Source organism: Sulfurisphaera sp. (assembly GCF_059755235.1).
In genome coordinates, this window is the sequence record NZ_DBPRYF010000049.1 from 1 (window position 1) to 57,671 (window position 57,671).

The 57,671-nt window shown below is 34.7% G+C and carries 55 protein-coding genes and 2 pseudogenes (1 of these 57 running past the window's edge); 23 read left to right on the forward strand and 34 right to left on the reverse strand.

Annotated elements, in window-relative coordinates:
- Positions 1-115: 115 nt before the first annotated feature.
- Positions 116-1,108 (forward strand): alcohol dehydrogenase catalytic domain-containing protein, encoded by a 993-nt coding sequence (locus AC3OCB_RS10280; RefSeq protein ID WP_498342392.1) that lies wholly within the window; start codon positions 116-118, stop codon positions 1,106-1,108.
- Between the two features lie 66 nt (positions 1,109-1,174).
- On the opposite strand, the gene AC3OCB_RS10285 is transcribed toward AC3OCB_RS10280, so the two are convergent.
- The 5 genes from AC3OCB_RS10285 to AC3OCB_RS10305 all read right to left on the reverse strand — a co-directional run bounded on the left by AC3OCB_RS10285 (position 1,175) and on the right by AC3OCB_RS10305 (position 7,613).
- Positions 1,175-1,705, reverse strand: a complete 531-nt coding sequence (locus AC3OCB_RS10285) for a DUF998 domain-containing protein (RefSeq protein WP_498342393.1) — start codon at positions 1,703-1,705, stop codon at positions 1,175-1,177.
- A 239-nt stretch (positions 1,706-1,944) separates the two neighbouring features.
- A complete protein-coding gene (locus AC3OCB_RS10290; protein WP_498342394.1) occupies positions 1,945-2,799 on the reverse strand; it encodes an SMP-30/gluconolactonase/LRE family protein in 855 nt (284 codons plus the stop codon).
- 224 nt (positions 2,800-3,023) lie between these two features.
- Positions 3,024-4,205, reverse strand: a complete 1,182-nt coding sequence (locus AC3OCB_RS10295) for an enolase C-terminal domain-like protein (protein ID WP_498342395.1) — start codon at positions 4,203-4,205, stop codon at positions 3,024-3,026.
- Positions 4,206-4,420: 215 nt separating this feature from the next.
- On the reverse strand, positions 4,421-5,827 hold the full coding sequence (locus tag AC3OCB_RS10300; protein ID WP_498342396.1) for an aldehyde dehydrogenase family protein: 1,407 nt from the start codon (positions 5,825-5,827) through the stop codon (positions 4,421-4,423).
- Between the two features lie 454 nt (positions 5,828-6,281).
- Entirely contained in the window at positions 6,282-7,613 is a 1,332-nt protein-coding gene (locus AC3OCB_RS10305) for a hypothetical protein (RefSeq protein ID WP_498342397.1), read from the reverse strand.
- Positions 7,614-8,026: 413 nt separating this feature from the next.
- On the opposite strand from AC3OCB_RS10305, the gene AC3OCB_RS10310 reads away from it, so the two are divergent.
- Positions 8,027-8,266 carry an AbrB/MazE/SpoVT family DNA-binding domain-containing protein gene (locus tag AC3OCB_RS10310; RefSeq protein WP_498342398.1) on the forward strand — a complete coding sequence of 80 codons (240 nt, stop codon included), beginning with the start codon at positions 8,027-8,029 and terminating at the stop codon, positions 8,264-8,266.
- A 403-nt stretch (positions 8,267-8,669) separates the two neighbouring features.
- Here AC3OCB_RS10310 and AC3OCB_RS10315 read toward each other — a convergent pair whose 3' ends face one another.
- From AC3OCB_RS10315 to AC3OCB_RS10325, 3 genes are all read right to left on the reverse strand, one after another.
- On the reverse strand, positions 8,670-9,584 hold the full coding sequence (locus AC3OCB_RS10315) for a fumarylacetoacetate hydrolase family protein (RefSeq protein ID WP_498342399.1): 915 nt from the start codon (positions 9,582-9,584) through the stop codon (positions 8,670-8,672).
- Positions 9,585-9,718: 134 nt separating this feature from the next.
- Positions 9,719-10,411, reverse strand: coding sequence for a DUF998 domain-containing protein (locus tag AC3OCB_RS10320; protein ID WP_498342401.1), 693 nt, complete (start codon positions 10,409-10,411; stop codon positions 9,719-9,721).
- 31 nt (positions 10,412-10,442) lie between these two features.
- Entirely contained in the window at positions 10,443-11,333 is an 891-nt protein-coding gene (locus AC3OCB_RS10325) for an RNA-guided endonuclease TnpB family protein (RefSeq protein ID WP_498342490.1), read from the reverse strand.
- 91 nt (positions 11,334-11,424) lie between these two features.
- On the opposite strand from AC3OCB_RS10325, the gene AC3OCB_RS10330 reads away from it, so the two are divergent.
- Positions 11,425-12,660: an RNA-guided endonuclease TnpB family protein gene (locus AC3OCB_RS10330; protein WP_498342402.1), complete on the forward strand. Its 1,236-nt coding sequence runs from the start codon at positions 11,425-11,427 to the stop codon at positions 12,658-12,660.
- Here the strand turns inward: AC3OCB_RS10330 and AC3OCB_RS10335 are convergent.
- A complete protein-coding gene (locus tag AC3OCB_RS10335) occupies positions 12,657-12,938 on the reverse strand; it encodes a hypothetical protein (protein WP_498342403.1) in 282 nt (93 codons plus the stop codon). The genes AC3OCB_RS10330 and AC3OCB_RS10335 overlap by 4 nt on opposite strands.
- Before the next feature lie 301 nt (positions 12,939-13,239).
- Positions 13,240-14,331 (reverse strand): glucose 1-dehydrogenase, encoded by a 1,092-nt coding sequence (locus AC3OCB_RS10340; RefSeq protein ID WP_498342404.1) that lies wholly within the window; start codon positions 14,329-14,331, stop codon positions 13,240-13,242.
- 226 nt (positions 14,332-14,557) lie between these two features.
- Here AC3OCB_RS10340 and AC3OCB_RS10345 point away from each other — a divergent pair, with 226 nt between their 5' ends.
- Complete coding sequence (locus AC3OCB_RS10345) at positions 14,558-15,511, forward strand: carbohydrate kinase family protein (RefSeq protein WP_498342405.1); 954 nt, start codon at positions 14,558-14,560, stop codon at positions 15,509-15,511.
- Between the two features lie 138 nt (positions 15,512-15,649).
- On the opposite strand, the gene AC3OCB_RS10350 is transcribed toward AC3OCB_RS10345, so the two are convergent.
- Positions 15,650-16,780 (reverse strand): MFS transporter, encoded by a 1,131-nt coding sequence (locus AC3OCB_RS10350; RefSeq protein ID WP_498342406.1) that lies wholly within the window; start codon positions 16,778-16,780, stop codon positions 15,650-15,652.
- Positions 16,781-17,347: 567 nt separating this feature from the next.
- The gene (locus tag AC3OCB_RS10355; protein WP_498342408.1) at positions 17,348-17,509 is read right to left on the reverse strand and encodes a hypothetical protein; all 162 of its coding nucleotides are present in this window, start codon (positions 17,507-17,509) and stop codon (positions 17,348-17,350) included.
- A gap of 752 nt (positions 17,510-18,261) precedes the next feature.
- Here AC3OCB_RS10355 and AC3OCB_RS10360 point away from each other — a divergent pair.
- The gene (locus tag AC3OCB_RS10360) at positions 18,262-20,460 is read left to right on the forward strand and encodes a glycoside hydrolase family 3 N-terminal domain-containing protein (RefSeq protein ID WP_498342409.1); all 2,199 of its coding nucleotides are present in this window, start codon (positions 18,262-18,264) and stop codon (positions 20,458-20,460) included.
- A gap of 247 nt (positions 20,461-20,707) precedes the next feature.
- Here the strand turns inward: AC3OCB_RS10360 and AC3OCB_RS10365 are convergent, their stop codons facing one another.
- Positions 20,708-21,253 (reverse strand): class I SAM-dependent methyltransferase, encoded by a 546-nt coding sequence (locus AC3OCB_RS10365; RefSeq protein ID WP_498342410.1) that lies wholly within the window; start codon positions 21,251-21,253, stop codon positions 20,708-20,710.
- A gap of 507 nt (positions 21,254-21,760) precedes the next feature.
- Positions 21,761-22,612, reverse strand: a complete 852-nt coding sequence (locus AC3OCB_RS10370; protein WP_498342411.1) for a hypothetical protein — start codon at positions 22,610-22,612, stop codon at positions 21,761-21,763.
- Positions 22,613-22,842: 230 nt separating this feature from the next.
- Here AC3OCB_RS10370 and AC3OCB_RS10375 point away from each other — a divergent pair, with 230 nt between their 5' ends.
- From AC3OCB_RS10375 to AC3OCB_RS10390, 4 genes are all read left to right on the forward strand, one after another.
- Positions 22,843-23,616 (forward strand): ATP-binding cassette domain-containing protein, encoded by a 774-nt coding sequence (locus tag AC3OCB_RS10375; protein WP_498342412.1) that lies wholly within the window; start codon positions 22,843-22,845, stop codon positions 23,614-23,616.
- 1 nt (position 23,617) lies between these two features.
- Positions 23,618-23,875: a hypothetical protein gene (locus AC3OCB_RS10380; RefSeq protein WP_498342413.1), complete on the forward strand. Its 258-nt coding sequence runs from the start codon at positions 23,618-23,620 to the stop codon at positions 23,873-23,875.
- Positions 23,876-23,949: 74 nt separating this feature from the next.
- Entirely contained in the window at positions 23,950-24,171 is a 222-nt protein-coding gene (locus tag AC3OCB_RS10385) for a hypothetical protein (RefSeq protein WP_498342414.1), read from the forward strand.
- Positions 24,172-24,249: 78 nt separating this feature from the next.
- Complete coding sequence (locus AC3OCB_RS10390) at positions 24,250-24,561, forward strand: transcriptional regulator (RefSeq protein ID WP_498342415.1); 312 nt, start codon at positions 24,250-24,252, stop codon at positions 24,559-24,561.
- A gap of 260 nt (positions 24,562-24,821) precedes the next feature.
- Here AC3OCB_RS10390 and AC3OCB_RS10395 read toward each other — a convergent pair whose 3' ends face one another.
- The gene (locus AC3OCB_RS10395) at positions 24,822-25,490 is read right to left on the reverse strand and encodes a DUF8196 domain-containing protein (RefSeq protein WP_498342416.1); all 669 of its coding nucleotides are present in this window, start codon (positions 25,488-25,490) and stop codon (positions 24,822-24,824) included.
- A gap of 684 nt (positions 25,491-26,174) precedes the next feature.
- Between AC3OCB_RS10395 and AC3OCB_RS10400 the strand changes: the two genes are divergently transcribed.
- Positions 26,175-27,257, forward strand: a complete 1,083-nt coding sequence (locus tag AC3OCB_RS10400; protein ID WP_498342417.1) for an AAA family ATPase — start codon at positions 26,175-26,177, stop codon at positions 27,255-27,257.
- Between the two features lie 106 nt (positions 27,258-27,363).
- Here AC3OCB_RS10400 and AC3OCB_RS10405 read toward each other — a convergent pair whose 3' ends face one another.
- Positions 27,364-27,594 carry a hypothetical protein gene (locus AC3OCB_RS10405; protein ID WP_498342418.1) on the reverse strand — a complete coding sequence of 77 codons (231 nt, stop codon included), beginning with the start codon at positions 27,592-27,594 and terminating at the stop codon, positions 27,364-27,366.
- Between the two features lie 827 nt (positions 27,595-28,421).
- On the opposite strand from AC3OCB_RS10405, the gene AC3OCB_RS10410 reads away from it, so the two are divergent.
- Positions 28,422-28,565 carry a hypothetical protein gene (locus AC3OCB_RS10410; protein WP_498342419.1) on the forward strand — a complete coding sequence of 48 codons (144 nt, stop codon included), beginning with the start codon at positions 28,422-28,424 and terminating at the stop codon, positions 28,563-28,565.
- 849 nt (positions 28,566-29,414) lie between these two features.
- Here AC3OCB_RS10410 and AC3OCB_RS10415 read toward each other — a convergent pair.
- Positions 29,415-30,005, reverse strand: coding sequence for a class I SAM-dependent methyltransferase (locus AC3OCB_RS10415; protein WP_498342420.1), 591 nt, complete (start codon positions 30,003-30,005; stop codon positions 29,415-29,417).
- Between the two features lie 202 nt (positions 30,006-30,207).
- Here AC3OCB_RS10415 and AC3OCB_RS10420 point away from each other — a divergent pair, with 202 nt between their 5' ends.
- A complete protein-coding gene (locus tag AC3OCB_RS10420; protein ID WP_498342421.1) occupies positions 30,208-30,594 on the forward strand; it encodes a hypothetical protein in 387 nt (128 codons plus the stop codon).
- Between the two features lie 262 nt (positions 30,595-30,856).
- Here the strand turns inward: AC3OCB_RS10420 and AC3OCB_RS10425 are convergent, their stop codons facing one another.
- Positions 30,857-31,414 carry a TetR/AcrR family transcriptional regulator gene (locus tag AC3OCB_RS10425; RefSeq protein WP_498342422.1) on the reverse strand — a complete coding sequence of 186 codons (558 nt, stop codon included), beginning with the start codon at positions 31,412-31,414 and terminating at the stop codon, positions 30,857-30,859.
- A gap of 121 nt (positions 31,415-31,535) precedes the next feature.
- Between AC3OCB_RS10425 and AC3OCB_RS10430 the strand changes: the two genes are divergently transcribed.
- Positions 31,536-32,576 carry an SLAC1 family transporter gene (locus AC3OCB_RS10430; protein ID WP_498342423.1) on the forward strand — a complete coding sequence of 347 codons (1,041 nt, stop codon included), beginning with the start codon at positions 31,536-31,538 and terminating at the stop codon, positions 32,574-32,576.
- A 194-nt stretch (positions 32,577-32,770) separates the two neighbouring features.
- Here the strand turns inward: AC3OCB_RS10430 and AC3OCB_RS10435 are convergent, their stop codons facing one another.
- From AC3OCB_RS10435 to AC3OCB_RS10445, 3 genes are all read right to left on the reverse strand, one after another.
- The gene (locus tag AC3OCB_RS10435) at positions 32,771-33,925 is read right to left on the reverse strand and encodes an AAA family ATPase (protein WP_498342424.1); all 1,155 of its coding nucleotides are present in this window, start codon (positions 33,923-33,925) and stop codon (positions 32,771-32,773) included.
- Between the two features lie 591 nt (positions 33,926-34,516).
- Complete coding sequence (locus tag AC3OCB_RS10440) at positions 34,517-34,810, reverse strand: hypothetical protein (RefSeq protein ID WP_498342425.1); 294 nt, start codon at positions 34,808-34,810, stop codon at positions 34,517-34,519.
- 144 nt (positions 34,811-34,954) lie between these two features.
- Positions 34,955-35,770, reverse strand: coding sequence for a hypothetical protein (locus tag AC3OCB_RS10445; RefSeq protein WP_498342426.1), 816 nt, complete (start codon positions 35,768-35,770; stop codon positions 34,955-34,957).
- A 94-nt stretch (positions 35,771-35,864) separates the two neighbouring features.
- Between AC3OCB_RS10445 and AC3OCB_RS10450 the strand changes: the two genes are divergently transcribed.
- Positions 35,865-36,104, forward strand: a complete 240-nt coding sequence (locus tag AC3OCB_RS10450; protein WP_498342427.1) for a hypothetical protein — start codon at positions 35,865-35,867, stop codon at positions 36,102-36,104.
- A gap of 46 nt (positions 36,105-36,150) precedes the next feature.
- Here AC3OCB_RS10450 and AC3OCB_RS10455 read toward each other — a convergent pair whose 3' ends face one another.
- Entirely contained in the window at positions 36,151-37,530 is a 1,380-nt protein-coding gene (locus AC3OCB_RS10455) for a phytoene desaturase family protein (RefSeq protein WP_498342428.1), read from the reverse strand.
- Between the two features lie 4 nt (positions 37,531-37,534).
- Positions 37,535-38,002 (reverse strand): annotated as a pseudogene (locus tag AC3OCB_RS10460) (sterol desaturase family protein).
- Positions 38,003-38,133: 131 nt separating this feature from the next.
- On the opposite strand from AC3OCB_RS10460, the pseudogene AC3OCB_RS10465 reads away from it, so the two are divergent.
- The 7 genes and pseudogenes from AC3OCB_RS10465 to hypF form a co-directional block, all read left to right on the forward strand.
- Positions 38,134-38,520 (forward strand): annotated as a pseudogene (locus AC3OCB_RS10465) (squalene/phytoene synthase family protein); the annotation flags it as partial.
- Between the two features lie 47 nt (positions 38,521-38,567).
- Positions 38,568-38,660: a hypothetical protein gene (locus tag AC3OCB_RS10470; protein WP_498342430.1), complete on the forward strand. Its 93-nt coding sequence runs from the start codon at positions 38,568-38,570 to the stop codon at positions 38,658-38,660.
- A gap of 465 nt (positions 38,661-39,125) precedes the next feature.
- Positions 39,126-40,430 carry an IS200/IS605 family accessory protein TnpB-related protein gene (locus tag AC3OCB_RS10475; RefSeq protein ID WP_498342431.1) on the forward strand — a complete coding sequence of 435 codons (1,305 nt, stop codon included), beginning with the start codon at positions 39,126-39,128 and terminating at the stop codon, positions 40,428-40,430.
- A gap of 338 nt (positions 40,431-40,768) precedes the next feature.
- Complete coding sequence (msrA, locus tag AC3OCB_RS10480) at positions 40,769-41,305, forward strand: peptide-methionine (S)-S-oxide reductase MsrA (RefSeq protein WP_498342432.1); 537 nt, start codon at positions 40,769-40,771, stop codon at positions 41,303-41,305.
- Between the two features lie 439 nt (positions 41,306-41,744).
- Positions 41,745-42,242, forward strand: coding sequence for an NADH-quinone oxidoreductase subunit B family protein (locus AC3OCB_RS10485; protein WP_498342434.1), 498 nt, complete (start codon positions 41,745-41,747; stop codon positions 42,240-42,242).
- Positions 42,239-43,753, forward strand: coding sequence for a nickel-dependent hydrogenase large subunit (locus AC3OCB_RS10490; protein ID WP_498342435.1), 1,515 nt, complete (start codon positions 42,239-42,241; stop codon positions 43,751-43,753). Before AC3OCB_RS10485 ends, AC3OCB_RS10490 begins: the two co-directional genes overlap by 4 nt.
- Before the next feature lie 313 nt (positions 43,754-44,066).
- On the forward strand, positions 44,067-46,292 hold the full coding sequence (gene hypF, locus AC3OCB_RS10495; RefSeq protein WP_498342437.1) for a carbamoyltransferase HypF: 2,226 nt from the start codon (positions 44,067-44,069) through the stop codon (positions 46,290-46,292).
- A gap of 537 nt (positions 46,293-46,829) precedes the next feature.
- Here the strand turns inward: hypF and AC3OCB_RS10500 are convergent.
- Both AC3OCB_RS10500 and AC3OCB_RS10505 read right to left on the reverse strand, forming a co-directional pair.
- The gene (locus AC3OCB_RS10500; RefSeq protein WP_498342438.1) at positions 46,830-47,468 is read right to left on the reverse strand and encodes a HoxN/HupN/NixA family nickel/cobalt transporter; all 639 of its coding nucleotides are present in this window, start codon (positions 47,466-47,468) and stop codon (positions 46,830-46,832) included.
- Positions 47,443-47,928, reverse strand: a complete 486-nt coding sequence (locus AC3OCB_RS10505; RefSeq protein ID WP_498342439.1) for a HoxN/HupN/NixA family nickel/cobalt transporter — start codon at positions 47,926-47,928, stop codon at positions 47,443-47,445. Before AC3OCB_RS10505 ends, AC3OCB_RS10500 begins: the two co-directional genes overlap by 26 nt.
- A gap of 966 nt (positions 47,929-48,894) precedes the next feature.
- On the opposite strand from AC3OCB_RS10505, the gene AC3OCB_RS10510 reads away from it, so the two are divergent.
- Positions 48,895-50,136, forward strand: a complete 1,242-nt coding sequence (locus tag AC3OCB_RS10510) for a PIN domain-containing protein (protein WP_498342440.1) — start codon at positions 48,895-48,897, stop codon at positions 50,134-50,136.
- Between the two features lie 67 nt (positions 50,137-50,203).
- Here the strand turns inward: AC3OCB_RS10510 and AC3OCB_RS10515 are convergent, their stop codons facing one another.
- The 4 genes from AC3OCB_RS10515 to AC3OCB_RS10530 all read right to left on the reverse strand — a co-directional run bounded on the left by AC3OCB_RS10515 (position 50,204) and on the right by AC3OCB_RS10530 (position 51,805).
- Positions 50,204-50,410, reverse strand: coding sequence for a hypothetical protein (locus AC3OCB_RS10515; RefSeq protein ID WP_498342441.1), 207 nt, complete (start codon positions 50,408-50,410; stop codon positions 50,204-50,206).
- Positions 50,379-51,113: an AAA family ATPase gene (locus tag AC3OCB_RS10520; protein ID WP_498342442.1), complete on the reverse strand. Its 735-nt coding sequence runs from the start codon at positions 51,111-51,113 to the stop codon at positions 50,379-50,381. Before AC3OCB_RS10520 ends, AC3OCB_RS10515 begins: the two co-directional genes overlap by 32 nt.
- 3 nt (positions 51,114-51,116) lie before the next feature.
- Positions 51,117-51,254, reverse strand: a complete 138-nt coding sequence (locus tag AC3OCB_RS10525) for a hypothetical protein (protein ID WP_498342444.1) — start codon at positions 51,252-51,254, stop codon at positions 51,117-51,119.
- Positions 51,255-51,682: 428 nt separating this feature from the next.
- On the reverse strand, positions 51,683-51,805 hold the full coding sequence (locus tag AC3OCB_RS10530) for a hypothetical protein (protein ID WP_498342445.1): 123 nt from the start codon (positions 51,803-51,805) through the stop codon (positions 51,683-51,685).
- 212 nt (positions 51,806-52,017) lie between these two features.
- On the opposite strand from AC3OCB_RS10530, the gene AC3OCB_RS10535 reads away from it, so the two are divergent.
- Positions 52,018-53,052: a phospholipase D-like domain-containing protein gene (locus tag AC3OCB_RS10535; protein WP_498342447.1), complete on the forward strand. Its 1,035-nt coding sequence runs from the start codon at positions 52,018-52,020 to the stop codon at positions 53,050-53,052.
- A 230-nt stretch (positions 53,053-53,282) separates the two neighbouring features.
- On the opposite strand, the gene AC3OCB_RS10540 is transcribed toward AC3OCB_RS10535, so the two are convergent.
- The 5 genes from AC3OCB_RS10540 to AC3OCB_RS10560 all read right to left on the reverse strand — a co-directional run.
- A complete protein-coding gene (locus AC3OCB_RS10540; RefSeq protein ID WP_498342448.1) occupies positions 53,283-53,657 on the reverse strand; it encodes a hotdog fold thioesterase in 375 nt (124 codons plus the stop codon).
- Between the two features lie 159 nt (positions 53,658-53,816).
- Positions 53,817-54,707 carry a DUF973 family protein gene (locus AC3OCB_RS10545; RefSeq protein ID WP_498342449.1) on the reverse strand — a complete coding sequence of 297 codons (891 nt, stop codon included), beginning with the start codon at positions 54,705-54,707 and terminating at the stop codon, positions 53,817-53,819.
- 191 nt (positions 54,708-54,898) lie between these two features.
- A complete protein-coding gene (locus AC3OCB_RS10550; protein ID WP_498342450.1) occupies positions 54,899-55,987 on the reverse strand; it encodes a hypothetical protein in 1,089 nt (362 codons plus the stop codon).
- A gap of 9 nt (positions 55,988-55,996) precedes the next feature.
- Complete coding sequence (locus AC3OCB_RS10555; RefSeq protein WP_498342451.1) at positions 55,997-56,503, reverse strand: hypothetical protein; 507 nt, start codon at positions 56,501-56,503, stop codon at positions 55,997-55,999.
- A gap of 2 nt (positions 56,504-56,505) precedes the next feature.
- On the reverse strand, positions 56,506-57,671 hold the 3' portion of the coding sequence (locus AC3OCB_RS10560) for an RNA-guided endonuclease TnpB family protein (protein ID WP_498342452.1). Its footprint extends 79 nt past the window's final position; only the last 1,166 of its 1,245 coding nucleotides appear in the window; the start codon falls outside the window, past its right edge; the stop codon is at positions 56,506-56,508.

Genomic DNA, 57,671 nt, shown 5'->3' on the forward strand with positions numbered 1-57,671 from the left:
TAATTACAAAATTCCTATTTAAACTTAACAAGAGGAGTTATAATGAATATAGATAGCTTCGTCTTGTAGGTATTTATGTCTCAAAATTTATTAATCCTATATACTACTAAAGTCGATGAAAGCTCTTGCTTTTGATAAAAGCGGAATACAAAACTTAAAGTTTGTTGATTACCCTGACCCAGAAATAAAGTCTAATGAAGTCTTGATAAGAGTTAGAATGGCTGGTGTAAACCCCATAGACTACTATACTGTGGAAAAGTTGAAGGTAAAACCAATTCCTCACATACCTGGGACTGAGTTTAGTGGAGAGGTAGTTAAAGTTGGTGATTATGTAAGGAGTGTTAATGTAGGTGATAGGGTCACAATTTACGGTAAGATATTTGATGGCACTTGCGATATGTGTATGGCTGGTTATGAGACAGTTTGCAGAAATGGTGGTAGGATAGGAGTTGATACTAACGGTGGTTGGGCAGAGTATGTTGCAGTTGAGGAGAAGTACGTGTTTAAGTTGTCTAAAGAATACAGCTGGGAGTTGGGGTCAAGCTTATCATTACCTGCTTTAACAGCTTATCATGCGTTAAAAGAAGCTGAACTAAGACCTTCTCAAACGTTAGTGGTTTTTGGTGCTTCCGGTAACACTGGACAATTCCTAGTTCAATTAGGCAAAAAATTCGGTGCGAAAGTGATTGCAGTCTCGAGAAAGAACTGGTTAAAAGAGCTGGGAGCTGATATAGTGGTCGATTATAACGAGGCAGAAGAAAAAGTAAAAGAGTTCACTGACGGTAAAATGGCTGATGTTGTTGTAAATTCTCTTGGTGAACAGTTTTGGGAAAAGAGCTTTTCTGTTGTAGGCGTTAGAGGTAAACTTGTTACATTTGGAACTATGCTAGGGGCGCATGCAAGGATTGACCTCAGTCAATTATACTCCAAGTATATATCAATATTAGGTGTCAATAGGGGTAACAGAAAGGATTTTGTTGAATTACTGGAGTTATGCAAAGACTGTAAAGTGAAAACTTGGAAAGTGTTTAAGCTAGAGGAAGGTAAAGAGGCATTAGAAGCCTTATTTTCGAAAGACAGAGACGGAAGAATATTTATTTCTATCTAGCTATACTGAACTCCACCTACCCAAAAGGGGAGGCTTTCAGTTGTAAAAAAGAAAGATTGTATCTTTCTACTTGTCATTAGTTAAATAAGTGCCGAAGCTAATTCCCCATATTATCTCGGGATAAACTATTATCCTCTCCATTCCACCTGTACCTAACGGTCCATAATCTTTTGCAATATATAGCACCAAAGCAAAAAGGGTTACTGATCCGAGTACAGCCCAGAAATAGTTTCTCCTTATAGAAACCGCAATAGCACTAATTCCACCAAAAAGGAACGTTATAAGTGATGCAAGCAGATGCGGTAGTCCGGTAGTCTCTGGGAAGGCACCGACTAAAAAAGCACCTAACCCCACTAGAAATAGAAGAGGTGTATAATATTTCCTTGCGTCAAGTAGAATTGATGCTACCATTACCATTATGCCCATAATCATGATTGAAGTGTTGAATATAATCCCAGTTTTTCCTACTCCCAAATCACTAATATAATTATACTTAACTGAATAACCAGGATAAAGAGCTTCAGAAACTATCATTAGTAATAAGAACTGCGACGCCCCGATTAGCACTAGGTATCCCGCAATTTTATTTAGAGGCATAAGTATTTTTTACAAAATTCATATAAAAGTTAAACTGAAGTCACTAGTGATATTGTTTGACGCAAATATTTATTGTAAAGTGATGAGGAGATCCGCTCTTTCAAATTTTAGGATAGGCAAGGCCCCTCGTAAAAGAAATAGCCCTAAAATACTAATTTAGTCTTAAAGCAAAAACCCTAAAGCATTGTTTCTATTTTTATTTAGTAAGAAACTCTTATAGACTAGAACGAAAGAATTTCCTAAATTCCCTTAAATCTATAGCTTTTCAATCCCTTGACGTCTACTTTTACTGTAAATACCATACCAGCTTGTGGTTCTCCGCTTCTGCTCATTGTAGTTATAAACAGCTGATTCATTTCTCTACCACCAAAAGTTACTGAGGAAACATCTCTCACGGGGAGTTTGATTTCATATACTTTCTCACCGTTCTTAGGATTCCATCTACTTACTTTTCCTCCTCTGGAATGTGCAATCCACAGAAACCCTTCCTCATCCACACTCATACCATCTGGTCTACCTGGCTCGTCTTTAAAATCAACTACAACTCTCTTATTGTATATTTCACTTTTCTCTTTATCAAAATCGAACCCAAATATTTGTCTTAATGGTGTGTCTATTAGATAGAACGTCGTGTTGTCTGGATTCCAACCTAAACCGTTTGAAACATAAAGAGTATCTAATATCTTAGTGAGTGAATTACCGTCAAACCTATATAAGCTCCCCGTAGGCTTAGGGTCTGTAGTGTTTAAGTTCATTGTACCAGCCCAATACCTACCTAGTATGTCACACTTACCATCATTAAATCTGTTCTCTTCATCGTCTTCTAATTCGTGAAGCTGGATAAGTTTACCGTCATCTAGGTTCAAAACGTAAAAACCGTGACGTAGTGTTACAACAATCCTTTTATCGTCAATAACACAGAGAGATGAAACCACATCTGGAGTATTATAGATCTTCTCTCCTTCAGTATTAAAATCGTGGGTAATAACTTTCTTTCCATCAATATCAACCCAAAATAGCTTATTTAATTCATAATCATATATTGGTCCTTCAGCTAGGACAGCCTTATATTTGCTTAAAGTTTTTGGTTCCATATCTGTTGGTATTTCCCCATAGTTTAAAATTATTTTTGTGAGACATTCTAATGTGTCTAATTAATTCTAGAATAGTATGAATTTTTTATCTGATTTATGAGAGGTTTTAGACTTCTTACATTTATAATTTGAACTTTTTATTGTTTAAACTCGATATAATCTTTACATATCAGATAACCACCAGCTTTTACTAATAAGCAAGCAAGATAAAAACAATATCTTACTCAATAATCCTTCCAAGTTCCTTTAACAACCCAGACTGGTTCCTCTGGATTAAAGTACTCTTCTCCCTTAACCTTTAACTCTTCCAGCATTTTCTCGTTTACCTCAACTCCAATTCCCGGCTTTTCTGGGATTACAGCATAACCATTCTCAACTGGTGATCCATTAAATATTAGCTCTTTTTTCCATTCTGGGAACCAATCGTAAAAGGACTCTTGGATTAAGAAGTTTGGAACGAATGCGTCAAATTGTAATGTAACAGCATTTAATATTGGCCCTTGCGCATTATGAAAAGCCATTAAAACATCAAACGTTTCAGCTAAAGCAACGACCTTTTTAGTCTCTGTAACACCACCAATTCTGTATAGGTCAGCTTGAAGATAATCAACTAATCCTTCTTTCATATAAAGTAATGCCATGTTTTTATTAATTATTCTCTCGCCTAGGGCAATTTTCAAACTTGTGTTAGCCCTATACTTCTTAAGTCCTTCAATGTCCTCTGGATGAGTTGGCTCTTCCATGAAAAGAGGGTTGTATTTTTCAAGTCTTTTGGCAATTGCTATTGCTGAATTATAGTTAAATCTACCGTGATGTTCAATTAGAAGGTCAACCTCATCCCCTACAGCTTCTCTAATTGCTTTTACTCTCTCTTCAGCTTGATCCAGCCCTTTTTTACTAATGTCGTTAAAATAGGGCCCGAAGGGGTCAAACTTTAATGCCTTATATCCTTTTCTTTTCACCTCTTTTGCTTTTTCTGCGAAATCTTCTGGTGTTACGCAGTTTTGGTACCATCCATTTGCATAAACAAGGATCCTGTCTCTGGTTTTTCCGCCTAGAATTTTATAAAGTGGCGTTCCTACTTCTTTTCCTATAATGTCCCATGAGGCAATATCAACAGCACTGTAAGCAGTAGTTGATTCAAGGGAGATTGCCATATTGAAGTCTTGTTTATACCATTCGAGTCTGTTCTTTTCAACGTCGAAAACGTCTCTACCTTTTAACACTTTGTTTATCTTTTTTACGAAATTATCTACGGCTTCTGCCCTTAAAGCAGAAACGGTCTCTCCATATCCTACTTTTCCGTCTTTTGTTGTTACTTTTACTAAAACCATTATTGAGGCCCACTGTGCACTAGTTACCTCCTTTCCCAGTATGTAAGCCTCTACTTCCGATATCTCTGTCATAATTACTAATTCTAAGTGTTTAAAATAAAACTTTATCTAGTGGGAGATGAAATAATTTTTCCTAGTCTCTAACTTTCCCGGTTTAAGGAGAAACTTTCAGTTGTAAAGCCTTAAGTAAAGTGTGCATATAAGCAGTTATCTTGTAAAACTCAACAAGATGCATATAAAAATAATCGTTGTATATTTAAGTTGATTAAAAAACAAAATATTAAATATTATAATAATGTGATTCCTATCAGCTTATTTTCAGTTAATTCAAGCATCGTATCCCTAACACCTTCTCTACCTATCCCTGACTTCTTAACACCTCCAAATGGTAACGAATCCCATCTTAACCTAGTACTATCATTTATTATTACAGCACCAGCCTTTATCTCTCTGCTCAACTTTAACGCTCTATTAACGTCTTTTGTGAATATTGCAGATTGCAAACCATAATCTGCAGAATTTGCCACCTGAATGGCTTCCTCATCACTATTCACGGCTACAATTGGCGCTACTGGTCCAAAAACCTCACTCTTTAATGCTAACATATCCAAGTTTGTATTAGTAATTAGAGTGAGAGGGAAGAAACTACCGCTCTCTAATCCTCTATTGATGATTTCAACTCTTCCTCCTTTATTTTTAGCATCTTCCACTACGCTTTCTAAGTTTTCCATGCTTTCTTTATTTATTACTGGGCCTACATCAGTTGTTTCATCTAATGGATCACCAACTTTTAATGCTTTTGCTTTCTCCTCAAATGCCTTAGTAAACTTATCTGCAACCTCTTTTCTAACTATAATCCTTTTTCCTGCATTGCAGTTCTGGCCAGCATACTCAAACCTTGCCCTTACTGCAAGTGAGGAAGCTCTATCGATATCGGCATCTTCTAATACTATTATCGGGTCTGATCCACCTAACTCCATTAGTACTCTCTTACCGAGAGACACGGCCTTAGAGGCTATACCAAGACCTATTTTTGTTGATCCAGTAAAAGTAATAGCACCCACCAGGGAGTGGGTAACAACTTCATCTCCAATTTCATTACTATAACCAGTAACAACCCTAACTACACTATCTGGTAATCCCGCTTCAACCAAGATTTTCTTCATTTCAATTGCTGCTAATGGCGTGTTTAAACTTGGTTTAACAACAACAGAATTGCCAGCAGCTAGAGAAGGTGCTACTTTATGTGCAAAAGAGTTTATTGGGAAATTGAAGGGCAAAATTGCAGTTACAACCCCAATAGGTTCTCTAGTGCTTATTACCAATCTGTTCTCATTCCCAGGAGGGTACTCATAAGCATCAACTCTGTAGTTTTTACCCTCTAACACTAGGGGGGCTTCTTCAGCTGCTTGTCTAAACAACCTTGACGCCCTTAAGACCTCAACCCTTGAATCTCTGATCGGTTTTCCAGCTTCCATTGCCAACAGTCTTGCTAACCTCTCTTGTTCTCTATCAAGTATTTCAGAAACTTTTCTTAAGATAGCTGTTCTCTTATATAAAGGCATTTTTGAGATAATTTCAAAACCCTTATATGCTTCCTCTATTTCTCCTCTAACCTCGTCTTTCGTCATTCTCTTTACAGTTCCAATCACCTTTAAGTTCGAGGGGGAGCGAACCTCAATAACTTCTGACATATTATATATATTGAATTAGAAGTTTTTAAATAGATAATGAAATTACTTAAATGTAACTCGATGAACTTAATCTTAACACGCTAGAGTTAGATATTTGAGAGACAACCTAGACGTTTAAGATAAAAGTAAACATACTAACATGTACTTAAGATTTTCTTAAGTTTTTAGTTAAGCTAAAAGGAGAGAAGAACCGATTTCGTTCTAGGTGAGAGATGAATAATATTAAGTAAATTTAGTTCTTTCAACTTTTATACTAAAGACAAATAGATTGTTTAAAAAGTATATAATATTACTACATAGACTTTTAATGTTTTATGTGATTATGCTTTTATGACTTTTAATAAGTCTCCATATTTAAAGGATTTTAAAGTCGGTCAGAAGTTTAGGAGTAAGGTTTAGCGTACTAAAAACTCTGGTTGACAAGTAGATCTCGGTTTGACCGAAACGTCAAGTTTTAGCATTCTAAAAACCCTTCCTTAAGGTCTTCATTTTCATTTACCCATCGTAATATCAGTTCCTTGTTCTCCCTCTTCAAATTACTAAGGTTCCTGCATAAAGTCTTACCAAGTTCAATACCTACTTTCCCCTTTAGAGAAAGAAGTTTAGAAAGGTTAAACTCATTCAACCTTCTTCCAAATTGCTCAACGAAAATAGGTAAGTATTCCTTGTATTTAATAATAAGTTCTAGCACTTTATCTCTATCCTCAAAGAAGAACAGTGAGTTTAAAATTGTTAAGAACCCTTTAGCAAAACTCTCAGAGTTAAAAGCTAAGTTTAGGATTTTATCTTGGTCTTCTTTCCTTAGCTCGTAAATTTTACCTTTTATGAAGTTGCTAAAACTACTCAATGCTTCGCTTATTCCTTCTCCAAATCCGTAGGCGAAATCTGAGTTTTTCTCAGCCATGTTTAATGCCAAAGTCTTTAAATCTTCAGTCAAATAAGGGAAAGTCCCTCCTAAGTTTTTACCTAAAACTCTTGCTAAATCGCCATGACTCCCGATTTCAATTAAAACTGTAGTAAACTCATCTTCAAGTGAGGAGAAGTCTATTGAGGATAGGAATCCTTTAGCAAACTCTTTGTCCTCTTTGACTTTCTCTATAACCTTTCTTTTCCAATAGTATGAAAGGTTTTGAAAACCTTTTCCAACACCGAACGCTATGTTGGAGTAATTTAATAGTTTTTCTTTCATTTTGTCGTTAACCTCATAAAGTCTATAACCTATAATTTCATCGATTTCTTTACTTTTGCCTATGAATTCCTCCAAGCCATCAAGTTTACTCAAGTTTACTGACTGTAGGAACTCATAAAGGAACATTATGTTATGTTTAAACGTGTCGACGATCCTTTTCCTACTCTCCAAAGGAAATTTATCAAACTGCCTCGCAATATTGCTTCCAACGTTTGGTACATGCTTTAAGGGAGAAACGATTAAAGCTAATTTCTCTGTTACATCTGGAAATCGGTAAGGTTCCAAATTAGCTAGAATCTCCATTGCCATTATTTCGCTCAAATTTCCCAGATAAAGTAGTAAGTCCTTGTCAACTTCAATCCCTTCCATCCCTTTTGCAATTCCTCTGCATAAGCTTTGATAATATTCACAAGACTTAATCAGTAACTTTAGAGTTTCCCTATCAATCTTGTCTATTATCTTACCTATGGCTAGACCTAATTGGTAGAAATTTACATCTCTATCTAATCTATTCCAGCTATCTGCAGTTAATATTTGAACAACTACTCTAACGTACTCTTTGGGAAGCTCAGATAGTAGCTCTCCTATTCTTTCCATGAATGACAAATTATAATGTCAAGTTAAAAGTTTCACGACTTATGCTATTTTAGAGGCGTCATTTTAGCTTGGAAAGATATTATTTGCAAACTTGTAAACAAAGACTCATTAGCACCCCGCTTATACAATGATTTTTCTTCTTGTTCAAAAGGGAGTCAGTCCTTATCTTTTTGTTTTTAAGTAAATTTAATATATAATTAATAAAATTAAGAAAAAAGAAACTAAATATATTGACTAAAAATTCTCAATTTTAGTATATTTAGCATTTCGGCATTTACTACCCATCTTAAAACCTCGAATACCAAAAAATATATTGTACTTAATCAACAGTTATCTAAATTATTGAGCTAAGGAAAGCAATGTTTAAATGCTTCCATTGTAAGTATTAAATAAATGGGAATAATGGTGGGACAATGGAATACGAGCTTAAGATTGACGAAAAAGGGAGGATAACAATTCCAAAAGAGGTTAGAGAGAAACTTAATATGAAGAATGTTGTTAAGCTTATAGTAAAGGATAATGAGGCAATAATAAGGGGTGTCAAAAAAGAAGAAGTGCTAAGAAAATACGCTGGCATTTTTAAGGTCGATTGGAGCGAAATTAACAAGGACGTCAGAGAAATTTATAAAGAAGCGTTAGAAGAAAGTGGTTAAAAGATATTTTGACGTGAACGTTTTAGTATACTTTAACGCATCATCCTCAATATTTTAAGAGAGCGAACATTAGCTCTCCAATATGAAGAAATTTACACGTCAGAAATTAACTTTGTTTCAGCTAATTATAGTTCTAAGTAAGCTTCTTAGTAAACCACCAATCGAAATCCATCAACTTAATCCCTCATTTTTAGTGAAATTGGCATACGTTTTGTTCATTTAGAGCCAGATGAGATTGAAAATGTAAAAGACGTAGCATTAGAGTATAACTTGGAACTTGAGGATGCAACCATTTTTATCTTTCAAAGAAAGTTGGAGAATTGATTGGTAATGACAAAGAGCTAGTTAAACTAGGAGCAAAGTTTTAGTTAATATATAATATCAGATCTGAATTTCGTCTTAGTCATTTTTCTTCCACTAGATGGTTCCTCAAAACCCCAATTTTGCTTATCTCAGCCTCGACAACGTCTCCAGGCTTTAAATATTTTCCAGTAGCTAATGCCACTCCCGGAGGTGTACCAGTTGATATCACATCTCCAGGCTTTAATGTTATTCCGTTTGCTAAGTACTCTATTATTTTGTCAACCTTGAATATCATATCCTCAGTGTATCCATCTTGCCTAACCTCTCCATTAACTCTCAGTGATATCCTCAACTCATGCGGATTTGGTATTTCATCTTTCGTAACTATCCATGGTCCCATAGGAGCAGCTGTGTCCATCCCTTTTCCATGAACCCATCTCATACCGTAAGGCTGTTCAGCTGGGAATTGCCTATCTCTGAAGCTTATATCGTTAAGGATAGTGTATCCAAATACATAATTGTAGGCTTCTTTGCTATTCACGTATTTCCCCTTTTTGCCTATTATTACTGCAAGTTCTACTTCATAATCAACTTTCTGCGAAGCCTTTGGATAAAGTATCGGTTGATTATGACCAACTAGTGTGTTTGTAAACTTTGTAAACACATATGGCTCTTTTGGGGGTTGTGTGTTTGTCTCTTGTCCATGAGCCTTGTAATTTACAGCGAGTAGAAATATTTTTTCTGGGTTTTCTACTGGAGGGTAATAAACGATTTTCTCTGGGTCATAGGAGACCTTGTCTTCTACTCCCTTTAAATCGTCTAAAACCTTTCTGACAAGGAATAATGCAACTTCTCCACCTTCAATTAAATCCTTTGTACTGTAAAACCAATTTGGTGGTTTTGCGTCATACAAAAACTCATATGCCTTAACTAGGTCAATTACTTTACCGTTTTCGTATACGCCTACTCTTTTAACTTCGCCGTTGTTAGGAGAAAAGAGTAATAGTTTGACCATGTGTTATAATTAAGTTGATTGCATATAAACGATTATTCTTTTGCGATTAAAGTTTTTGTCTAACAGTTTGCTATTTAAATTCAACTTTTTGTTTCACGTTATTTATACGTCATTAGAATTTCCTCACAGATTTTTTATTTAAATGCAAAGGCAATAACTATTGCTCCAAGTACAAAGAAAATTGTGGCGAGAGTTCCAACTACTATTGTATCTCTTTTATGATGAATTTCTGTTCCTTTAACTTGAACAGATTTGTTTAAGGGGGTATAGAGAAGGCAAAATATTAACCAAGCATCCATTACTGAGATTTCATATATTTCCTCTGTTGCTGCGGATGGAAAGTGAACAATTATTGCTCCTAAGGGCATGAAAAGGGCAATTATGAGCTGTATAATTGAGGATTTTATGTCATTTTCTAGGTATGTTCCTATTCCCATTATACCAATTGCTAGAGCACCTTGGACAAAGAACCATACGGATACAAAAACATGAGGATATGTTCCTTCATGATAATATCCTATTAGAGCAAGAAAGATACCTGCAACAAACCAGAAAGCTCCAGCAAAAACTTGAACCTTATTTCTAGCCCTTGCAACTATACCTAGCGACATCAACCATATTATAATTGCTAAAATGATAAGTCCAACGTTATAAACTAGATAATACTTAGTGAATTCTGGGCTTCCGAAATCGCTTAATGCATTCTTTGTTAAAATCCACTTTGGAGTTAGTAAATAACAAATAAGGAACAAAATCCATGGCGAGACAAGCAATGCCCAACTTGAATATTTTCCTAGTTTGTCAAAAAATTCTGAAGTATTATTCATTCTAGGAACTTAATCTGACCTCCTCCCCGCTCTAAAGAGCGAGGGTTCCAACTCTCGTTAGAGCAGAGAGGTTCGGGGCTACATCCTTATGTTCAGCCCTTGGCTGGGTGTCCAGCCAGTTACCCCTATCCCGTGAGGGACTCGGGGTTATGGATTTTTTCAAAATATTAAAAGCACCAACTACGTCTGCGTTAAATACCTTGTTTAACTTTTCACACTTGAATAATCCTCTAACTATCCTCTTCCCATATGAGTCACCGTGAACCGGACATGTTGATGATGTATAGGCTTCATTGACTTCCTCTACAGTTATTCCATATTCTTCAGCCACTTCTTTGATTCTGTCTATGACTTGTTTATAGCTCCAGACATTTGTCACGTTAAAGTTTCCTTTCTGTTGTGCAATATACATAGGATGACCAACATAGATCGTCGAAACTCCTTTCTCATAGAGCCACTCAATAACTCTCCTAACCTGGGTGTCTATGTAGTGCCACACTCTCTTCCTCCACATTTTAAACATGACACTGAGTCTATGCGTTATCTTAACTCCATATTTGTTTATCTTACTTTGATATTCAGCAATTTTTTCTCTCCAGTAGTGCGACTCAGCCTTGATGGGTCTTCCATTTATCAAGACTGATGTTCCATCTTCCGTATACACTGCCATTAGATTATTTACACCTAAGTCAATACCAGCTCTCAGATTACCTTTCGGTTTTTGAGGGATTTTCCTCCAGTCTCCTCTCACAGCTTTCTCCGTCACAGCATAAGTGATGTGAGCATACCACGTCTTGGTGTCTGTGTCATAATGAATTTCTAACTGTCCTTGCTTTCCCTTTAGATGCACTAAACCAGCATATTCTACCTCTATCCATCCTATAGCTCCTAACCCTTTGATAATGATCTTGTCTTCCGTGATTTTATACTGTCTGTTCTTTACAAAAAATGAAAGCCTCGCTTTTCAAAGCGGGGATGACAAAACTTAAAAACTGCTGAATTAAACAAAGTTTGTGGCTAGGTCAATTGGATTTTCAGTAGCTGTTCAAATGAAAATTGCACCTAGCCACGAGGTTAAACACCTTGCTTATTTGTACACTAGGACTAAACAACTCATTGTTAATTGGTTAGTAGAAACCAAACCTAGCTTCAAGAGTGAGAAAGAACTACTTAGCATAATCCACCATGAGTGGTACGAAAAGCTAAAGCAAATAGGGCTAAAATCACGTCTAGCTATAGATTGTTATAGAGATGCTGAAAATGTATATCTATCGTGGTTAGAGAACCCTAGAAAGAACAAATCAAAACCTAGGATAAAGAGTGTGTCAGTAATCTTAACACCTAAACTATCATACAACTTGAACTTACAAAAAATGAGACTAAGCGTTATGGGTTGCAAAACCCCAATTCTAGGTTATTCTAGTACTCTATCGCTCTACAAAGAATGGAAGATAGCAGAAGCCAAAATGGTTAAGAGAGGGAAAGAGTGGTATTTGTTTATCACTTTTAGCAAAAAGGAAGAGAAGGGAAAAGCAAAGAAGAAAAAAGAAGGATTAGCAACTGAAGGCGAAAATAAGGAAGAGAAAAAGAAAGAAGAGTTTAAGGTAACTGGTATAGTAGCAGTTGATGTAAATCAAGACTTCCTTACTGTTGGCAACGATAAGACAGTAGTTGAAATACCTACTAGATTAGATGACGCTTACCATTATGTGGATGAGGTACAAAAACTACAGCAAAAGTATCCTACAAAGTGGAGATACTCTAAACACATACTAACTAGGATTGCTCACTTCTTCAGAAGAGAAAGGAATATCTTAATTGACTTTGCTAAAAAAGTAGGTAGGTGGATAGTAGATATTGCTTTACTGTTAAAAGCTAACGTTATCGTTTTGGAAAAACTAACTAAGATGATTAAACATGTTGGCGATTTAAGAAAGAACTACAGATTAAAGCTATACCTTATGCAATATAAGAGGATTCAAAAGTGGATTGAATGGGAAGCTAAGAAATACGGGTTAAAAGTGGTTTATGTTAATCCCGCATACTCATCAACTACTTGTCCTAAATGTGGTACATTGATGAAAGAGAGTGGGTATAGGACACTACAATGCGAAAAGTGTGGCTTTGAAGAACACCGCGATTATGTTTCCGTTCTCAACCTTTATGGGAGGGGTCTTCTGCACCTCTCGACTGCTCGTCAAATGAAGGGTGGAAAATACCACTCAGATGACGGGAACCCTCGCTCTTAAGAGCGGGGAGAAGTCAGTACTATCCATAATTCTCTAGTCTTGTTCCTCTTCTTATAACCAGGAGGGTTAACTCTCTTAATAAAACCAGGTAGTTCCTTGTCTTTCTTTTTCTTCAGTTCTTTGAAGAAATCGCTCCACGTTTCGTTATTCTTATTGAGGATTGCTTGAGCCGTGTCAGAACCTATCATCTCGCTGTATTTTTCATAAAACTCTTTGTAAGTTCCCTTCAAATCAACAACCTTATTAGTAAAAAACTGCTGTCTTCTAGCATAAGTCACTTCGTTCCATAACTTTGATGAGATTGAACATAAGAGTTTTAGCTGCTCCTCTTGGTTCTTGTTTGGTTTTAATCTGACTACAGATGTTCTGATTATACTGTTGTCGGGTGCAGTGGGCGTAGAAGATGAAGATAGGGAAGTATCGCTTTTAAGAGATGTTTAAGAGTTGCCCACCACACCCACATTGTATTATTAAAGAAGACAAATTTATAAACTTTTAAGTCTCCTCCCCGCTTTAAAAAGCGAGGCTTCCTTAATTTTGGTGAGTTAAAAATTATAAAAATTATGTCTATAATGAAGTCTAGTCCCATTGTATTCTTATTTTTATTTCACCTGGTTCTTCTTCTTGAAGTACTTTTAAAACTTCTTTTTCATCATTAATGCTAACAGTTTTAGTTATTAGCATTTTGCTAATCTTAGGATACAGAGTTTTCCATGAAGCTAAATGCATAACTGCTTGTTGGAAATGGGGCTTTTGGCCATTAACTAATCCTACAATAACTTGGCTTGTGTGTATGATCTCTTGTACTGATTTGAAGTCAATTGAGAAAGAGCCAGAAGTCGGAAACCCAAATAGGCCAAGCACGCCATTTCTATTTAGATGAGGGATCAAACTATTCAGCAAGCTAGCATCAGAACCAGCTGTGTCAATAATAACATCAAATTTCTCTTTCAAATTATCATATCCATTACTTGAATTGAAGTAGTTTGATTTTGTTTCTTCTAGTATAGTTTGTTCTTTTTCATCTGGCTCTCTTCTGTTTGCCATCCATACTTCTAATCCATAAGTCCTAAAGAGTAACGTAAATAAGCTACCAACGGATCCAGTGCCAACTATTAGTACTTTTCTGCAATTTAACGTTCCGTCGTCACAAGTCCATACTGGAATTCTCTTTTGAAGGTTTAGAATTTCTTCGACTGATTTTTCAACATCAGCTAGGGGTTGTGCCAAAATTCCTATATCTTCTAGTTCTTTTGGGATTCTGACTAAATATTTTGGGTCGTCATACCAGTACTCTCTCATAAAGCCGTCAATACGGTGAATTCCAGTTTCCACGAATTCTCCAGTCTCACAAAAATCTGGTCTCCCTATCAAACAGTTTAAACATTTTCCACATCCTCTTCTATTCACTGGCATTACGAGTTCTCCTTTTGAAAAACCACAACAAGGTTCTTCTACTATTCCAATAGCTTCGTGCCCTAGGACTAGATAATCCTTTCCATCTGATAAGTCTGACGTTGTTAATTTTCCGTTAACTATTTCCCTATCAGTACCACATATTCCGTTAAACAAGGTCCTTATCTTTACTTTACCATAGTTGTCTAATTCCTTCTCATTTACATCAGCAAATTGTACTCCAGGGTTAGGTGGTTTCACTATTATTGCTTTCATATATCTGTATCAAGGATAGAAAGTAAAAAGTCTTTTGCTATATTTGGTTTAAAAATTTTAAACTCTCGTAACGGCTTATATTTATATATTTTAAACGACTTAACTTATAAAAGATTAAGCAAGATAAAATTAATTTAATAACTCATAAAGCTATAGTTAAGTCATATTTCATATATTTCACACGTTTATACTCTGTTTTTATATTCTACTTTGTTAATGAAATGTTGTGCAAGGAACTGAGGTCTATTGTGTAGGGGAGATTCTTGTGGATATAATTTCAAAGCATGAAGGAAGATATTATGAAGGATCCGAACTCGAGATTCATCTAGGAGGAGCTCCAGCAAATGTATGTATTGGTATTTCCTTACTTAATCATAAGCCTGGAGTTATAGGATCTGTTGGTAATGATCCTTTTGGTGATTTTCTTATAGACTTTCTTAAGGAAAAAGGAGTGAATACTAAATATGTAGTGAGAAAGAATATGAGGACTTCATTAGCATTCGTTACACTTAAAGAGAGAGGTGAAAGGGACTTCTTTTTCTACACAAAACCCTGGACTTCAACAGCTTTCTCTGAACTTGCAGTTACAGATATCTCAATCGATGACATTTTAAAAGCTAAGGTCGTTTATACTTCTGGATTAGCAACGGCTTTCGAACCCATATCTAGTGTAATTAAACAGATATTTATTAATGGATATAAGAAGGGTATAGTAACAGTATTCGATCCTAATTACAGGGAAGATGTGTGGAATAATGAACAAGAAGCACTAAAGGTAATGGAAGAGTTCTTCCAATACACTCGATTTCTGTCTATGGGTATGGATGAGGTGAAAAACATGTTTAAAGTTTCGGACTACAAGAAGCTAGCGAGAGATTTAGTTTCAAGCTATGAGAATTTAAACGTTGTTGCTATTAGAATGGGAGATAAGGGTGCTTACGTGTATTCTAAAGAGGGGGAAGAAGTGGAAGCTCCAGCTTATGAGATAGAACCAGTAGATACTACCGGTGCTGGCGACGCATGGACGTCAGCTTTCATCGTTTATCATATTTTAGAGTCAAAGAGTTTAGAAGCTTCAGTCAAATATGCAAATGGAGCTGGAGCATTAAAATGCTTAAGAAAAGGAGGAGCAAGTTTTCCTAGGAGGGAAGAACTTGAAGGTTTTGTTAACACTCATTAAATTTCTTTTTCTCTTTTTAACCTTTCTGAGAGAGGAAAGTTAATCCAAGGTGAAGAAAAGCTTTAGTCGAAGAAAAGAAGTAGTACTAGGAACTTTTTACAATAGCTAACTGATTTATCCTTATGACAGCAGGGATACTCATGACTTTTCTTTTACTTCCAAGTATAGGAAAGACGACAAGATTCTCATAATTCCTATTAAGGTGAGCATGAAGTTTACAGCAATTACAAGCCCTAACCTGGTAGAGATTAAGCTAACCATAAAACTGGAAAAAGTAGAACCTGAGAGTGCTGCAATTCCATTTAACATATTGAATAATGCTATGTTAATTCTTTTCTCGTAATAGTTTGAGTTATCAAATAAAAATGCTGTGTAGGAGATAGAGGCTGAGTTGGTAAATCCAGAAACTATATTCGCTAAGTATATTTCGTAAACCGAAGTAGAGAAGGCATAGGCTAGCGGAAAGGTCGCTAAAGCAAATCTTCCCAAAAACATCATGTATTTTCTATGTTTATCCACAAGCATTCCAATAAACCTCTGCAGAGATATTGTTGAGACACCTGCTATAACACTGATAACGGCAATATTGAACTCATTCATGTGAAATTTATACACTTGCGCTAAGGGAAACAGTGGCCAAGCCATTGACCAAATAAAAGTGAAAACAAAGTTAATAAGAAGGAACTTTTTGACCTCTGGATTTGACGTAAACAACCGAGCTTTTGACTTGATCATCTCAGAATCAACATCAGAGTGATAAATTACGTACGCATTGACAAGGTAAATTAAACCGCCTATGACGAAAAAATATCTCATGAGATAAAGCTCATCTCCGACTATGAATCCCGTGATGAGAGTGGCTATTAAACCACCAATGTAGGCATAAAAATTGTAATAAGCTAAAGTCTTACCCCTAGCTGTTTCACTAATTTTATCTAGGATTAGTAGCCAACCAAAGTTTGCTGCCCCTAGAGAAAGTTCTATTATAACGTAAATTAATACAAAGGACGAGTTGAATATTTCAAGTACTCCGACACATATCCACAATAATCCGGAAGCTAATGTACCTATCAAAATTAACTTCTTAGCTCTCACATATAAGTTTGCTAAAACATATTGAATTATCCCAGGGAAAGTTGTACCCGCAGACGAAACTATGGCTAAGAGAGTACCAATAATTCCATTTGAAGCAACAAAGAACGATATAAAGGGACTTATTAAACTATTAGCCAAATTGTTAAGCAAAAAATATATTCGTAGTGGTCTCAATAAGGTCGAAGTAAAAGATATATTTAGTCTCCCTTTAAAGTTATCTTAGGTGGCACCTCTTCATAGTCACCTTGAAATTTTTGCATAATAGACAATGAGCATTAATTTATTATTATGGTGGGAATAGAAAGTATTGTTTTCTTAGATTTTTACAATTATTATCTTTCAGATGATATAAGATATGATTGTCATATTGAAATTTAAAAATTTTAGTAAGTTGACTCATGCCTGTTCCGATTTTCCACTAATATAAGTAACCATGTTGATGTACTAATTTGTCCTTTACAATGAGAGATGAGAACTTCGCATGACAATTCTAAAATGTATGTACTAAATATTTTTAAGCTTCATGGAGAAGTTGATACTCTCAGCAGGTCTATATAATAAAAATACAATTAATTACACGTTATAAAAATACCTTTAATATAGAGTCTTTTATGCTCATTGACCAAGTTAAAAAATTGTTAGGTCATGCATGTTATAAAGTAGAACATGCTAACTAATGAAAAATATCAATTTTTGAGTATACGTATAAGAAGAGAGTTTATTAGAATAAACATAATACTTTCAATATACTATAAAGAAGGCTTTGTCTTTAATGTTCATCTTTTCTAAAGATTTCCACTCTTCTGGATATTCTAGTTTTAAGTATTCTTCGGGAAGGTCGTACAATGATGTTGATTGAGTCTCTTTTTTGTCATTTCTTCGAATCATTTGCAATAACGCCATTTCAATTCACCAAGTATAAGTATACTTACAAATTTTTAAAACTTTTCATCCATAGTTTAGGTATGTTCATGTGATATAAACATCTATTCCTAAGATTTAAACTTCATTGATATATATGAAAAGAAATTAGATAGATTACTTTTGAAAAAGGTTATTTTTTCTAATTATGCCGTATGATCTTAAAATTTACCAGAATTAGATGCATTAAAAGCTTGCACTTTTCAGACCTAATTTATAAATGTTAAATTTAAAAGCATAATTAAACTCTTACTAGGTCATGGTACTAAGCGATTTATACATCTATTCAAGTTTTTCACTTGTTATTTCTATTTTAACTGTATTCAATGAAAGGAAGTCCTTTAAGTTCTGCGAAATATCCTATATTCGGATCCTCCATAAATCTGCTTTTAGCCGTTTTATAACTAAATCCCTTAAGTCTTTGCTGACTCTTGTTGATCTTGTGATATTTCTTAATTACTTTTAATCACTTTCCTCAGTGATTATGGCTTCAACCTATTCCGTGAAGATTATCCTTCACTTCTGTTTTTCTTTCTTAGGAAATTGACAAAATGATGAAACGCGCCTCCTTTGGAATGAAGAAAGATTCTCGTATTCCTTTTTATTGGCGTACTTTATCTTAACTTCAAATATCATAAGTTCTCCATACTTATATTAGCTTTATCACATTACCAGATTTTTTGAGAACTAAAAATAGAAAACTTTTTATCGAAACAGTTCTACGCTTTATCAATATGACAGTTGATGAATTTTTAACGAATGCGTCAATTGAGGAAAAATTATCTCTAGTTGTAGGATCTGGATTCTCTAAAAGAGTAAATGGTGCAGCTGGGGAAACTAGGGCCATTGAGCGTCTCAATATACCTTCTATAGTACTATCTGATGGGCCCGCCGGTGTAAGAATATCTCCTCTCAGAGGAGGTAGCTCAAATATCTATTATGCCACAGCCTTTCCTAACGCTATTGTACTTGCATCTACATGGAATTTAGATATTGTTGAAACAGTTGGAAGAGCTATAAGTGAAGAAGCTAAAGATTACGGAGTGGACGTTATACTTGCTCCAGGGCTTAATATTCAAAGAATACCACTCGGGGGAAGAAATTTTGAATACTTCTCGGAAGACCCCTTCTTGTCTGGAAAAATGACATCTGCATATGTTAAAGGAGTTCAGTTTATAGGCGTTGGAGCGACACTCAAGCACTTTGTTGCTAACGAACAAGAGATGAATAGAATGACAATTAACATTATCGCATCTGAAAGGGCTTTGAGGGAAATATATTTAAGGGCTTTTGAAATTGCAATTGAGGAATCTAAGCCATGGGCAATTATGGCTAGTTATAATAAGGTTAATGGTAAGTACGCTACTCAAAACAAATGGCTTTTAACAAAGGTTCTAAGAGAGGAGTGGGGATTCGACGGTCTTGTTATGACTGACTGGGGAGCTGGTGACAATCCAATTGAACAGATCAAAGCTGGTATAGACCTTGTCATGCCTGGGAGTGATGAGATATTACAAAGTTTGGTAGAAGCTTATAAGAACGGGTTAATAGATGAAAAGAGTGTCAACGAAAGAGCTAAAAAGGTCTTGGAATTAGTATATAAAAGCTTAACATATAAGGAATATAAGCCTTCAAACAGCCCAGATTTAAACGGACATGCAAAGATTGCTTATGAGAGTGCAATTGAAGGGTTTGTACTTCTGAAAAACGAGAATGCACTCCCTATCACTAAAGAAGCAAAGGTCTCTCTCTTTGGTCTAGGGTCTTACATGACGGTGAAAGGTGGTTTAGGCAGTGGTAATGTACATTCAAAATATGTCGTTTCAATAGCTGACGGTCTCAAGGAGAAAGGTGTTAAAGTTAACGAGGAATTAGAAAGTATATACAAAAGCCATCCTTATTTTGGGATAGGTAAGTTTTATCAGTCGATATTCAATGAGGTTAATAGAGGCAGAGATATTCAATTAATGTTGCCGTTTATTGTTGAAATCCTTGATTCACTAGTAAATTCTTATTCGACTAATGCGGAAACCAGGTTAGAAGATGCACTAATAGAAAAAGTTGCTAAAGAGGATGACATTGCAATTATAACAATATCAAGGATATCTAGCGAGGGCTGGGATAGAAAGGCAGTTAAAGGTGATTTTTATTTAAGTGGCAATGAGCTAGAGTTGATAAAGAAAGTCTCAGACGCTTTTCATAAACAAGGCAAGAAAGTCGTTGTCATTCTCAATATCCCGAGTCCTATAGAGATAGTTAGTTGGAGAGATTTTGTTGACGCAATTCTAGTTGTGTGGACTCCAGGTCAAGAAGCAGGTAGAGCTGTTGCAGATACTCTTTTAGGGATGGTCAACGTAAGTGGCAAATTACCTTTCACTTGGCCTAAAGACCTTTACGATTTACCAACCATGAGGACATACCCTGGAGTCCCAAAAGGTAATCCTCAATACTTGGTTTATGAAGAAGACATATACGTTGGTTATAGGTACAATGACACGTTTAAAGTTGAACCTGCATATGAGTTTGGTTACGGTCTTAGCTATACAAAATTTGAGTATAGTGATTTGAGTGTAGAAAAAGAAGAGAAGGGGGATAAGATCAAGGTTAGTTTAAAGGTGAAAAACGTTGGTCAATTTGAAGGTAAAGAAGTTGTGCAAGTTTATGTTAGAGCTCCCAGAGGCAAGTTAAATAAATCGTTTCAAGAGTTAAAAGGGTTCTTCAAGACTAGGCTGTTAAAGCCTAATGAAGAGGAAAGTGTCACGATAGAAATACCGGTAAAACACTTGGCAAGCTTCAATGGCCTGTCATGGATTGTTGAAGGAGGAGAATATGAAATGAGAGTAGGTTCTTCATCTAGGGACATAAGACTTGAAGGCAAAGTAGTAATAGAAGAGCAGTGCTTTGACGTTAAATGGAACAAGATTTCTTGTTGAAATAGACTCTTTTTTATTCTTTAATTTTTCCAAAGAAGTTAGTAGACTTATCAACATAAATAAAACAAGAAAAAGAAGTTCCTATGTTAGGACTTAAGTGAATCATATTTTTTCTTTGCTTTTATACAAACGTAATCACTTTTTCATACCCTGACAAGGGAACTTCAACATCTATGTTTGAATATTTTGGGTGCTTTGTTAAAGTTTGCATTGTTTTAATAATTTCGAAATTAGACAATTTCAAAAGCTATTTTACCTCATCGTATGTGGGCCAAGACCCTTCCTTCACAAACTGTAGAGGATATGGATATTCTGGCGATAAATTGGAAAGCTTCTCCCAACCTAACAGTGACGCTAATCTGTAAAGAAGACCGTACGAACTTTCCCCTGGAACCCAACAAAGAACTAAATGTCCATCATTCCTTAAAACTCTGTGTAGTTCATTCAAGGCTTTTCTTTTATCCTTTAAATAATGAATAACTCCATTGAAGAGAATTACGTCGTATGACTCGTCCGAAACTGGTAAGTTCTCCGCATATCCTATTTTAACTTTTAATCCTCTTTTTTCAGCTATTCTTCCCATTTCAGAGGGCTCTACACAATCTTCAATGACAATCCCTTTATCCCTTAAAATCTTTTCAAACAGCCCGCTTTCACATCCAACACTAAGTATCTTTCCCTTCTCATCTTTTAGCATACTTTCTACAAGCAGAGCTTCTGAAAGAAGGACTTTTTCATTCTTCATAAACCATTCATCGTATTTTTCCGAATATTCATCAAATGCCGAGCTCATTTAAGCTTCTACCTCCTCATGTCACATTCCAGAACACATATACATATCTGCTCACATGATAAATAAATTTCTATTTTTCATAGTTTTCACAAAATGCATAGTAATCTGGAACCTTTCTCATGCTTTCTATATCTATATTTAACGTAAGACATTCACGGGCTGTCTCCTATAAACCGTATTTTCGTTTAGTACAAGCTTTTCTCTATCAAGTTCACAATTTCGCTAAAATATTGAACGCTTGGAAGTAGTGTTCTGCTTTCTCCATCTTTAAAGATTTCGGTCGTAAAGGATTCACTTTTACTTTCAAACTTATGTCTTCTAATATTTCCTTCTATCCATAGAAAGAAAGTGAAAGTTGTCATAGAGGAAAGTGATTAAGAGCATTTGAGGACATTATAAGATAAACAAGAATTAGCAAAGTCTTTGGAGGTAAAATTGTCTAAACTAGTTTTTGTTTTTACAAAAATAGAACCAAGGATAGACAAAACAACTAACATAAAAAAGAGATTACATCGTTCTTCCTTCTTCTATGCTAGTGTAGTTAATCTTTCTAAGTAAGATGAAATTAACGACGTTTAATATTACTATCCATGCTATTGCTGATAATGTTAACAAACCAAGAGATAAGTGCAAAGTTACTTCATTATTAATAGTGTAAAATTCGAAACTACCAGAAAATCCGTCGTAAAGCAAGATCTCTGCAGTCATATATGGGTTAGAATAATAAGCTATAGGGGATGTTAGTGTAGTAAAAGCAAACATTGCAAAAGCAAGAAAACCTAATATTGATGGTATGAAATTAAAAAGGTTTTGAAGTCTAAATGCTTGAAGCTTTATTGCAAGTAAGTCAAGGAATGCTGAAAACGATATGATAAATATTGAAGCCAATACAATAGCTAAAATTATAATTCCAATATTCGAAGGGGTGATACTAATTCCTACACCTTTGTGAGAGAACATTAAGGTTGCAGCAACAGTAAGCAAGAGTTCTAATATGAGGGAAGCTATTAAGTTACCAGAGTATAATGAAGTAAAATATGTAGTAGTCGTTAACTTACTATATCTTATTAGATATGGTAGAGTGCCCGTTTGATAGTAAAGTATATATGCTACCCCCAAGGCTACAGAACTTAAAGATAATATTACTAGAGATGCATACCAAGTTGAGGTATATTGTAAATATATACTATGTTCAATTGATGGAAATTGCTGAAGTGAAGATGGTAATTGATGGATAAAGCTTGGTGCCTGAAGATAAGCTCCTGCTACGACCCAGAATAATACAAAGAGAACTCCCCAACCTATGATCCCTGGATGTGTTAGGATTGATTTTATTGTGTAAAGCAAAAGCCTTTTCATGATTAAAAATAGTTTAAGGAGTTATATAAAACATGAAAAAAGTTCAATTTTTGAACTGTCGTTAAGAAATCTTCAGCGATTATAACATGAGCACTGTTAGTAATAAGTTCTGAGTCGATGTAAGACTTTTCCAAGATATAACTTCACCCTTAACTAAAAAGATGTATAATACTGGTTCAATTTCTGAACTATCTCGAGGGTTTATAAATTTGGAAGGGATATTTATTCATATGATAGAGTACAAAAATGTCACAGTTGGTTTCGAGAGCAATGTTGTTTTAAATAACGCTAATTTATTAATTGACAGAAAAAGCGTTATTCTAGGCCCTAACGGTTCTGGTAAGACAACTCTTATTAAAGCAACTACTGGCTTATACCCTTACAAGGGTAACATATACGTAGATGGAAGAGAAGTGAGGAACATCAAGAACTACTTACCTTTGTCTGTAAACCTCGGGGAGGTTTATAGCCTCGGTCGTAAAGTAAAGGACATTGTTTACTTGTTTGAGGAGATAAAAGACCTAGACAGAGAGACATTTGAAGTCTTTTTGAGAGAAGTCAACGTTTACGATCAGGTTATTAATAAACCTCTTTACAAACTTTCAGCAGGTCAATCCTTATTAACTAGGACTGCTCTTGCCTTAGCTTCTCATCCAAAAATTGCGTTACTTGATGAGCCTTTTGAGAACTTAGACCCAGCTAGGAGACTTACTGTAGTTAAGTGGATTAAGGAGTATATGAAGGAAGGTTTTATAACAACCCACGAGCTTGATTTGTTGAAAGAGTTTAAGGACTGGAGTACATATTTACTTTTAAACGGCAAGCTCCACGGCCCAATCATAGTAGAGGACTTGTTAGAGGCAAGTGTTGTAGAGGGTGAAACAAATAACGCTTTAGTTACTGTCGAAACCCCAGCAGGAAAGAAGATTTCGTTAGTTAAGGGGCAAAACGGTGCTAAACTTTCAGTTTTAGGAAGTATTGACAGAATTTACACTGTGGTGTAAAATGGAATATGAGAAAACAATAAAAGACGCAGAAGAGTTAGCTAAAATTTTGATAAAAAAGAAAGCTAGAAAAACTATTGGTATATATTATTTTGCATGGGGTTTTTATTTCCTCTATGGTACATTAATTTCTGCAATTTTATACAACCTCAATGTTACAAATGTCTTGGCTAATTCCTTACCTTTTTTTGCTTTTTTAATACCGCTATATTACACATATAAGATGATCAGAGACATAAATTGGGAATTTATAGTTTAAAGATATAGAATAGAAAATTTAGAGAAAGCAAGAAAAAGGTACAATACGGAGTTTGCTATATCATACCAGTCTCAATGTTACTAGCTATACTAATATTTCTTGTAATAATTCCTTTGTCAACTAATGAAATAGTTAAATTAGGGGCGGTATCTCTATTTATTATTTTCATATTGTATTGGTTATATAAGGCCTTATATTCTGCGGACAGACTTGTAGATCCTAGATACTATGATCTCTTGGTAGTGGTTTCATTTCCATTTTTTGCACCAGAAATGGCTGGTTTAGCGCCCCCATAATGTCCTTTTCAATTTCTATGTTAATAGCGATGGCTTGGCTATATGCAGGCTTTAGATCGATTCTGGAGGTGTCAGAGATTGAGTGAGGACAGAATTAAGGAGTTAATACAATTCTTGAATAACCGAGCGTTAAACAATTCCGTTAGGCTTGCAATTCTCCTTGCTTTATACACATTCACAGAAATGTCTTTCTCTGAGTTGCTAGAGTATTCTAAACTGCAGAAAAGTTCATTAGCAATGCACATACAAGTGCTAGAAGAGGAAGGGTTTGTGGTTTCCCAAAAGAAGTTCACAATAAACGGTGTTAGGACATTTATTAAGATCACGGACAAGGGGAAGGAGGTAGTGAAAGAGTACTTAAAGCTTTTAGAAGGGCTAAACGAGAAATGATGGATTTATTGTTTTTCCCTCCTATCCAGACCTTGAATCTTAGTAGAGATAAAATATTGTTTTTCTTCCACCTGCTTATTTTAAGCTTTAAAAGTCTGTCATGACATAAACCCTTAAAATAGTAAGTTTCCCTACATGGTAGCATTAATAAATGATTTGGAGATATATTTGGAGTTATTTACGGCTAATCAAAACAGTTTCTGAACTTCCACTCCGCCCAGAGGCTTTCGGTTGCAAAACTATTGATAAACCCCTAATCTTTAATTTAATTTAAGAGGTGTTAGATCAACGAACCCAGAAGTCAGATATATTCCTTTCTTCTCACAAGTCTCGATTAGTTCTTCTGTATACCTTTTTGCATAGATGACTGGAATTATCTTTTTGTTTTGAAACTCTGGTTTGGCTTTCAGCAATTTCTTAATTGCGTTTTCTAACTGCTCTACCGCCCTAACTCCAGCCCTAGCTTTAACTTCTCCAAGGATAAGTTTATCGTCTATTTCGGCAAATATGTCAAACTGAACTACATTTTCTATTTCAAACGACCTGACTTTAACGTTAAGGTTATACTCCTTTTTCAGTTTATGAGTCAAAAACTCTATTGCCTCCTCTTCAATAGAAATTGCTAAGTTTTCTATTGCCCTTCTTAAATATCTCAACTCTTTGTTAGTCCTCTCTTGTTGCTTAATCATTTTCTCTTGTTGTTTTTCAAGTTTTTCAACTCTATTTTCTAATTTTTCAACTCTCTTCTCTAGCGAGTCCACTCTTTCAGTAAGCTTTGTTAAATTATCATTTACTTTCTTCAACTCATCGCCAAACTTCTTGAACTCATCAAGGACAATGAGTGCTATTTCCGGTTTTAGTATTTCAGCTAGTTTGTGAAGGAACTCTGGGTCGTTCTTCAGTTTTTGGTAAGCCTCTTCCCCACTCACAATATGAAATTAGACTAAAGAATATAAAAGGATAACTTTAAGTCAACCGAATATAAGGAATATGATCAAGAGTTACAATTAAGATTAAGGTCAATATTCTTGATTCTTTATATTTAAGATCAACTTGTTCCTAAAAACTAAGTAAAATTAAGTCAATAAGATTCGCTTGAGAAGGTGTTCATAAGCTAAAGAATAACACGGGCTATTTTACTATTGTTTCACTCTTTTCTTTATTCTCACAATGAAGTAGAGAGATCTTTCTCTTTCCTAGACTTATAAATCATTTTTTCAACTTTCCCTGCATAATTAAAACTAAATTATAAATTCGCTTAACCCATTTCTCATTAGACGGTTTGACAAAACACTTCCCTAGGGTTTCCTTGTGTTCATAAAACTCGCGATGGGCATATGTCTCTCTATATTCAATTATTAAAGTGGTCTAATATAGATCAAATTAAAGGAAAAACTGGTTCTGGCGTGTCTAAGTACAACTTTTCCCTTAGAATACTTAGGATTATGAATAAAACTCTGGTAATACGAGGTTTAACAATAAGTATTCCATTTTTTAGTGATTAACTTTTCCCCCTTGATATCTGTTTAATTTAACAACTCTAAGTTAATTTGCGTCTTTGATAGAAAATGTTTTTAACTTTGAGGGGTAGAAGTTACTTCTGGGGGTAGAAGTTGCTATTCGACACAACTCCAAAAGATGATAGAAAGGACTTCTTTGATAGGGACGAGGAGATAGAAAAAGTAAAGGGGTTAAGTACACCAATAACTCTCGTCCTAGGTCTCAGAAGAACGGGGAAATCGTCCTTGATCAGGGTTGCTTTAAAAGAGACAAACTACCCTTACATATATGTCGACTTAAGAAAGTTTGAAGAGAGACCATACATCTCCTACAAAGATTTTGTACTGGAACTCCAAAAGGAAATTAACAAAATTGTAAAGAGGTTCCCTTCAATTACAGATGTGTTGAAAAAGATAAAAGGGGTCAAAATAGCTGAAGCTGAAGTTATATTTAACTGGGGAAAAGAAAGAATTTCCTTTTCATCTCTCTTAGACGCACTTGAGGAAGGAATAGGAGATAATGAAAAGATTGTTATTATATTGGACGAAATACAGGAACTTTCTAAGCTGAGAGGAGTTAATCTTTTACCAGCATTCGCTTATGCTTATGACAATCTGAAAAACGTGAAATTCATATTCAGTGGGTCAGAAATGGGCCTTCTATATGATTTTCTGAAAGTTGAAGATGCCGATAGCCCTCTTTTCGGAAGGGCTTTTAACACAGTAGAATTGAAACCATTTTCTAAAGAGGAAGCAACAGAATTTTTAAGAAGAGGTTTTTCGGAACTAGGGATTGAGTTCAACGAGTTTGAACACGTTTATAATAAAATTGGTGGTATTCCGGGATGGTTAACGTACTTTGGATTTGTCTATAGTCAAAGGAAAGCGTTAGAAGAGAGCGTAAATGAGACATTAAATTATGCAAAGAAGCTTATCGCGAAAGAATTTGAAAATTTTTTGAAGGGAAGAGAGATAGCTAGAAATAGATATCTCGTTATAATGAGGGAAATAAGCAAATGTGCAAGTTGGAGTACAATAAAACACGCTTTAGAGGTTAATGAAGGGAATGTAATAAGCGACTCAGAGGTTTATAATTACTTAAATCATCTGGTAAAACACTCGTGGATAACTAAAAAAGACGAGAAATATTGTCCAGCTGAGCCATTAATAGGTTATACTTTCTCTACAAAGTCTTGATGAAGCAATTAGGCCGTTAAATTATGCAACGATCCGTAAGTATAATCAGATTTTACAGAGACGTCTAGTTTATTTACTAAGCAATTTTAATGTTCAATTTTCCGTTTTATGGTGTTGTTTTACTTATCGCCCTTGCCTTAGAGATTATGTGATAAGCTTCCCCTATCAGAAGACCACTTGAGAACATTAGAAGGTTATCAACAATAAGTACACCGTAAAAATTATTTAAGTAAAAGAACTCAAATGAAATCCTTGTCACAAATAATGATAACCATACAACGTAGAGGAGTATTGACCTTTTATAATATAATATACCGTCTCTAAAGAAAAAAGTCACACCACCACATACTTAATTCCAACCAGAAAACCCGCAACTATAGCAAGGAGAATTAAGGGAAGAAAGGAGAAATCATAAGATAAAATAGCTAAACCAAGAATAAAATACAAGACTGGGCGAAATAACACAGAACCTGCCTATATTTTCTACCTCTAATTGTCCTTATAGCACTCATTAAAAGAATAAAAGCTATGAAAAAGAGGAAGTAATAGAGTTCAATTTCGCTTACTTGCGCATTTGATATCATTTTTCCTTCATCTTAGTATTTCGCTAATAATATATAAAGTGAACATAAGTTCAATTTTTGAACTCCTCTTCTAAGATTCTACAAACCAAGATTTCTTGTGACAAGAACAGGATTAGCTAAGTTTTTATTGTGATAGTGCCTCAAGGATTTTAGTTTTAACATAGGTTTCAATTCTAATTTTTCCTAATTTCAGCTTTTTTTTTTGAGTTATAACTAACAACTTTATCTCATTCTTATTAAATAGATAGGGCCTTGGTAAGCAAAACCTTGTCTAAAATCCTTCCTATAATACTTCCCTGTACTAAATCCCATCAAATCCTTTTTAGTTAATAAAGATGTACTACACTAATATTAAAAAAGGAAGAATAATGCGATTTCCTATTTATCTTAAAATGATGCTGAGGGGATTTGGAGGAGGAGAATAGAGGTGTGGTTAATTACAGATTTAAGCTGTCCTTTTTAATCCGAAAAATTTCATAAGTTAAAAGTTAAAGTATCGTGTATTAAGTTTATGGTCATATAAACTATTGAAGGAAGATTTAAATTTTAGTAAGTAATTTTAAACTTAGAGGAAATGCGAATGAGTCTACAGCTGAGGAAAAAGGAAGACCCAAACATATTTAAAGAACAAATAGATATGGAAGAGAAAAATAACTTATTTGATGAAAGAGAGAAAAAGATAAGAGAGCTAATATTTCTGCTAGGAATGATGCGTAATCAATAAGTAGTTTTTTCTTTGCTTTAATCTTCTTGTCTTTAAAAAACTATTAATCATTCATAGCAATGAGATAAAGGACTTTATCATACGTCAAGTTTATACTTACCGACCCCTTATTACCAATAATGATACCGAACCTGTTAATTATTTCAATATCCATACTCACCAGTATCTTCTTAAACTCCTTTAAATCGTGAATCTCTCAAACGCGTATGCAACAATTATCTATAATTTGTCATCAATACATATCATAGTCTTAGTATATTCTTCCTAACTTTCCTATCAAAATCGTTAAGCCTCATATCGTAATGGGTGGTAGTTAACGTAAAATCCAGTGCTGCCAATTAACATTATGTTACTGCAGTCCCTCGAAAAATTTCAAGATTTTGAAAAAGACGTATTAATGAGTTTTCCGTTTACAAAATTTCCGTTGTCGTAAAGTGAGGTATTTCTGAAAGGGATAAAAGGGCAATAAATGAGGGATTAGAGGATATTATCTCAATTACATCTTTATGACTTACATTTGCCCAAACCTTTAAAAGAACGACAAAGAGCTGATACTGTTTGTATTTCTTCTTTGAGAACTTGGAGGAAAAAGCAAGGAGAATTCCTTTTTGATATAATTGTTGTCTGTTCTATAAACTTGTACTCTTGTGATCCTATTACGAATTGAGATTTTGCCATAATACGGTAAGTCATAAATCAGGCAAAATTTCTCTAGATAAATGCTTTACTGAGGATTTCTACAGATCTTATTTTACATCCTCGCCTTTAAAGGTGAGGCTTCCAGTAGTAAAATTCAGAATTTATTAGCACATATATTTAATTTACTAAAATAATCTCTTTTTATTCTGTTTATTTATTTTTGCTCCAGAGGAAGAATGAAAACGCATTTTCTTCACCATACCATGCTAGATCGAATAAGTCCTCTAGTTCTCTCCTGAGCTTAGTTCTGATTACGAAAGTATCAACTATTATGAATTTTCCATTGTCTTCAAGTACCCTTTTGACTTCACTCGCTACTTTTCTTCTTATCTCTTTTCCTAAGTTCCATAGGAACATAACACTGTAGACAGCGTCAAATGAAGAATCAGAATATGGAAGTCCTAGAGACTCCTTAAAGTCACTAAGCTTGATTTTTGCATCATCTAGTTGAATATTTCTCATTAATTCCTCTTTTGATACTTTACTCCAATCGTCAATCGCATTTAGCTCGCTACCAAGCATTTTGTAAAGAAGAACCGTAATTAGCCCGTTACCGCATCCTAAATCAAGAATCTTCTTGCTTCCTTTTAACAAGGGATATAATCTCCGTGCTACGTATATCATCTCGTCAATAGATATTCCAGTCCTCATCAAAGGTCTATATCTTTCATCAATATCTCTTATTTTAATCCCAATCCTCGCAAGCTCTGGGTGAGTGTCTCTAAAAAGATCGGTGCTCATGAATAAATTTCTTATTTCTTAAATATAAAAATATAACACCTAATATTTTAATTAAATGGTGAAAAGCATAAAGAATGATTAATCAGTTTCACCTTTCAAGCTAATAATGTGCTAATGGTTAAGATTTGATTAACCACTTTGCGTAATTTAATACTTTCAGTTAAGACAAAAGCATAAATAATTCCTCAATTACTATAATATTATGACAATTGATCTAGGAAATCTAAAACCTCTCCTTGACAAGTTTGTGAATGGAGAGTCTCTCTCGTTAGAGGAAAGATTGGCAATCGTAAATCTAATAAATCATCTTCTAAACCAGGTAAACAGAATTGATGAATTAGAGAAGAAACTTGATAATAACGTAGAGGAAATAAAGAGGGAAGTTGATAACAGAATAGATGAAATAAAGAGGGAATACGATAAGAAACTTAGTGAGCTAGAGAGAAAAGCGGATGAAATAGAGAAGAAGAATAAGGAGATGCGGGAGAGATTGAGGGAAATAGAGGAAAAGGAGGCAGAATTGGAGGAAAGGGTAAGAAATTTGTTAGCTATAATACACACAAATCCTTACTTATTACCAAAGAACTGACCTTTTTTATAGCAAATGCCTTAAAGAACTAAAAAGTAAATACCAATCTTTGTATATAGTTAATGGTTAGAAAGATCATGTGGGATTGAAAGAATTAACGTGTTAAAGGAATTAACTAAAGAAAGAATATAGCTTCTTATTAAGGTAATAATGTTTGGTTAGATTATTTTATTATCGTAGGAAAACCACGAAGACATAGAATAGAAAGGATGATAAAGGGAACCAGGGAAAGATACAATTCATTAATCAAAATGATCAACTGCTATGCTTTCGAGTATACAGTATTAACAAGAGTTTCTAAATACTCTTCACTTCTTACATTAGTAAGTGGATTAACTGCATAGCATAGTAATCCACCAAAAAACATTCTCATTTTAATCAAATTTTCCACATTAGATGTACCGTAAACCTTCTCACCTACTTCATTAAGAAGCTCATAACACATTCCCAGAATTTCTTTTCTGATAAGTTCATTCATATTTGCAAGCGATAAAGTATTAACTAATAAAAGTCTTTTCTCGTTATCCTTATACTTCTCTAGATACTTACTTCCTATACACGTAAGTAGTTCCCTCCCCTCTAGTTTCTCATCAAGGCACTCACTTATAACATCTGTAGGTAAAGCTTTCCTAGCAACTTCAATCATTAATTCCTCTTTTGATCTGAAATACCAGAATACTAATCCCTTTGAGGTTCCAGCTTCTTCTGCAATCGACTCTACTGGGGCTTTAAAATAACCGTGCTGAGCAAAAACCTTCATAGCAGCTTCAATTATTTTGTCTCTAACCTCCTCCTTTCGCTTTTCTCTGTCCAACCCCACTCACATATTATGTTTTGTTTTTTACCACTATAAACTTTTCTAACCAGTAAGTTTGACTTTGAAAATTGACTAACCAGTAAATTTATAAAGGTGAATAAATCTAGTTAATCTGTGAAAAGGAATGTCACAAAACTCCTCACTTAAGGTGTTTGGTTCTGAGTGGTTCGGTATTTCCGTAGCTACACTAGCATTAGCCCAAGTGTACGTGTTAGCTTATCAAATCTCTAAAAGTATAATTTTTTGGTATACAGGTGAATTTTTCTCAATTCTCGGGATTTCAATCTTTGCAGTCCTCTTTGTAATCTGGATAATTAGACTTATAAAAATAAGAGACGGAACTCATTGGAATTCTCTAACAAGGTTTAGCTTCGTCTCTTTAATTCCGATAATAATGTTTGTAAGCAACGCGCAACTGCTGAATTTCTTCGGCATATCATCTACTTCCGCTTCACTGTCAGCTATTAATTATTTCTTTGAGTACTTCCTTTCCCTATCTCTAGGTGTCGTTCTAGGTTATAGGCTTTACACAAAGGAGATTCAGCCTCGTGAAATAAGTTATGCAATCACAATTCCTCCACTTGCAATTGGGACTAGCGTTTTTCTCGCTTTACCTTTAATGAGATTTTATGGAGGGATAATGGCTGAAACTATGTATTTTCTAACCTTGATGAGTCTTGGAATATTCTTCTTCCTCTTTATACTTATAGGTTCATTAGCGTTTGCATCCCACGTAACTACAAAGATGCCTGAGGCATTTCCAACAACTATGCTCCTTGTTGGTATATCAAGCTTAATAATAATTAACTTAGTTGGGATTGCAGAGATGGGAAAAATTGATGAAATGCTAGTTTCTATCTCATTTGTTAAACCATTATCAGTGATATTGTGGGGTTTTGAAGTATGGAACTTTCTAGTAACGCTAACACTCTTGTTTATGCATCCACCTAAGGGGTCAATTGGAGTATGGGCTTACGGCTTTCCATTAGGTTTGTTTGCTACATCTACTATTGAACTTTACCACTTAACTGGACTTCAGCCTTTAGTATGGGTCTACGTAATAATTGCCGTTGCAATTAACACTTTATGGGTATTTGGTTGGGTTAACACTAGAATGTTCTTAAATAAAGTAAAGAGTGCCGCTTCTAAACCTAAAAATACTTAAGACTGTTGAGGTCCAATGAGCGCACTTGTCTTTGTGTTATTTCCCGTTTCTGCTACTTATCTCACAACCGTTAATTGAAGTTACTAATTCCATTGCTAACTATTTTAATAATTTCAGATTCTAAAATTTTTTAGGCTTAAATGGAAGATATTTAGATAAATTAAGTAGGAAAAAGCAATCATTAAAGATAATTTCTAAATTTTGCTCAGCTCTTTAGCAATTTTTACTAACTCTTTAGGTCCTAAGCTTAAGTCCCCAATCTCCTCTGGCTTCTCCTTTAAGCTAACAAAACCAACTTTTTCAGCAATTTTACTCATCCTTTTCATCCCTTCTATCATTTCGCTTTTAGTAATCTCTCCAATCTTAACTTCGAAAGCCCATATCGGCTTTTTCCTCTTAACGATAACAACGTCAATGTCTTCTTTAGGTGAGTAATATTGCTCTCCACCAAAATACCTGGCTAACATTTCTCCGACAGTAAACTGTACCTCTTTTCCTATTGGAAGTTCTGGGACTTTAACCTCCCTCTCACTCACCATGTACTTGCTTTCTGCGTACAAGACTAAGGAAAGAGGAGGAGATTCAACCTTATAATAGTTTTCCCTTCCGAGTGTAGGTATCTTCTTAACTAAACCCATCTTCGCCATTTTGTTTATCATTGAGGTAATAGTTGGTTCTCCACCTTTCGGTTGAATTATGCCAGCAATTTCGCTACTCCTCCATCTACCCTCACCTAATAATAAGAGGATTTTGTAATACAAGTCAGTAAGTTGCTTATCCTCTTCTTTAAACACTTCTCCTATCAACCCTTTTCCAATAAGGACAAACTCTTTTACCCTTTCCACTAGCTCGTCATAACTGTTAATAAATGGTATTATCCATGGGTCTCTGAATAAAACAGATAAAACTGGGTCTTCTAACTGAGAGAGTGTATCCTCGTAGTGCAACAAACCGATTTCGAGAGGCGTGAAAAGACCCAGTAATGGGCTGTTCCTATCAAAGACTTTGCTCACTATCCCATAACTTGAACCCAATGCAACTAAGACTCCAGATGGAGCCCACGTCGAAATTAATGACCAATAGACTTCCGGTAGTCTCTGAAATTCATCAATTACCGCTATCCCCCCTTTTCTTAAAGTCTCTTTCACCTCATTAAGTGCATCATCTATCTTAACTATTCTATCATCCTCTATTGCCGAATTTACGTCCGTGACAAAGACATAAGTCTCATATTTTAAGCTGTTTTTAACAAGTGTAGTTTTCCCAGTCTTTCTCCTCCCGTAGATCAAAGTCCAGTTTTGTATTTTCCTTATTTTCTCTTCTTCTTGTCTTCTAAGATATAGTCTCATGGGAATAGTCTAGTAAGACTAAAAATATAAACTTTACTACTTGAAGAATTGCACTTGCGAAAACGAAATTTACTGCATCAAACGGTATTCTTTGCACACTTTAACCACGTTAAATATGAGGCAAATCGGATAGGGATTTTATTAACATTCCTTACAACTCTCTTTTCTATTTAGTCCATCGAGTTCTACTTTTCCGTTTCTTAGCTGGTTTTAGATCTATTAATGTTATAAGAGTTAAAAAAGGAGTATAATACATAAGATAACTACGTTAATATTCTCTGAAAAACCCTCAAGCAATAACTAATAATAATAATTGCAGAAAACCACCTATATTCAATAGATTTATCGGCTTTTTAATTAAATGGAAGTGTTTCATTGTTATTTACAACGACTTATTCTGTGATCCCACCTTTTTAATTTGTTATAAATCAAACAAATGTTTTTTATTCAAACATTTTGTACACCATATTGAAAATAAAATTAAAACCTTAATTCAGTGTAGAATTTTTCAATATTTCCAAGACTTAAGAGTAAGTGAAGCGTCTTTCGACCAAGCGAGACTTAGGATTTTGGTATAACTTCTTATAAATATTAAATTCGTCCTATTTGTTCCTCTAATATCTTAAGGTCATTTACTTTTAGTCTTTTTATACTTAACAGTTTGTTTTTATTAGTCTCAAATACATAAGCAACTTCTTTGTGAACATCAACATAGAATGTTAGATTTCCTTTAGAGATTATTATTCCCCCTCTTACACCTTGTAAGTAATATAAACTTTCTATTGGTACTGCCCTAGTGAAGAATGCTTTGTCTCCCTCTTTCATCCCAACCATAATTCTCTCCAAGGATTTTGCCTTTTCCTCTGGACTTTTCTTTGAACCCATGTTATCACCAGTTTAACGTGATAGTATATACATTTGACTACTTATTTGTTTTCATCCACAATATGAAGAAAACTTTTATAACGCTAAAAACGGATATGCAAGTTTAAGTTGCAATGTTTAGTTCTCATCACGACAAAACTTATATCAAGTTAATATCTCTTCACCCTTTTCCTTTATTATCCTACGAGTAAATGGTATCCTATCTGAAATTGCTAAAGCTTTTTCCTCGATTAAGTCGACTTCAAAAATCCTCGTGGTTGAATATAAAACTTTTCTTTCATCTACTTTCGTTATTGAAGTTTCACCATACATAGGTCTAGGTAGTCTTACTTTTACTCTGTCCCATTTAATTCCATCTCTAGAAGTCAAAAGAGGTTCGGAACTCATCTTATGTGTTACGATCACTTCTCCTAAATCAACTAGCGCATGAGTATAACCGCTTACAACTTTCTTAAAATTCTTCAAATCTTTAGTTAGATAAACGCCTTCAGCTGTAGCTATAAATAATGTATCGTCTTTAACCATGAGGTTGTGAACATCGGCGAAAAAAGTAAGGGGTTCAAGCTGATTTAGTTTATCCCCTACAAGTAAGTTTCCTACTTCAACCCCTACTACAAACTTGTCTTGGAAAAAGCAGATATCCGTTATGTGAGGAGACTTAATGTGAAAAGTCCATCCTAGCTTTTCCCAGTAATCTGATAAATCCACAATCTCTTTCACCTCTTTCTCTTTTATTTCGTATATTTTCGGCCCTTCTGTTGACGCATATACTGTGTTATTGTGTTTGTATAACCTCCAACACCCTTCTTTAATTATTTTTTCTCCTTTCATTGTGATTACTCCTACTTCTGGTGAACAAACATAAGGTAAAGATGCATCTTCTACCATATATTTTTCCGTTATCCTCTCTAGTCTTTCATCAAGCTTAAAAAGTCCTTGGTTTGTAGCTATTAAGTACACACGATCAATAACCTTTCATGCTATTAAATGCTTGTCATATAAAGGTTGATATAATTAATTATATCATTTTCCCAGTATACATAATGAAAGTAGCATGGAAGTAAACAGAGAAAGAAAGGGAGCGAATCAAAAGGAACAATTGTTGAACTTACTTGAACAACTAAGAGCAGATGGGCAACAGTCAGTTATTTTTAAGGCTATAGACCTCAGTGTGTTAAAAGGATCAGCTACAATAGAGCAAATTGATGAGCGTAATTATTTAATAGAATATAAAAGATCCTATTACATAGTAAATGACGAGGAAAATTTCTTGGTTATACATAAGTTGAACTAAGTTATATTTTTATGAACGCTTCTATGAAGTTTCTCATAAAAATTAATTACTTTACACTTAGACCCTGTTCAGACAAAATTTTGTTACTTACTATCATTGCAGAAAGCGTTACCATTGGTACTCCTATACCAGGCTGTGTGTACTGACCTACGTAGTATAGGTTGCTAATTTTCTTATTCTTCATTGGTAACCTAAAGGGACCCGTTTGATCTAAAGTATGAGCTATGCCAAAGGCTGTCCCTTCGTAAGCGTTGTAATCCCTTTGGAAGTCTTCTGGTCCGTAAATCCTCATATACTTGATGGATAACTTTTCGCCTATTTTAATCTGCAAGTCTTTAATTACAGCATTGACTAACTCCTCACTTGTCTTAACTCCCGGAGCTATTGGTATTAGTATCACCATGTCTTTAGCACTCTTATCTGTAGCCCTCCTATAACTTACGTAGTATGACGTGTTTTCAGCATTTGGTAAGCTTCTGTTTTCGATAGAGTTAAAGTGATCCCTCCAGTCTCCATTAATTATAACAGTGTGATGAGGCAAATTAATCTCATTCTCAACCCCTAGATATGCCAAGATTGCTGAAGGAGCCAACTTATACCTCTTCCAGCTAACTTGATAATCGTAAGGAAGAAGAGAATCAGCATAATGATAGTCCATGTTGAAAATAAAAATATCTCCTTTTTCACTTCTATCTCCAGCCGACACTTCAGTAACCTTACCATCTTTTACTTTTACTTTATTAACAGGGAAGTTGAATTCGAACTCTACACCAACTTTAGTAGCTATTTCATAAAGTCTTTTTACATAACCTTCAAAACCGCCTTCTGGGTAAAAGACTCCTTGTCCGTAAATAGCGTAATTTATCATAGCATAAACTGCAGGGACTTTAAATGGTGAACCTCCTATAAATACAGAGGAAAAACCCATTGCTTTTCTCATTAAAGAATCCTTAAAATACTTAGAGTTGAAGTTATCTAGAGTATCCAACAGCTTAGGAAAATATCTTAATACGTCTTTATCTAAGAAGTCCTTATATCCCATTTCTTTTCTTATCAACTTTGTAGAAAAGTTATAGAACATCTTTACTTCTTCTAAGTACCTTTCGTCAATTTTATCATTGGAGGAAAAAGTAAAATCTCTTGATTCTCTTTCTAAGTACTTTCCCTCAACTACTTTTACACCGGGGTTAACCCTAACCACGGGGTGTGGGCTTTCTCCTATTGTAGAAAAGAACTCTTCAAACACTTCAGGCATTAAATACCACGAAGGTCCCATATCAAAATTATACTCTCCAGCTGAAAAATACCTAGCTCTCCCACCCGGTATATCGTTTTTCTCTAGAACTACTACATCTAAACCCTTTTTTCTTAGGAGGATAGCAGTTGATAATCCTCCAATTCCTGCACCAACTATAACGACTTTCATATTTTCATTTCGCCTTTTGTTTTATTTCTTCTTCTGGGACTTTATCAATCCCTTTTATTACAAAAAGAAATCCCCAGTTTCCTTCCCCTTCTTTGTGATGGATATCATGAACAAGTATTAAGTCTCTAAATGGTCATTGTCTTAATCCCCATGATCTCAAATGTAAATGTCTATCGTGAATTATCATATCGTGAACTAAAAAGTAAGCTACACCGTAGCCAGTCATTCCTATAGCTACACTTAAAGCCATTAAATTTCCCTCTATTCCTAGGACGAAAAGATAAACCGCAACTCCCGCAAAGAGGATACCGAAAAAGTCGTTCTTTTCTATCTCAGCTCGTTTCTCTTTATGGTGGTCTTCGTGTACAAACCACATTATACCGTGCATCAGATACTTGTGCATTAACCTAGCTACGAACTCCATTCCAACAAAAGTCAAAAGACCAGCAATAACGTAATATATTAACATCATAACTCAAGTAAGATGGAGAATATATAAAAAAAGACTCGTTATAAATTTTCTAACACGGTTTAAAAGTAACTGTAAAAAGTAATATGACATATCGATTTATTCATTTTAACACGCTTTAACATTGGTTATAAATGTCTGAAAACCTTGATGAAATCTTCAGAAAAGGGAGCACAACTTACTATAACAGTTCCCGTTTCTTCCCTCCCAAAGTGAGGGAGGATGTAACTAAACTTTATGCTTTTGTAAGGATAATTGACGACTTAGTTGATAGTGTTCCTCAAAAAGTGAATGAATTCTACAGATTGAGAAAACTGTACTATGAAGAGAAAAAGGGAAAACGCACTGGGAATAAAGTATTGGAGAACTTCGTAGAACTTTCACAAAGGAAAGGATTTGAAGACAGCTGGATAGAAACATTTTTAAACGCTATGGAAAGCGACATTTACAAGAAAACTTACTATACTCTTGATGAATTACTAAAATACATGTATGGTTCAGCAGAGGTGGTAGGCTGTTTCAAGTATGTTGCTAAACTTAAAGATTCTTATGAATTCTTAATTACTTAATGAAAAAACTACGCAAAGTAAGCGAATTAGCGGAGCTGTTAAATGTTAGTAAGGCAGCCATTATTAAGCGGACGGACAATATTCAAGCGTAAATATCAACGAGTACTATTATATTCCTCAGTCAGAAGTTGAGAAACTCCTCAAAGGTTTTTATTCAATGATCAAAAAAAGTAGCAATATATGCTAGAGTATGTGGGAACACACAAAAAGACGATTTAGATAGACAAATATCGTCTTTAGAAGAATATGTAAGAAAAGATTTCCACAAGCTACGTGATTATTAAAGACGTTGATAGTGGATTAAAAGGGGATAAAAAGGACTAAAAACTAATAGGATTAGCTAGGAGAAAACAGATAGATGCTATAGTCGTTACTTACAAAGACAGATTAACGGTTTTCATATTTAGAGGAAGTGTTTGAAGCTTACGGAGTTAGAGTCAATTTTCAATGAGGAACCAAATGAGTATATGCAAGAGCCAGATTTGATAGAGATTGTAACAAGTTGCTGAAAATATTTTCGGTTAAGAGAGTCTTAAATATAAAAATCATTGAGAGTGTTGAAAACGCAATCAAAGACAATTAAAAAGACTGTTGCAATAGAGTGTTATACAAATAGACTAGGTTGGAAAATTCTCTCCGAGATTGAAGCAGCATATAGGATAATGTTGGTGGAGATGATTGAGTTTGCATTAAAATATGATGCTACTCAGAAAATTCTTCACCGCACTTTTTACAAACAATATCGCAAAGAGTTCCCATGGTTAGCAACACGAGTAATAAAAGGGAGTTATAGAGACGTCCTTAGAAGAGTTAAATCGTTTAAAGAGTTAAAAAGAGAAGGAAAAGCAAAGACCGATAAGCCCACGGTTAGAAGAGTTACAATCACTTTTTCTGATTCACAAGACTGGAAGTCAGAAAATGGGGCAATATGGATTAAAAGCAACGCAATTAAGGATGAATGGTTGGAATTAAAATATAGAGACACCAAACTTCTACACAGATATTTCTACCATCATGATGGTTGGACATTAGCTGAAGAGCTAAAGATAAAACTGATAGATGGAAAAATCTTTTGTTTCCTTACTTTCAAGAAAGAAGTAGAAGTTAAAGAAAGTAAAAATGTTTTAGCTGTTGATATTAATGAAAACAACGTCACTGCAGTATTATTCAAAGAAGGAAAAATTGCTGAAGCTTATAGGATTGAAACTGATTTAGGCAACCTTGTCGAGTCATACTTAAAGAGGAGACAGAGCATAACTCAGGGAAAGTCAACAAAGGATAGAGAAGTCAAAAAGGCATTGAAGAAGTTGAGGGAAAAAGAGAGGAAGGAAGACAGAATATATAAAACCGCCGGGATACTGGAGGAAATAGCCGTAAAAAACGACGCAACGATTGTAGTTGGAGAAGTGTTTAAAGGAAAGAAGAAGATTGAAGAGAGAACATACTCGAACGAGTTAAGACACAGAATTCATCAGTGGAGTGTCAATGCACTCTACAACATTTTGCAGAACAGACCAGTCAACGTAGCAAGTATAAACGAAGCTTATACCTCTACAACAGATCCCTTCACTGGAGAGAGAATAAAAGATTTTTCTCCCCTGATGATGCGCTATGCGTGGAGGGGGAGTAAAAAAGTCCATTCAATACTGTTTGAGATAAGGATGGCTGAGAACGGACTTGATAGAGATATAATTGGAGCAATAAATATAGGTTTAAGATACCTAACCAAACATGGGAGCCCCATGGCGTTGGGCTCGACTGAGCCCCATGCGGTGTGGTTGAAGCTAATGATACTACACCTAGGGCTAACCCTACTCATGAAATTGAAAGTGTTGAAAAATAACGAAAAGTACCATGGGTAGGGAAACGCTTCGGTAAGATAAGGTTTGCAAGGACATTTGTTAATGAGATTTACTTAAACTACTTGCTGAAGAATTCTTTGCTTATTTTGAAAAAGTAAAGGGGTACCAGCTTCAACTTCCTTTAGATTCTTCATTCTGCTTTGCATCTGTTTTTCTTTTTCAAGTTTCTCAACTTCTTGTGAAACTTCATTATGTAAAATTCCACAGTCTCTTGACTGTATGTCTTAAAATCAAGCCAAAGGCTAATGTAAGCGGTACATTAAGATAATATCTTATTTTGAAAAGTCATCAAAAATATTCTAACACAAGTTAAAATTCCTCCAACACTTAATTGATCTATGGAAGTTGCTACTTTAGGTGGCGGATGCTTCTGGTGCACAGAAGCTGTTTTTAAGAGAGTTAAAGGCGTGATAGATGTGAAACCCGGTTATTCTGGTGGTCATGTGCCAAATCCAACTTATGAGGATGTTTGCACAGATACTACGGGACATGCTGAAGTAGTCCAAGTCACTTTTGATCCCTCAATTATATCTTACAAGGAGATTTTAGAAATATTCTTCGCAATCCACGACCCTACAACACCAAACAGACAAGGAAATGACGTAGGTACTCAATATAGGTCAATAATACTTTATCACAACGAGGAACAGAGGAAAATAGCAGAAGAGATGATAAAAGAGGTTGAGAAAGAAATCGGTAAGAAAGTTGTAACGGAATTAAAGCCTTTTGAAGCCTTCTATGAGGCAGAAGACTATCATCACAATTTTTATGACACACACAAATATAACGCATATTGCAGGATTGTAATAGACCCTAAAGTAAAGAAGTTTATGAAATACTTCCCAGATAAAGTTAAGGAAGGGATAAAACATTGAATAAAATTAGATATTAAGAAACATAGACCTCTTTTTTGGTGATTAATATATGACAAGGACAAATCAAGGGCACCTTTCTTATTCAGAGTCTTACTTCTGGTTTCATGTGATATACCTTAAATAATATATTATGATAAATAATTTTCAGTATGAATAATGACAAGAAACAAATTTTTTATTAGGAAAGGGCACTGATAATAAATTTTTATCCGCGAATATTTTTCATCTTTACACATTGTTTTTACCTTATTAATGTGATATCTTTAATAAGAGTTATTTAGACATCATATACATGAATTATGTAGTCATAGAAGTAATTAAATTATTAGAAAGTGTTTATTTAAAAACAATAGATACTTTCTCAGATTTTAACTAGTAAGACTAGAACTCTTCGGCACGTTCTGAATAAATATATATACTTCTTGATAAAAATTATAATATGGACTATTGTGAAGCACTAGAAAAGGTATTAAATAGCAACATAGTTTGGATTGAGGCACAATCTTGTTCCGGTGAAAGCATAAATATACTAAAAGGCGGTTGTAAATCTTTAGAGGACTTATTCTTTAACTCTTCTCCCTTTAAACTCTACTCAACAATGTGTAGAGAAAAATGTGGCAAAGACTACTTGGACGAACTTCTCTCACAGAAGGACTTCATTCTAGTAATTGAAGGTGCAATACCTAAGGGTAAAGATCAACTTTGTTATATAGGAGACATGACTTGCACAGAGTTAATTTCTACATTGGCTGAAAAAGCGAAAGCAATAGTCGCAGTAGGTTCTTGTGCCGTAAATGGTGGTATAATAAGAGAACTTGGTTATGTTGGTGTTAGTGAGTTTTTAGGTAGGAAAGTTTATGAAGTACCTGGTTGTCCGGCATCAGATAAAATGATGATCGCAACTCTCTATTATGCTTTAACAGGTGGGAAAAGTTGAAAATAGAACCAATAACTAGGGTTGAAGGACATTTAGGTGTTGATATAAAAGTCGAAAATGGCTATTATACTGACGCTCAAGCAAAAATAACGATGTTTAGAGGTTTTGAAGTTCTATTAAAGAATAAAAAACTAAACCTTGCGCCTAACATTACTGGAAAAATATGTGGAGTCTGTGGAGCAACTCATACACTTGTTTCTATTGAGGCCTTGGAAATGGCAAATGGCATGTACCCATCTGCAGGATCAATTGACTTTAGAAACGTTGCTTACGCCCTCGCAGATATAATGTACAACAATGTTACTGTAGCGTTTCTATTTGAAGGAATTGACTTTTCCTCTCCCTTTGTTGCTTCTCTTACACAGTCTACATTCGAAAGAGCATTAAATACTTATACCTTGTATAGAGACATTCATGGTTACACGAAGGTTTCTGACTTAATGGATCAACTTTATTATAAGGGTGAAATATACAAAACTGCGTTAAGGCTATCTACCAAGTTCAGAGAGTTAGCTACAATGATCTGGTTAAGATATCCTCAACCAGTTTCTTTAAGAGTTGGAGGAATAGAAATCAGAGATCTTGATGCAGTAGACAAAATAAAGAAGGAACTTAAAGAAGTCGAAAAAGACATAGAGAAGTTGTTATACATCTCGGCAGAGCTTAGGGAGTTTTACAAAGGGATCTATAAGGATATTGGAGCAGATTTCGTAACTTATGGTCTTTTCGAGTCACATGATTATAATGCAAGATATGAGGATATGGATAAGTGGGCTGAAAAGAGGTTTATCTCACCAGCATTAATCAAAAATGGCGAGTTAATAACTAGAAATTTAAGGGATATATTATTAGGTGTAAGAGTATATACAGACGGTACTGCTTATGAGGACTGGAAACAGACAATATTTGAAGATCCACTTGGAAACAAGGTTGATCTACATCATCCATGGAATAAGGAAACTGTATTAAAGAATTTTACTGGTGATTATCTCTTTACAGTAAAGCAATATGATGGAAAAGAAGAGTTTTCCCCTTCCACGGGGGATATAGCAAGGCTTTACTCCTTAAGGTTAAAAGGGAAAGTCAAGACTTTTAACTATAACTGGGAATATGTTGCAAATGACGTTATTGAAAGGCTTTTTGCAAGAGTCTTTATGATAGGAGTGTTGTATGATTATATTATGAATTTAGAGGAGAACAAAAAGGACTTTTCACCTAATAAATCAGAAGGACAAGATCTAGCAGTTGGAGCGCATGATGCACCAAGGGGTGGAAACGCTCACTGGATAGTACAGAAAGACGGAGTAATTCAACGTTATCAGATTGTAACTCCTACTGACAGGAATTTCAGTGACCCCATCAAAAAGAGTATTGTTGGACAGAAGGTTACTGAAGAAGCTGAGAAATTTGAAGGGCTAGACGCATTAAGGGTGGTAAGAAGTTTCGATCCATGTTCAGCCTGTGCAGTTCATATATTTAGTGACAAGAATGTTTTGGAGAAACTGTTGTAAACCACAAAAAGTTGAGAGCCACTTCTTAGAAGACGAGTTTGACTAAAATCTTGCAGAGTAAGATAAAATGCGGAGAAACTTCTACATTAATCTATCGGTTTTATAATATATAATTCTTATGTTTTTCACATCGGAAAAAGATTAATGGTGAAGACGCAAAGATTGATTCTAATGGAGTTATTACTGTCATGATATATTCAACTATTTTACTCAAAAATATAAGTTTACTTCTATGTGATTTTTTCATTTAATTTAAAATAAAGTCAAATAAGTGTATGGAAGAGTTAATATTAAGAAGTGCATAACAAAGTATATGTTAAGTTATAAAATAGTTATAAGCGGACTTGTTCAGGGTGTGGGATTTAGACCATTCATTTATAGAATCGCAGTTAAATCCGGGATAAAGGGCTATGTACTTAATTTAGGCGGAGGAGAAGTAGAAGTTCATGCTGAAGGGGAAAAAGAAAACATTGCCCAGTTTTTACAACTTCTCTTCCTCAACTTGCCCCCGTCAGCAGAAATAGAAAATGTTCAAATGGAAGAGGCAGAATTTAACTCTTTTTCAGATTTTCGGATTCTATCAAGCTTAAACAGAATAAAAAAGCCAAGTGAGATACCTCCAGATTTTTCAGTTTGTGATGAGTGTATGAAAGAAGTCCTTGATCCTAAAAATAGAAGATATAAATATCCATTTAACAGTTGTGCTCACTGTGGCCCCAGGTTTTCTATGATGTATAAACTGCCATGGGACAGGGAAAATACTGCTATGATTGACTTTCCAATGTGTGAGGAGTGTAAAAAAGAATATGAGGATCCAGACAACGAGAGAAGATTTGATGCCCAAGGAATAAGTTGTTCTATTTGTGGACCAAGACTATTTTTGTCTACAATAGACGGAGAAAAAGTAGAAGGGGATCCAATTGTTGAGACTGCAAAGCTTTTGGAAGAAGGATACATTGTTGCTATAAAAGGAATTGGCGGTTTTCATATATCAGCAGATCCATTTAATGATGACGTCATAGTAAAATTGAGAGAAAGGAAAAATAGGCCACAACAACCATTTGCTGTAATGGCAAGAGACCTAGAAACTGTAGAAAAATATGCTTACGTGTCTGATATAGAAAGATCACTTTTAACCTCATTACAAAGACCTGTAGTACTTTTAAGGAAAAAAGAGCCTTACGAACTTTCGAAATATATCTCTCCGGGTTTAGATAGGGAAGGGTTTTTTCTTTACTACACCCCTTTACACTATTTACTTTTAGACTCTTTCAAGAATCACGTTTTAATAATGACTAGTGGCAATAAACATGGTCTTCCAATGTGCATGAGTGAAGAATGTGTTAAAGAGAAATTGAAGGGTGTTGCAGATTACGTCTTGTACCACAATAGGAAAATTGTCAATAGGGTTGACGACAGTGTAGTTAGAGTTTCATCTGGAAGAGTCATGTTACTGAGAAGAAGCAGGGGGTATGCTCCAGCTTGGATAAAGATAAAGGGTAAGTTGAAAAACCCGGTTATTGCTGTAGGCGCAGAATTGCAAAACGTTGGTGCTGTTGCATTTGAGGATAAAGTTGTATTAACTCAATATATTGGTGATACAGATGAGCTTGAAACCTTACATGAGCTCGAGAAGTACATAAAGCTTTTCGTTTCATGGTATGGAATAAGACCTAGATTCGTTATTGCAGATAAGAACTCAGCTTATCAAAGCGTGTACTTAGCTAAAAAACTAGCAGAGGAATTCTCTGCAGAACTTGTCCAAGTACAACATCACTACATTCACGTGTTAAGCGTTGCGGGGGATTATGGTTATGATGAAGGCGTAGGTATTGCAATAGATGGTATCGGTTATGGTGATGATGGCAACGGTTGGGGAGGAGAAATAATAGAGTTTGACAAAAACAAATACGAAAGAAAATACCATTTGAAGTATGTCCCTTATGTTGGTGGTGATTTAAACGCTATTAAACCGTGGAGGATGCTAGCCCTAATATTATCAACTTTTATGAGATGGGATGAGATAAAAGAAATTGTTAAGCTTGATGAGAGAGAAATCACCGTCTTAGAAAAGGTAAGCAAAAAATCGACTCTGTTTACTTCAAGTACTGGAAGAGTACTTGATGCAGTATCAGCACTCCTAGGAGTTTGTGATTTAAGGACTTATGAGGGCGAACCTGCAATGAAGTTAGAGGCTATAGCTAGAGGTGGTAAGATCTTAGATTTGTCAATACCAATAATAAGTGATGAGATAGACACAACTAAAATTTTCCGATGGTTATTGGAAAACAGAGATAAACCAGTACGAGATTTAGCAATTACTGTTCAATATCGCCTCGGTGAAGCTTTAATTAAAGCAGCACTTAAGCTAAACCCAGAAATGGTATTTGTATCTGGTGGCGTAACAGTAAATGAGTATATACTAAGGGGAATGATTGATAACTCTGAAGGCGTTGATGTTTTAACACCTAAAAGAGTACCTGCAGGGGATGGGGGAATTGCATTTGGTCAAAGTTACTACACTAGCTTTTTTGATTAACAAAAACCTCCAATTCTCTTTGTAGTAACAAGTATGTTATTTTCATAAACTTTGACCATTGTGACAAAATATGTATCTAAAGAAGAAACAGTTAAGGATAATTCAGTAGGGGTTTTAGGATCTCTTATTGGAAGACCTATTATTGCACTTTCTAGTGCCGTTCGCCCCCTAGAGAGTGAAATCTGCTATTTTGTGATACTCTAGCTTCGCTTTCTCTAGGGACTTCCATCTCGCTTATGTTTTTCTTCAGAACTATGAGGTCATGGATGGCTATCACCCCCTACGGCACGGGGGATATACATATGGGAGAATCATAGTCTGTGTAACTTATAGTATTACTCACATCATTACACGAGATCGTCTTATTTTAAGATACATCTACATAATCTGAGCTTAAAGAAGGTTTCTGCCCCCAAGGGTGAGGCTTTCTGTTGAAATAAACAATGTATTAAGGAGTAATGATATAATTTTTAAGGAAACAGACCCTTAATTCATCTCAGTTTGAAAAAGTTAAAAGGATAAAAATTTTACCTTAAGTCATAAAGGTTCAGGCTGAGTAGTTAGCCCCTTTATTTCTTTAGCAACCTTAATTTTGTATACTATTGCTGAGATTAGCCACGTTATTGCAAAAGTTCCAATAATAACATAACCTATAGACTCCCAGTACACATTATTTAATGCTGCTATTTGATCCCAGAATATTCCGGATAAATTAAACTCAGACTGTAGTATTCCTAGAACCTCAATAGTTCCTATAACAGCTGCAATAAAAATTGATATTAATGTCATTGTTAAGTTGTACCATAATTTTGCTAAAGTGTTCTTAAATGCCCAACCGTATGCAGTTCTCATAAATATACCATCTATTGTATCTATTAGGCTCATGCCTAGAGCGAATAAGGTTGGCAATACTAAAACTGTTGTCATTGGAATAGAGGTAAAAGCTCCTGCAAGCGTAGCTGAAATTGCTAAAATAGCAACTTCTGTTGCAGTGTCGAAACCGAGACCAAATAGAAAACCTATTATGTACATTTGCCATTCATGCTCAATAATTTTGAAGAGCTTCCCAAAGAACCTATTCATAAAACCTCTCTTTAATAAGGCTTGATTAAGTTTCTCCTCATCAACATTCTTTTCACGTTTTACCTGCTTATATATATATACTATATATTTCAAAAAGTACTAGAGTGTTCAAAAAAGCTAGAATATAGAGGAAGCCAGCGCTCACTAGTGTACCTATAATGCTACCTATATTTTCAAAATTATCAAGATTTGTAACAATAAACCTTGTAGCAATCATAAGCGTTAGACTTAATAGAATAACAACTGTGGAATGACCTAAAGAGAACATCGTACCTATAAACCAAGGATCTTTTCCCTCTTGTATCATTTTTCTTGTTGTATTGTCAATAGCAGCTAAATGATCTGCATCTACAGCGTGTCTTAAACCAAAAGTATAAGCCAATACTCCTAGTGTTATGAAAGTCCCTGTTATCACTCCAGTGTCAGTTTGTATATTCATATGATATTTAGGAAGTTGGAAAAGATAAGCAAAAAATATCCCTGTTAATACTAAATTTAGTGTGAAAAAGGCTCCTAGTAATGTTAATTTTGTTAAACTTATTTTCCCTACCATTTATATATTGTGATTTAATCAAAATTTATAAACTTTACTACCACTATCGTAGCTTTTTACTACCATAAAAATGAGTCTTTATTATATAACTCTAGACTACTTTTACTCTCGGACATAAATTAGCTTAATAAATCAAGGACTAAGCAAAAATTAGTTATAAAGAAATTTCGGAAAATACACAGATTTTTTAATCATGGCAGCTTTGTAGACATCCTTAGAAAAGCATTTATTTAGGGGATTTTGTTATATTTATGGTATATTATATTATCACAAAATTCCCTAAATTCGTCATAAGGTCAAAGAAATATGAGTTAATCTAACATGAAGTAATTATTTTCAAAGACTTCTTCCTTCTTATTCATCCTAATCCAAAAAGAAGTTCAAGTAGTATCAGCTCTTTATCATCCTTTTATACAAGGTCTGTAGAAGCTAAGTGACGTCACTGGTAATTATAAGGAAAAGTAGCTCTTTTGTGAGATTAAGGATTCCAGAACAAGCCGAAATGAAATTGTGTTAAAGATAATAATATTTAATATAATAGAGGGAGAATACTAATCCTATAATTCTATGTTTATTTTTATTATTTTTAGGTTTTCTACAGCGCTTATGCAAAAAGAAGCTTTTCGGAAATTTAACTTTGTAGAGTAATGGAAAAGTTATCAACTATGCTATTCAACCTGGCTTTTACTACTATTTTATTTATTATATCGCTAATTGATCTCCTAGATTATGGCTAGAATTATTGCGTACACGTTCATTAAAAAGAAAGTTATTAATATTTAATCTAAAAAAACTTATCATAAAAACTTTTTATCTTTGATGCTTATATTCTATATAGGGAGACTATAATTATTTAAACTTATTTAAAACTTAAAAGAAAAGCAATATATTCAAGCCCTTCTTATTAAAAAGTGTTTAACACAATAAGCGAAAAAGGTTTATCTATGAATAGTCCTCATATATAGTATGAAACTTGCTATATTGGGATCAGACAAGTCCGTTACTACAATAAACGCTATAATGACCGAACTACTAACTGATATTAAACCTTCCGAGATATTTATATATAGAGAATCTGCACCTGAGAAGCCTTTATACGACCTAAAGGAGATCTTAAAACAACTAGGAATCTCCACAGAGATTCACGAAAAAGTAATCGGAGAAGGGGTCACAACATGGAGGGAAAAGATTTCCCAAGATAGCGTTGATGTATTTGACATTACACCGGGAAGGAAATATATGGCTCTTGTTTCGGCAAATTATTCTCACGCAGGAGAGGTTAGATATGTTTACTTAAAAGAAGAGAATGAAGGATATAGGGTTTTTGGCTATGTTCCCTTTGAAAAACTGAAAGTTTTTAACATGAATAGTGGCAAAGAAGTTAAGATAAATCCTCCACCTTATACTATAACTTCTCTAGATAAAGAAGCAACGTTAGATGTAGACTCGCTTACCGCATTATACAACATATTAAAACTTCGTGGGAAAGTAAAACTAAAGATAGGTTCAGAGTACTTAGATGATCTAGTTGACGATGAATTAATTAAGACATGTGAAATTAGGTCTGGTAAGTTACGCTATAAAGAAGAGGATAAAATAAAGGACTACTTGAAAACAGATTCCGCCTTTGTGGCTGATACAAATGTTTACATAAACCTAGGCAATAGGATAAGAAAGCTCTTTTACGAAAGGAATAAAGGCTTTACGTTGTTACCTTCAATCTCAGTTTATAACGAGCTAAAAAACAAACTAGATAGCACGCAAAAGGGTGATCAAAAGATAGTCTTATTCCGTTTAGGCATGGATACGTATAAGAGTACTCATAGAAGCTTAATACCAGAAGTAGAAAAGAAGATGGGGGATGTAGCACTAAAGAGAGAAGTGGAGAGACTGAAGGACGCTTTGCCATATAATATTATCTTAGTTACTGGAGATCGAACTTTGGCGTTGTCAAGTCATTCTGTTAAAACCTTGTTACTAGGTGAGTTGTACCAAAGTAACGATTATGACATTGGCGAGTTTTTATATTGCCTAAGCTACGCAGAGTTCTACTACCGAGGGAAGAAACTCACAATTGAATTAGATGAAAAAGAAGTTGTTGAGGTTAGAAACAACAATAATGAGGACTATAAGGTGAAAGTTAAAACTGTTGATCCAAAGTATAATTATGCTAAAGTATTAGAAAACTTAAGAAAGTTAATTTCTTGATAGATTGAGGTATTGTATTTCTTTTAGCCTCGGTATTAGAAACTCTAATAAGCTCTCTGAAAAAATCTTACCTTAAAGAGGAGAAATTTATCTCCTTTAACAGTGGATCAGAAATCTTGTATTCTTCGTCGAATTTTGTCACAAAGTTGTAACTTACTAGGTTTTTCAACGCTATTGACAAGCTTTTGTCCTCTATTTTCTTACCTAGCTTTACCTCAACCCCCGTTTTAATTTCTTTCCATCTATTTGCAAACTTCAGAACTTCCATTATCATAAGATATAAACTCTTTGTTCTTTTTATCAGAAAGGAAATGGTTAAACTCATCGATCATTATTTTCTTTCCCTCCTCCAACGTTTGTCTTAACGCCTCTTCATATTTCATTTTTCTTATTGCGTAAAAGTTTCCGAAAAGTGTTAACCAACCCACAATTCCATCAAGTTTGTTAACGACTTCCTCGTACTTGTCAAAACTAACTTTTGCCTCCTTCATCCCTCTTTTTAAGAAATAAATTGACGTCTCTCTGTCAAATGGTTCTAAACGAATCTCTGTTGGAGGTCTTCCGTGAAGTGGAGAAGAAGATGGTGGATTTAGTAACGTTTGAACTAAACCTACATAAGAACCAGAAAACATTATGTGCACATTTCTGTTTGTTGCGTAAACGTTTCCTAGTACGTCAAGGAATTGCTTAGAAACGTTTGAAAGCTCTTGAACTTCATCAAATGCAATAACAGTTTCATCAAGGGAATTCAAAAGCTCTAGTAAGCTGTTCACAGCTTTGCTCCCTTTTTTAAGCTCGATTCCTGCCGAGATAAAGATTAAGTTTAAGCTTACCTTGATTCTAAAGTTTATCTTTTCCCTATTAATCTCAGAAACAAGGAGAGAAAGAAGAGAGTTTAAACTTTGAACTCCTCTAAGGTTTAAATAAATCCCTCTCACGTTATGTCTTCTTTTCATTTCGTTTAAAACAACTTTCATTAGTTACGTTGTCTCTATTTCTCTTTGTCCCGTAATTAAAACCCAGTTTCCGGATAAAAGTTGGGAGATTGTAAACTCAACCTCTTTTTCTCTTCCAATTAATTCCTCTATTCTCTCTTTTGGGTGTAAGTCAAAAATCAACTGAACCCCCTACAGTAACTGTACACCCTACAGTTAATAAGTTAAACGGGTAGGAGACCGAAAGCATTTGTATTAAAAGCTAAATTTTATATTAATCATGAGTAGATGAAGAGATATAGACATTTGGTAAATTGAAAAGAAGTAGAGGAAATTTAACGATTAAGAGTTACAAATGTGAGAAGTATGCATATATTATGAGATTTAAGTTTTTTGATCTTCAGCCACTTGATCGGTTATTACTATGAACCCCTTTTTTCTCTGCTTTTTCTAAATTTTTCCATTATCGCATTGCAAACTAGAAACATTTTTACAAGTTTCTTTCTCATTGACTCGAAAATTGCTTTTTTATCTTCAAGCATACACGCTGGTCACCTGTCACCAAAGCTCTTGGCCTTAAATGAATCTAGTTATCCTTTACTTTATAGAAGTTAACCCCATATTCCCATATCTCTGAATCTACTTATTTTCTTTTCGTCGATAATCGTTTCACATTTTGCTCTATCTAGTTTACCGCTGTTCAATTCTAGAGCTTGTTCATATAATTTTATCATAACTTTTTAAAAAGTGTTTGATCCTTGCAGTAAAAAGCTTTTCCTAATTTTAACTAATGTTAGGATTAACTTCTTTTTGTTCTTCCAATAAATTTCTAATAACTCTTCCTTTGATAAGGAAGGTTCACAGATATTATTTTTATAGTCTATATATAACTATATAGAAGTGAAAGAGATAAAAAAGTTATAAGCAAAATTACTTATTACTTCTTATGAAAAGTAAAAGTTCTTTTCTTCTCCTCATAATAATAACGTTACCACTTTTAACCAACTTAACCTTTTCGCAAGTAGTAACCACAACCCATTTCAGTTATGTAACAGTAAGTAAATATAAGATTTTAGTCTCACCAAACAACATGACTGATATAGTGAACTTGCTTGAAGAGGCCAATAAGTCAATATACTTAGAAGTATACCTTTTAACTTATCAAAATCTTGCTAACGTATTAGCTAGCAAGGCAGAGTCTGGAGTACAAGTCTACCTAGTCTTATCTAGTAACGTCTATAGAGGAATACCAAGTGATGAGAATTCATTAGTACAATACCTAGAATCCAGCGGGGTTCATGTTAAATTCGTTTCTAATTTCTATTATGTCCATAGCAAAGTGTATGTAATAGATAACAAGACAGTTATAATTAGTACAAATAACCCTTCTTATTACGGTTTTACTCATGATCTAGGCGTTGCAATTGTAATCTATAACTCGACAATAGCTACTTGGTTTTCTACAATAATACTCAATGACTATAATTGCTATTTCCCTAGTTACAACTACACTGGATTTGTAATTTCACCAATAAACTCATACTCACAGCTAAACGGTCTTTTTTCTTATAACTCCCCAACTATATATGCAGGAATTGAAGAAATTTACTCTGACTCGGATTTAACTACTTCACTCTTCTCTCATCAAAATAAGTTCGTGGTTGCAAGTAGGACTGATCAAAATATCCCAACACTTCACGACTTAACTGCAAAAGTTGTCGTTGTAGGGGATTATGTATATATAGGATCGATAAACTTAAGTCATACCTCGGTGTATTCGAATAGAGAACTAGGGATAATAATAATGAATAGTACACTTGCAGAGCAAATGAAGTCACTAGTAATGCATTGGTATAATGAGGCTAATAGTAGTAGTAACAGCAGTGGTATTACTTTTCCAGGCAACATCAGTGTCTATATGGCATTGCTAGTCATCATCGTCTTATTTATACTCCTCTTTTATATCAAGTCAAGAAGGTAACAAGCGAAAGGCTAATTAAAGGACTGAGGAAAAGGAGTTGAAAACGATAAAATAATATATAACCTCAATCCTACCAACGAGTTAAAGTGTTAAGGATGCAGTGTACATAATTTATTTTAACTTTTCTGTATGACGAATTAAGTGTAGAAAGTAAAGAGAATGGAATAAAACGTGAGTATTTTTGCTTAGTCCACTGATATTTTACTTCCTCCTATCTATAAAGAAAAAAATCACTTTCTGCTATCAAGATGATATACAAGTGCCGTGACGTATGCTACTAGTTTCCCTTCTCCATTTTTAACAGTTATCTTATACAATGACGTAGTCTTGCCTGAACTTTCCTCAAAAGCTTCTGCTATCAGTCTCTCTCCTTCCTTAGCTGGTCTCCTAAAATCAATATCCATGTGAAGTGCTACAGAGTCTCTAGAGAAGTTACTCACGTACTCAAATGCTGCATCTGCAATGGCAAAAATAAATGAACCATGAGCAGTTGAGTGCATATTTAAATGTTCCTTAGTAACTGTTGTCGATACTTTAGCATATCCCTCTCTAATCTCATCTAATTTAATACCGAGGGATTGAAGATATGGACTTTCTTTCAACATTTCACCATTTAAGAGTAATTAGCATTTTAAAAAATTGACTATGCAAATCAATGTAGGAACAAGAATGTATAATTTCCACGAAATTCTATTGCAAGGTAATTTGAAAAGTTACTGAGTAAATAGATGAAGAAAAAAATTAATTTTACGTTTGCTATCACTTCAAGGTTGATAAACTGCTGTAACCTTTACCTCGCTTATGTTTCCTCCTATATTGACAACTAAAGTTATGATATAAGTTGTACTTGGAGTCAGTAAACTTACATTACTAAACCAGATAGTAACCTCATTCTGTCCAGGTTGCAAGACAACCGGGTTAACATTAACTGAAGAGAGTCCAGTCCCCTCAATTCTAGCTGACACTATCGTGGCTTGAGTAGAGGAATAAAGTGAAATTTGAGCATAACCGTTTTCTCTAATTATCCCTTGTCCTACTTGATAAATCTGAGGAGGGTAATTGGTTTGGGTTGGTTGTGTTTGGAAATAGCTGGGTGAACTAGGGGGCAGTGCCATTGTGTTTACTTTTCCTAAACCTGAATATGTAAGAATGTAGCCAATGAATGGGATAATTATTATAAGAATTCCACCTATTTTGGTTGTATCTTCATTATATATCTCTCCTACTTTGTAGAACCCTATTCCAATTAATACATTAGCTATAAATTCAATTATATTGCTAGCTACTACTAAAGTCTCACCCCCTACAAACGTTAGAAGTGATCCAAGGATCGATAAACCGATGGCAATGAAGGCTAACGTTGTACCCGTATATCCTATCCCAACGTCTCTCCCAAAACTCTCCAGGATCTCAAAACCTTTTCTAATATTAAGCATACCAATAATTCCCCCTATATCCCCAATAATTTCCGCTATTATAAAAGCTACAAGAATACTAATTATTGATGAGGTTATTGATGACGTTGTTGGAGATTGTACAACTGCAATCAATGAGAGTAACAACACAAGAAATGCCCCTATAATTAATATTGAAGCCAATACGAGTATCAATGATCCCCTACGTAATTTATTAATTCCCTCAGATTCACTTTGCACAAAAGAAAATTTGATTTTGAAATAATAAGCTTTATCGATAATTTCATATACGTGCATGATTCCCGATCGTTTATTCCTTGATCCTAATTTTACAGTATTTTGATTCTTGAAAGAGACTGTAACGTATTATCGTGAGGGAGTTAATTTCAGTCTATCCATCTTTATATTGAAATAGAAGCAACTTAGTCATTTTATCCTTTCACTCCCAGCAATATCTCGTTTAATTTTTTAACTTTGTTTAATTCCGTTTTGATCAGCTCCTTTACTGTGATAAATTTTATTCCATCGGTTACGACTATTCCATCAACGTCGAACCCTTTTCTTCTGTACTCAATTAATAAGTTACCCAACCTCTCTATGTCTACTAAAGCTGGGACTAACCTAAAAAAGACCCTTAATAGTCTTTTATTTCCATAAGTTTCTACAGCCTCTTTTAACTCTTCACTAGGAAAGGCACCTAAACTAGGTTTTATGACATAGACCACGTTACCTACAGTAAGTTCTTCCCCTTCAACCTTTATCTTATCTAATGAGACGTACTGAAGCAAATAACGAATTAACAAAGCCCTCATCTTCCTCCTAGTTGCATCAAAATCATCTAGTTTAGGGAAGTTCTTCCTCAGCCATAACCAACTCTCATCCACCATTTCTTCCTCATGAATAGCTAAGTTCCTTAGAGAATCGTACTTTTTCTCTTCACCTCTTATAATCACGGCGACATAATCCTCGCTCTCAACTTCCTTTTTCTTTTCTGAAACATAAATTCCATGCTTACGTTCAGAGTAACTTAGTGTATGACAGTAACCACACATCTTAGACGCTTCAATCACAAACTCAGCTAAAGACTCTGGGACTTGTATCACCCCTTTACATTTGTTCAGCGACGTTATTTCGGGGAACTCGTTGGTAAACGCTTCAATGAATCTCGCAAAGTTCTCATCAAGGACTTTCTCGACCACGGAATCTGCGTCAAGTTCGAAAGTTGTTGGCACTCTTTCCTCTAATTCTACTTCTTTTCTGCTTGCTTTTACAAACCTTACATATATCCATTTATCGAGGTCAAACTCAAAGCTCAAAGGGGTTTTGAATTCGAGGGGAACCGGCTCGGCTATTAATGGTAGTTTTTCATCAAAGTCAAAATAGAGTAAGGAAGGGTCGACTTCCTTAACATTTTCCACCAAGATTTTGTTTACTTTTACGCTGTTCTCCCTCGGTATACCGTAAATGATCATCTTTTCGTCAATTGTGAAATCCGTTGGAATAGGGTTGAGTATTTTCATCTCTTTCCCTCAACTAAACATCGTGTCTGTTAATCTGATTTCATTATATTGGTCATAAACTGTCACGTCTATCTTTCTAGGGCCTAAAAACAGAAGGGTTTCGTTAACTTTATCATTGCTCAGGAAGTCCGCTATATCTATACGGCTACCTTGCAAAATGTTGCTGGAGACAGTAAAGTCCTTGTATATAGATAACGTTACACCCATGGGAGGTACTGATATTCCCTTAGTGTACTCTTTAATGTGTTGGTTTAACAAACTTACGTTTAATAACAACTTAGCAAAGGAGTTCATAAAGTAGTGATAAGAGTAGTACATTACGTTAAAAATCAAGTCGAATAAGCCATTTAAGTTGTGTATATAGAATGGGAATTTATTCTTTGATTCCCCAAGTACTGGTAATGTAATCTTTGTTATACCCAAGTATTGCAAAAGTTGGGGATCACTGTAAAGTTCGGGGTACTGAACTTTGAAGAGGGCTTCTCCTAAAAACCTAGTAGTCTGACTTCTCCTCACTCTTATGAGCGAGGATTCTCACGGTCTGAGTGGTCTTTTCCACCTTTCATCCCGTGAGCAGTCGAGAGGTGCAGAATACCCCTCCCATACAAATTCATAACTGCAATGTAATCACGATTTTCTTCAAAACCACAGTTAGGACAACGAAAAGTCCTATAATCACTCTCTTTCATCAAAGTTCCACATTTAGGACAAGTAGTAGAGGAATAAGCGGGATTGACCTTTATTACCTTCAATCCGTATTTCTTGGCTTGCCATTCAATCCATTTTTGTATTCTACTATATTGCATCAGATACAACTTTAACCTATAGTTCTTCCTTAATCCGTTAATGTTATAAATCATCCTATTCAATTCCTCTAGCACTATAACGTTTGCTTTTAGTAGCATAGCTATTTCCACAACCCATCTACCAACTTTCTTAGCAAAGTCCATTAGGATGTTCCTCTCCCTTCTGAAGAAGTGTGCAATCCTATTTTGTATGTGCTTAGAATACCTCCACTTAGTTGGATATTTCTGTTGTAGCTTTTGTGCTTCATTCACGTAGTGGTCAGCGTCATCTAACCTCGTTGGAATTTCTACGACCTTCTTATCATTGCCAACCATGATAAAGCCCTGATTTATGTCTACTGCTACTATACTAGTTACTTTAAACTCGTCTTTCTTTTTCTCTTTCCCCTTTTTCTCTCCCTTATCTACTGACTTTACTCCTTTTGTCTTTGCTTTCTTCCTCTTCTTCTCTTCCTCCTTTTTAAAAGTGATAAAAAGATACCAATCTTTCCTTCTCTTAACCAATTTGGCTTCAGCAATTTTCCAACCTTTATACTGTGTCAATGTCCTAGAATAACCTAAGATTGGTGTTTCATAACCTAGGATGCTTAGTTTCATCTTTTCTAAGTCTAGTTTATAACTCGCTTTAGGTGTTAAGATAACTGACACTTTCCTTATTCTAGGTTTCGATTTATTGTTGTTGGGATTCTCTAACCATGATGTGTACACATTTCCAGCGTCTCTATAACAGTCTTCAGCTAGACGTCCTGTTAACCCCATCTCTTTTAGCTTTTCATACCACTCATGATGGAGGATGTTAATTAGATCTGTTTTAGTCTTAAAAGCAGGTTTTGTTTCTATCAGCCAATTGACAACGAGTTGCTTAGCTCTTGTGTATA

What these genes read in the sequence shown, in the direction of transcription:
- AC3OCB_RS10280 (WP_498342392.1), top strand. Translation starts at nt 116, where the DNA reads ATGAAAGCTCTTGCTTTTGATAAAAGCGGAATACAAAACTTAAAGTTT.
- AC3OCB_RS10285 (WP_498342393.1), bottom strand. Translation starts at nt 1,705, where the DNA reads ATGCCTCTAAATAAAATTGCGGGATACCTAGTGCTAATCGGGGCGTCG.
- AC3OCB_RS10290 (WP_498342394.1), bottom strand. Translation starts at nt 2,799, where the DNA reads ATGGAACCAAAAACTTTAAGCAAATATAAGGCTGTCCTAGCTGAAGGA.
- AC3OCB_RS10295 (WP_498342395.1), bottom strand. Translation starts at nt 4,205, where the DNA reads ATGACAGAGATATCGGAAGTAGAGGCTTACATACTGGGAAAGGAGGTA.
- AC3OCB_RS10300 (WP_498342396.1), bottom strand. Translation starts at nt 5,827, where the DNA reads ATGTCAGAAGTTATTGAGGTTCGCTCCCCCTCGAACTTAAAGGTGATT.
- AC3OCB_RS10305 (WP_498342397.1), bottom strand. Translation starts at nt 7,613, where the DNA reads ATGGAAAGAATAGGAGAGCTACTATCTGAGCTTCCCAAAGAGTACGTT.
- AC3OCB_RS10310 (WP_498342398.1), top strand. Translation starts at nt 8,027, where the DNA reads ATGGAATACGAGCTTAAGATTGACGAAAAAGGGAGGATAACAATTCCA.
- AC3OCB_RS10315 (WP_498342399.1), bottom strand. Translation starts at nt 9,584, where the DNA reads ATGGTCAAACTATTACTCTTTTCTCCTAACAACGGCGAAGTTAAAAGA.
- AC3OCB_RS10320 (WP_498342401.1), bottom strand. Translation starts at nt 10,411, where the DNA reads ATGAATAATACTTCAGAATTTTTTGACAAACTAGGAAAATATTCAAGT.
- AC3OCB_RS10340 (WP_498342404.1), bottom strand. Translation starts at nt 14,331, where the DNA reads ATGAAAGCAATAATAGTGAAACCACCTAACCCTGGAGTACAATTTGCT.
- AC3OCB_RS10355 (WP_498342408.1), bottom strand. Translation starts at nt 17,509, where the DNA reads ATGGCGTTATTGCAAATGATTCGAAGAAATGACAAAAAAGAGACTCAA.
- AC3OCB_RS10360 (WP_498342409.1), top strand. Translation starts at nt 18,262, where the DNA reads ATGACAGTTGATGAATTTTTAACGAATGCGTCAATTGAGGAAAAATTA.
- AC3OCB_RS10365 (WP_498342410.1), bottom strand. Translation starts at nt 21,253, where the DNA reads ATGAGCTCGGCATTTGATGAATATTCGGAAAAATACGATGAATGGTTT.
- AC3OCB_RS10370 (WP_498342411.1), bottom strand. Translation starts at nt 22,612, where the DNA reads ATGAAAAGGCTTTTGCTTTACACAATAAAATCAATCCTAACACATCCA.
- AC3OCB_RS10375 (WP_498342412.1), top strand. Translation starts at nt 22,843, where the DNA reads ATGATAGAGTACAAAAATGTCACAGTTGGTTTCGAGAGCAATGTTGTT.
- AC3OCB_RS10380 (WP_498342413.1), top strand. Translation starts at nt 23,618, where the DNA reads ATGGAATATGAGAAAACAATAAAAGACGCAGAAGAGTTAGCTAAAATT.
- AC3OCB_RS10385 (WP_498342414.1), top strand. Translation starts at nt 23,950, where the DNA reads ATGTTACTAGCTATACTAATATTTCTTGTAATAATTCCTTTGTCAACT.
- AC3OCB_RS10410 (WP_498342419.1), top strand. Translation starts at nt 28,422, where the DNA reads ATGAGTCTACAGCTGAGGAAAAAGGAAGACCCAAACATATTTAAAGAA.
- AC3OCB_RS10415 (WP_498342420.1), bottom strand. Translation starts at nt 30,005, where the DNA reads ATGAGCACCGATCTTTTTAGAGACACTCACCCAGAGCTTGCGAGGATT.
- AC3OCB_RS10420 (WP_498342421.1), top strand. Translation starts at nt 30,208, where the DNA reads ATGACAATTGATCTAGGAAATCTAAAACCTCTCCTTGACAAGTTTGTG.
- AC3OCB_RS10430 (WP_498342423.1), top strand. Translation starts at nt 31,536, where the DNA reads ATGTCACAAAACTCCTCACTTAAGGTGTTTGGTTCTGAGTGGTTCGGT.
- AC3OCB_RS10435 (WP_498342424.1), bottom strand. Translation starts at nt 33,925, where the DNA reads ATGAGACTATATCTTAGAAGACAAGAAGAAGAGAAAATAAGGAAAATA.
- AC3OCB_RS10440 (WP_498342425.1), bottom strand. Translation starts at nt 34,810, where the DNA reads ATGGGTTCAAAGAAAAGTCCAGAGGAAAAGGCAAAATCCTTGGAGAGA.
- AC3OCB_RS10450 (WP_498342427.1), top strand. Translation starts at nt 35,865, where the DNA reads ATGGAAGTAAACAGAGAAAGAAAGGGAGCGAATCAAAAGGAACAATTG.
- AC3OCB_RS10455 (WP_498342428.1), bottom strand. Translation starts at nt 37,530, where the DNA reads ATGAAAGTCGTTATAGTTGGTGCAGGAATTGGAGGATTATCAACTGCT.
- AC3OCB_RS10470 (WP_498342430.1), top strand. Translation starts at nt 38,568, where the DNA reads ATGAAAAAACTACGCAAAGTAAGCGAATTAGCGGAGCTGTTAAATGTT.
- msrA (WP_498342432.1), top strand. Translation starts at nt 40,769, where the DNA reads ATGGAAGTTGCTACTTTAGGTGGCGGATGCTTCTGGTGCACAGAAGCT.
- AC3OCB_RS10485 (WP_498342434.1), top strand. Translation starts at nt 41,745, where the DNA reads ATGGACTATTGTGAAGCACTAGAAAAGGTATTAAATAGCAACATAGTT.
- hypF (WP_498342437.1), top strand. Translation starts at nt 44,067, where the DNA reads ATGTTAAGTTATAAAATAGTTATAAGCGGACTTGTTCAGGGTGTGGGA.
- AC3OCB_RS10505 (WP_498342439.1), bottom strand. Translation starts at nt 47,928, where the DNA reads ATGGTAGGGAAAATAAGTTTAACAAAATTAACATTACTAGGAGCCTTT.
- AC3OCB_RS10510 (WP_498342440.1), top strand. Translation starts at nt 48,895, where the DNA reads ATGAAACTTGCTATATTGGGATCAGACAAGTCCGTTACTACAATAAAC.
- AC3OCB_RS10515 (WP_498342441.1), bottom strand. Translation starts at nt 50,410, where the DNA reads ATGATAATGGAAGTTCTGAAGTTTGCAAATAGATGGAAAGAAATTAAA.
- AC3OCB_RS10520 (WP_498342442.1), bottom strand. Translation starts at nt 51,113, where the DNA reads ATGAAAGTTGTTTTAAACGAAATGAAAAGAAGACATAACGTGAGAGGG.
- AC3OCB_RS10530 (WP_498342445.1), bottom strand. Translation starts at nt 51,805, where the DNA reads ATGATAAAATTATATGAACAAGCTCTAGAATTGAACAGCGGTAAACTA.
- AC3OCB_RS10535 (WP_498342447.1), top strand. Translation starts at nt 52,018, where the DNA reads ATGAAAAGTAAAAGTTCTTTTCTTCTCCTCATAATAATAACGTTACCA.
- AC3OCB_RS10540 (WP_498342448.1), bottom strand. Translation starts at nt 53,657, where the DNA reads ATGTTGAAAGAAAGTCCATATCTTCAATCCCTCGGTATTAAATTAGAT.
- AC3OCB_RS10550 (WP_498342450.1), bottom strand. Translation starts at nt 55,987, where the DNA reads ATGAAAATACTCAACCCTATTCCAACGGATTTCACAATTGACGAAAAG.